This is a genomic window from Coleofasciculus sp. F4-SAH-05 (assembly GCF_040222985.1).
GTDB classification, from domain to species: Bacteria; Cyanobacteriota; Cyanobacteriia; order Cyanobacteriales; family Coleofasciculaceae; genus Coleofasciculus; species Coleofasciculus chthonoplastes.
This window is the reverse complement of record NZ_JAVKBY010000076.1, coordinates 1-57,671: the sequence shown is the minus strand read 5'-3', so window position 1 is coordinate 57,671 and position 57,671 is coordinate 1. Positions and strand designations below refer to the sequence as shown.

Annotated in this window: 45 protein-coding genes and 1 pseudogene (1 of these 46 running past the window's edge); 21 read left to right on the top strand and 25 right to left on the bottom strand. The window is 45.1% G+C overall.

What is annotated here, in order from left to right; genetic code table 11:
- A protein-coding gene (locus RIG27_RS09410; RefSeq protein ID WP_446344531.1) for a mechanosensitive ion channel family protein crosses the window boundary here: on the top strand, positions 1–434 show its 3' end. Its footprint begins 1,147 nt before the window's first position; 434 of the gene's 1,581 nt are visible here — the last part of the coding sequence; its start codon lies beyond the left edge, outside the window; the stop codon is at positions 432–434.
- Positions 435–1,228: 794 nt separating this feature from the next.
- On the opposite strand, the gene RIG27_RS09405 is transcribed toward RIG27_RS09410, so the two are convergent.
- The 3 genes from RIG27_RS09405 to RIG27_RS09395 all read right to left on the bottom strand — a co-directional run bounded on the left by RIG27_RS09405 (position 1,229) and on the right by RIG27_RS09395 (position 5,206).
- Positions 1,229–1,738: a cupin domain-containing protein gene (locus RIG27_RS09405; RefSeq protein ID WP_446344529.1), complete on the bottom strand. Its 510-nt coding sequence runs from the start codon at positions 1,736–1,738 to the stop codon at positions 1,229–1,231.
- Positions 1,739–1,932: 194 nt separating this feature from the next.
- Positions 1,933–2,370 carry an SRPBCC family protein gene (locus tag RIG27_RS09400; RefSeq protein ID WP_446344527.1) on the bottom strand — a complete coding sequence of 146 codons (438 nt, stop codon included), beginning with the start codon at positions 2,368–2,370 and terminating at the stop codon, positions 1,933–1,935.
- A gap of 199 nt (positions 2,371–2,569) precedes the next feature.
- Positions 2,570–5,206, bottom strand: coding sequence for a hypothetical protein (locus RIG27_RS09395; protein ID WP_446344525.1), 2,637 nt, complete (start codon positions 5,204–5,206; stop codon positions 2,570–2,572).
- Between the two features lie 210 nt (positions 5,207–5,416).
- Between RIG27_RS09395 and RIG27_RS09390 the strand changes: the two genes are divergently transcribed.
- The gene (locus RIG27_RS09390; RefSeq protein ID WP_446344549.1) at positions 5,417–5,695 is read left to right on the top strand and encodes a cupin domain-containing protein; all 279 of its coding nucleotides are present in this window, start codon (positions 5,417–5,419) and stop codon (positions 5,693–5,695) included.
- 100 nt (positions 5,696–5,795) lie between these two features.
- A complete protein-coding gene (locus RIG27_RS09385) occupies positions 5,796–5,990 on the top strand; it encodes a PAS domain-containing protein (protein WP_446344523.1) in 195 nt (64 codons plus the stop codon).
- A gap of 58 nt (positions 5,991–6,048) precedes the next feature.
- On the opposite strand, the gene RIG27_RS09380 is transcribed toward RIG27_RS09385, so the two are convergent.
- The gene (locus RIG27_RS09380; protein ID WP_446344521.1) at positions 6,049–6,903 is read right to left on the bottom strand and encodes a hypothetical protein; all 855 of its coding nucleotides are present in this window, start codon (positions 6,901–6,903) and stop codon (positions 6,049–6,051) included.
- A gap of 508 nt (positions 6,904–7,411) precedes the next feature.
- On the opposite strand from RIG27_RS09380, the gene RIG27_RS09375 reads away from it, so the two are divergent.
- A complete protein-coding gene (locus RIG27_RS09375) occupies positions 7,412–7,702 on the top strand; it encodes a hypothetical protein (RefSeq protein WP_446344519.1) in 291 nt (96 codons plus the stop codon).
- Positions 7,703–8,085: 383 nt separating this feature from the next.
- Positions 8,086–10,377 (top strand): 1,4-alpha-glucan branching enzyme, encoded by a 2,292-nt coding sequence (glgB, locus tag RIG27_RS09370; RefSeq protein ID WP_446344547.1) that lies wholly within the window; start codon positions 8,086–8,088, stop codon positions 10,375–10,377.
- Positions 10,378–10,517: 140 nt separating this feature from the next.
- On the opposite strand, the gene RIG27_RS09365 is transcribed toward glgB, so the two are convergent.
- Complete coding sequence (locus RIG27_RS09365) at positions 10,518–10,811, bottom strand: hypothetical protein (RefSeq protein WP_446344517.1); 294 nt, start codon at positions 10,809–10,811, stop codon at positions 10,518–10,520.
- Positions 10,812–11,018: 207 nt separating this feature from the next.
- Positions 11,019–11,543, bottom strand: coding sequence for an SCP2 sterol-binding domain-containing protein (locus tag RIG27_RS09360; RefSeq protein WP_446344515.1), 525 nt, complete (start codon positions 11,541–11,543; stop codon positions 11,019–11,021).
- Between RIG27_RS09360 and RIG27_RS09355 the strand changes: the two genes are divergently transcribed.
- Entirely contained in the window at positions 11,519–11,719 is a 201-nt protein-coding gene (locus tag RIG27_RS09355) for a hypothetical protein (protein ID WP_446344513.1), read from the top strand. The genes RIG27_RS09360 and RIG27_RS09355 overlap by 25 nt on opposite strands.
- 124 nt (positions 11,720–11,843) lie before the next feature.
- Here the strand turns inward: RIG27_RS09355 and RIG27_RS09350 are convergent, their stop codons facing one another.
- The 4 genes from RIG27_RS09350 to RIG27_RS09335 all read right to left on the bottom strand — a co-directional run bounded on the left by RIG27_RS09350 (position 11,844) and on the right by RIG27_RS09335 (position 17,705).
- Complete coding sequence (locus RIG27_RS09350; RefSeq protein WP_446344511.1) at positions 11,844–13,007, bottom strand: alpha/beta hydrolase; 1,164 nt, start codon at positions 13,005–13,007, stop codon at positions 11,844–11,846.
- A 232-nt stretch (positions 13,008–13,239) separates the two neighbouring features.
- Positions 13,240–14,343 carry a DUF2235 domain-containing protein gene (locus RIG27_RS09345; protein ID WP_446344509.1) on the bottom strand — a complete coding sequence of 368 codons (1,104 nt, stop codon included), beginning with the start codon at positions 14,341–14,343 and terminating at the stop codon, positions 13,240–13,242.
- A 69-nt stretch (positions 14,344–14,412) separates the two neighbouring features.
- Positions 14,413–14,946 (bottom strand): hypothetical protein, encoded by a 534-nt coding sequence (locus tag RIG27_RS09340; RefSeq protein ID WP_446344507.1) that lies wholly within the window; start codon positions 14,944–14,946, stop codon positions 14,413–14,415.
- A gap of 656 nt (positions 14,947–15,602) precedes the next feature.
- On the bottom strand, positions 15,603–17,705 hold the full coding sequence (locus tag RIG27_RS09335; protein ID WP_446344505.1) for an interleukin-like EMT inducer domain-containing protein: 2,103 nt from the start codon (positions 17,703–17,705) through the stop codon (positions 15,603–15,605).
- On the opposite strand from RIG27_RS09335, the gene RIG27_RS09330 reads away from it, so the two are divergent.
- Positions 17,679–17,927 carry a hypothetical protein gene (locus RIG27_RS09330; RefSeq protein ID WP_446344503.1) on the top strand — a complete coding sequence of 83 codons (249 nt, stop codon included), beginning with the start codon at positions 17,679–17,681 and terminating at the stop codon, positions 17,925–17,927. The genes RIG27_RS09335 and RIG27_RS09330 overlap by 27 nt on opposite strands.
- Here the strand turns inward: RIG27_RS09330 and RIG27_RS09325 are convergent, their stop codons facing one another.
- The 9 genes and pseudogenes from RIG27_RS09325 to RIG27_RS09285 all read right to left on the bottom strand — a co-directional run bounded on the left by RIG27_RS09325 (position 17,928) and on the right by RIG27_RS09285 (position 30,976).
- Entirely contained in the window at positions 17,928–20,507 is a 2,580-nt protein-coding gene (locus tag RIG27_RS09325; protein WP_446344501.1) for a DUF4912 domain-containing protein, read from the bottom strand.
- Positions 20,508–20,798: 291 nt separating this feature from the next.
- A complete protein-coding gene (locus RIG27_RS09320) occupies positions 20,799–21,701 on the bottom strand; it encodes an interleukin-like EMT inducer domain-containing protein (protein WP_446344499.1) in 903 nt (300 codons plus the stop codon).
- Between the two features lie 203 nt (positions 21,702–21,904).
- Positions 21,905–22,975: a hypothetical protein gene (locus RIG27_RS09315; protein WP_446344497.1), complete on the bottom strand. Its 1,071-nt coding sequence runs from the start codon at positions 22,973–22,975 to the stop codon at positions 21,905–21,907.
- Between the two features lie 253 nt (positions 22,976–23,228).
- Positions 23,229–23,894 (bottom strand): annotated as a pseudogene (gene iscB / locus RIG27_RS09310) (RNA-guided endonuclease IscB); the annotation flags it as partial.
- Positions 23,895–24,132: 238 nt separating this feature from the next.
- On the bottom strand, positions 24,133–25,824 hold the full coding sequence (locus RIG27_RS09305) for a hypothetical protein (RefSeq protein WP_446344495.1): 1,692 nt from the start codon (positions 25,822–25,824) through the stop codon (positions 24,133–24,135).
- A gap of 760 nt (positions 25,825–26,584) precedes the next feature.
- Entirely contained in the window at positions 26,585–27,565 is a 981-nt protein-coding gene (locus RIG27_RS09300; protein WP_446344493.1) for a hypothetical protein, read from the bottom strand.
- Between the two features lie 235 nt (positions 27,566–27,800).
- Positions 27,801–29,159, bottom strand: coding sequence for a polyprenyl synthetase family protein (locus RIG27_RS09295; protein ID WP_446344491.1), 1,359 nt, complete (start codon positions 29,157–29,159; stop codon positions 27,801–27,803).
- Positions 29,160–29,200: 41 nt separating this feature from the next.
- Positions 29,201–30,298, bottom strand: coding sequence for an interleukin-like EMT inducer domain-containing protein (locus tag RIG27_RS09290; RefSeq protein ID WP_446344489.1), 1,098 nt, complete (start codon positions 30,296–30,298; stop codon positions 29,201–29,203).
- Positions 30,299–30,784: 486 nt separating this feature from the next.
- Positions 30,785–30,976, bottom strand: coding sequence for a hypothetical protein (locus RIG27_RS09285; protein ID WP_446344487.1), 192 nt, complete (start codon positions 30,974–30,976; stop codon positions 30,785–30,787).
- Here RIG27_RS09285 and RIG27_RS09280 point away from each other — a divergent pair.
- Positions 30,976–32,256: a glycosyltransferase gene (locus RIG27_RS09280; RefSeq protein WP_446344485.1), complete on the top strand. Its 1,281-nt coding sequence runs from the start codon at positions 30,976–30,978 to the stop codon at positions 32,254–32,256. The two genes, RIG27_RS09285 and RIG27_RS09280, sit on opposite strands and share 1 nt — an antisense overlap.
- A 320-nt stretch (positions 32,257–32,576) precedes the next feature.
- Here the strand turns inward: RIG27_RS09280 and RIG27_RS09275 are convergent, their stop codons facing one another.
- Both RIG27_RS09275 and RIG27_RS09270 read right to left on the bottom strand, forming a co-directional pair.
- On the bottom strand, positions 32,577–32,912 hold the full coding sequence (locus RIG27_RS09275) for an element excision factor XisI family protein (RefSeq protein ID WP_446344483.1): 336 nt from the start codon (positions 32,910–32,912) through the stop codon (positions 32,577–32,579).
- Entirely contained in the window at positions 32,900–33,316 is a 417-nt protein-coding gene (locus RIG27_RS09270) for a XisH family protein (RefSeq protein ID WP_446344481.1), read from the bottom strand. The genes RIG27_RS09275 and RIG27_RS09270 overlap by 13 nt, the downstream gene beginning before the upstream one ends.
- A gap of 433 nt (positions 33,317–33,749) precedes the next feature.
- Between RIG27_RS09270 and RIG27_RS09265 the strand changes: the two genes are divergently transcribed.
- The gene (locus RIG27_RS09265) at positions 33,750–34,328 is read left to right on the top strand and encodes a Uma2 family endonuclease (RefSeq protein WP_446344479.1); all 579 of its coding nucleotides are present in this window, start codon (positions 33,750–33,752) and stop codon (positions 34,326–34,328) included.
- Between the two features lie 277 nt (positions 34,329–34,605).
- Here RIG27_RS09265 and RIG27_RS09260 read toward each other — a convergent pair whose 3' ends face one another.
- A complete protein-coding gene (locus RIG27_RS09260) occupies positions 34,606–34,968 on the bottom strand; it encodes a DUF5615 family PIN-like protein (RefSeq protein ID WP_446344477.1) in 363 nt (120 codons plus the stop codon).
- Positions 34,968–35,321 carry a DUF433 domain-containing protein gene (locus RIG27_RS09255; RefSeq protein WP_446344475.1) on the bottom strand — a complete coding sequence of 118 codons (354 nt, stop codon included), beginning with the start codon at positions 35,319–35,321 and terminating at the stop codon, positions 34,968–34,970. Before RIG27_RS09255 ends, RIG27_RS09260 begins: the two co-directional genes overlap by 1 nt.
- Before the next feature lie 274 nt (positions 35,322–35,595).
- On the opposite strand from RIG27_RS09255, the gene RIG27_RS09250 reads away from it, so the two are divergent.
- The 7 genes from RIG27_RS09250 to RIG27_RS09220 all read left to right on the top strand — a co-directional run bounded on the left by RIG27_RS09250 (position 35,596) and on the right by RIG27_RS09220 (position 43,807).
- Positions 35,596–36,174 (top strand): Uma2 family endonuclease, encoded by a 579-nt coding sequence (locus tag RIG27_RS09250; RefSeq protein ID WP_446344473.1) that lies wholly within the window; start codon positions 35,596–35,598, stop codon positions 36,172–36,174.
- Positions 36,175–36,869: 695 nt separating this feature from the next.
- The gene (locus RIG27_RS09245; RefSeq protein ID WP_446344471.1) at positions 36,870–37,670 is read left to right on the top strand and encodes an acetylornithine aminotransferase; all 801 of its coding nucleotides are present in this window, start codon (positions 36,870–36,872) and stop codon (positions 37,668–37,670) included.
- Positions 37,671–37,902: 232 nt separating this feature from the next.
- On the top strand, positions 37,903–39,393 hold the full coding sequence (locus tag RIG27_RS09240; protein WP_446344468.1) for a peptidoglycan-binding domain-containing protein: 1,491 nt from the start codon (positions 37,903–37,905) through the stop codon (positions 39,391–39,393).
- A gap of 99 nt (positions 39,394–39,492) precedes the next feature.
- Positions 39,493–40,944, top strand: coding sequence for an AAA-like domain-containing protein (locus RIG27_RS09235; RefSeq protein ID WP_446344465.1), 1,452 nt, complete (start codon positions 39,493–39,495; stop codon positions 40,942–40,944).
- A 248-nt stretch (positions 40,945–41,192) separates the two neighbouring features.
- Positions 41,193–41,618 carry a helix-turn-helix domain-containing protein gene (locus tag RIG27_RS09230; protein ID WP_446344461.1) on the top strand — a complete coding sequence of 142 codons (426 nt, stop codon included), beginning with the start codon at positions 41,193–41,195 and terminating at the stop codon, positions 41,616–41,618.
- Positions 41,619–41,837: 219 nt separating this feature from the next.
- Positions 41,838–42,116, top strand: coding sequence for a DUF4212 domain-containing protein (locus RIG27_RS09225; protein ID WP_446344459.1), 279 nt, complete (start codon positions 41,838–41,840; stop codon positions 42,114–42,116).
- On the top strand, positions 42,116–43,807 hold the full coding sequence (locus RIG27_RS09220; protein ID WP_446344545.1) for a sodium:solute symporter family protein: 1,692 nt from the start codon (positions 42,116–42,118) through the stop codon (positions 43,805–43,807). The genes RIG27_RS09225 and RIG27_RS09220 overlap by 1 nt, the downstream gene beginning before the upstream one ends.
- Positions 43,808–43,942: 135 nt before the next feature.
- Here RIG27_RS09220 and RIG27_RS09215 read toward each other — a convergent pair whose 3' ends face one another.
- Positions 43,943–44,587, bottom strand: a complete 645-nt coding sequence (locus RIG27_RS09215; RefSeq protein WP_446344457.1) for a Uma2 family endonuclease — start codon at positions 44,585–44,587, stop codon at positions 43,943–43,945.
- 225 nt (positions 44,588–44,812) lie between these two features.
- Between RIG27_RS09215 and RIG27_RS09210 the strand changes: the two genes are divergently transcribed.
- From RIG27_RS09210 to RIG27_RS09190, 5 genes are all read left to right on the top strand, one after another.
- A complete protein-coding gene (locus RIG27_RS09210; protein WP_446344455.1) occupies positions 44,813–49,378 on the top strand; it encodes a beta strand repeat-containing protein in 4,566 nt (1,521 codons plus the stop codon).
- 538 nt (positions 49,379–49,916) lie between these two features.
- Entirely contained in the window at positions 49,917–50,306 is a 390-nt protein-coding gene (locus RIG27_RS09205) for a DUF433 domain-containing protein (RefSeq protein ID WP_446340961.1), read from the top strand.
- Complete coding sequence (locus RIG27_RS09200) at positions 50,303–50,695, top strand: ACP S-malonyltransferase (RefSeq protein WP_446340962.1); 393 nt, start codon at positions 50,303–50,305, stop codon at positions 50,693–50,695. The genes RIG27_RS09205 and RIG27_RS09200 overlap by 4 nt, the downstream gene beginning before the upstream one ends.
- 260 nt (positions 50,696–50,955) lie before the next feature.
- Positions 50,956–53,565 (top strand): CHAT domain-containing protein, encoded by a 2,610-nt coding sequence (locus tag RIG27_RS09195; protein ID WP_446344452.1) that lies wholly within the window; start codon positions 50,956–50,958, stop codon positions 53,563–53,565.
- 477 nt (positions 53,566–54,042) lie between these two features.
- On the top strand, positions 54,043–54,570 hold the full coding sequence (locus RIG27_RS09190; RefSeq protein ID WP_446344450.1) for a DUF928 domain-containing protein: 528 nt from the start codon (positions 54,043–54,045) through the stop codon (positions 54,568–54,570).
- Between the two features lie 115 nt (positions 54,571–54,685).
- On the opposite strand, the gene RIG27_RS09185 is transcribed toward RIG27_RS09190, so the two are convergent.
- The gene (locus tag RIG27_RS09185) at positions 54,686–57,391 is read right to left on the bottom strand and encodes a CHASE2 domain-containing protein (protein WP_446344448.1); all 2,706 of its coding nucleotides are present in this window, start codon (positions 57,389–57,391) and stop codon (positions 54,686–54,688) included.
- Positions 57,392–57,671: the final 280 nt, after the last annotated feature.

The following is a 57,671-nucleotide window of genomic DNA, read 5'->3' as shown; positions in this document are numbered from 1 at the left end:
CGGGGAAAGCAGAAGAGAAAATCGTGGAAGGTACTGTAGAAGCAATTGAACTGAGAACCACCCGCCTCAGACATCCCAATGGTCAATTACAGATTATTCGCAATGGCGCGATTGGCTCGGTAACGAACTACTCCAAAGAATACACTTTTGCCGTCGTAGAAGTTTGCGTACCCTATAATGCCAATTTAGCCCATGTCTATCAAGTTGTTGAGGAGCTTGGAAAGGAGTTAAACGCCAATTATCCTGATGTCCTCGAACCCACACAAGTCGAGGGTGTGGAAAGTCTAGGGGAGTCTAATTTGTTGCTAAAGACATTAACAAAGGTAAACCCGGGAAAGCATCTTCAAATCCAGCGCATTCTGCGGCAGATGTTTATGGATACCTTGCGATCTGAAAATATTCTATTACCGGCTCCGATTAAAAATGAAGAATAATTTATAGCAACGTAGGGGCAAGGCATTGCCGTGCCCTTACCCGATATTTTAGTTAGGTTTTGTCCCTGAAACGAACCGACAAAATTTACAAAAAAAATGGCATAATTTGATAGACAATTAATTCAGGTAATGTTAGAATATTTTCTGGTAATATAAAAACAAAACCAACAGACAATAGGAGACTATGTTAACTGAACGGCAAACAAAAAAAATGACAAGATTATTCCAAGTCTATGACGCTGATGGAAACGGCAACGCCCACCCGTGTCAACTTAAGCCATAACCCTTACCCATTCTAATTTTCAGCTACGGGGTTTCTGCTCCCTTGGTTCTTGTAAAGGGCGGGTTTATTCAAGTTATCAGTTGGGTGCCATAAGTTATCTGTAAAACCCGCCCCTACACCCCCTCATAAGGGTAGGTTTTTTAAGATTGGGGTTGAGGTAAGACAAGGGAGACAGGTAGACCATCACTTCGACTTCGCTCAGCGACCGTAGACAAGGAAGAGTGAGAACGAAAAATCGGGCGTTTCGGCTTTTAGAAGTGAGTTTGACCGAACCTAATTTTGTACGGTTTTTCCCCCTTGTCTTCTTTCCATCCTTGTCCTCCAAGTCTAGTCCCAACCATAAAATAAAAAACCTACACCTGTAAGCCCTACACCCCCCGCTCTAAGAGCTTTTTACCTTAAGTTGACACCAATGGGCAATGCCGTGCCCTTACCCGATGTAGCTGAATCAAAACAACTCCCTATTTCGGAAGAGTCTGAGAATCTAGATAATTTGTAGCCTCTAAAATTATCAAATTCGTGTCATTTTCTCAATCAAAGACTGATGTTGAGGATAAAGCTTAGTTAACTCCTCTCGTTTAGCCAACTCAAAATCATTAAAATCAAAACCGGGATGTACGGTACAGCCCACCAGTGCATAAGATTGCGGATCATTCACCGTCGAGCCAAACCAACATCCCGCTTTGACTAAGGCTTGAAACACCTCACCCTCGTCAAAATTATCACCTAACTTGATCGGACAATAGTTTCCCGATTCCTCAATAACATGAACCGTTAGTGAACTCCCGGCATAAAAATGCCATAACTCATCGGAATCGAGGCGATGCAGCGCCGAAAAATCAGTTCCCTCTAATAAAAAATAGATGGCGGTTGCAGAATTCCGAGAGTCTTCAAATCGTTTGGGTAGATTTTCGTGAGGTATTTCTTGCTCACAACGATAAGTCTCCTTGTAGTACCCTCCTTCTGGATGTTTTTCAAGTCCAAGCTTTTCAATCCAATAGTTAGCGTTTTTAGTTGACATAGAGTTTCTCCTTAGAAATCATAATTTTATCTGTAGGGGCACGGCAATGCAATGCCTGAGCATTTTGGCATCATCAAAACCCTTGATCCAAAATCCGCCTTGTAACCGCCTTGCGTCACTTTACACTTCTTCTAGTTTATCGAGTTTTAGCCTCTCGCTCCCATCCCGTGCATCTCTTATGTTAGCAATTCTCCCTATTCCCTAAATATCTGGTTCAATGAGTTGAAACCTGTCGAAAAAACACCATCACCTATTAATTTAACCAGATTCTTTTCGGCTTGGATATCACAGTCAAATAGGGCTGTCCATTCAGCATAAGTTAAATCTCCATCTGTGATTGGTTTAAGCGTCAATGTTGCCACATAGTTCTTTAAGGGCATGGGTGATTCTAGAATTGAGTAGGAGAATAAATAATCTAAGTCGCTGAGAGCCAATAGCTTTTCGCGAATAGTACCCCCTTCTTTGAGATTGAAATGACGAATACAGTTAACTTTATCGCTGGGCTCACCATCTTCTATGAAACTGTTAGCAATAGCTGGATGCCAGTTAGGCAGAGCATTAAAATCTCTGATCTTCATCCATACGTTATCAATAGGAGCATTGATAACAGAACTTGTAAACACTCTAACCATTATGTCAATTTTCCCTCTACTCTATTATCCAAGAGCTGATTAGACAGAATCTATGTTTCAGCTACTCGTTGCCCTATTATACATCCCAGACTCCGAACTTCAAAATGTAGCAAGTAGTAAGTAGGTTGGGTAGAGCGAAAGCGAAACCCAACACCATTGTTAGCCTATTGGGTTTCGTTCCTCAACCCAACCTACGAGGCTAAAATTGTATCGGGCGACTCTTATCATCAAGTGCCTGCCAAAACAGATTGATATCCTCAGTTTTGATCTGTTGCGCCATGCGATAAACCCCAGGTTCTATTGCTGTTTCCGTTGTCGCCAGTTTCACTAATCCTAGCAGTTGCATCGTGACAATGGGATCAATATATTCTGTTTTTACTCCTTTCTCATGCTTGGCAAAAAAGTTGATCACAAAGCCATCGGCTAACAGGACTAATCGTTTCGACTGCCCGTTAAACTGAATATGATAGATTGTACCAATATCCTGGTGAATCGATTTACGAATTGAAAGACTGCTTTTAATCTTACCCCGAATCCATGCCGCGAAACCAGACGCCCAGGTATCAGGCTGGGCATCTTTCAATCCACTAATCTTGAGCAATTCAGGATATTGTTTAAGTTGGGCAACGAGGGCATCAGGTGTTTTCCCAGAAGCCAAAACTTGACGGATCATATCCATGTCATCGTCGGCGATAAAGCACATCTGTTGTTCATAACACCTCGTATACCCGGTCAACTGTTGCTGAATATCTATCGTCTTTTCGGAAAGAACCGCTAACAATTCATCCAGAAAAGCAATGGCTTTTTTAAATTCATAATCCTTGGATGAACCACTAACCAGGACAAGTTCATCAACCGGATTTTCATTGTTATTTCGGGTTAAAAAGGCATTGATGTCATACTCATCGAATACAGGTAGCCCCGTCATGCCAATTATGGTATCAACATGGTTCTGAATCAGGCGCGTCACTTTTTTGAACGAGAGTACCTGTTCTGAGACTAATAACGTGACTTTTTTGGATAAATTGCCGTTACTAAAGAATTGAATCATCCCTTGTCCATTGGGCAAGAATTCCATTTTCTCTGCCACATACCCAGACTCCTGTCTGATAGAATCCCATAACTGATTCAATCTGTCCAGTTCTTGCCATAGCATCTCCAAGGAAATGTCTGGATGTGGGAAAGAATTGGTAAAGACTAATTCCGTAAAGGAGGCGTAGGGGGAAGAGGGCGAAAAGAACTCGCGCACGGATTTCTCCAGCGTCTGGTTGTATAGGTGCAGACTACGATTGCCAAACGACAAATCGATAATCACCGGTAAACAGTTGTCTTCGACAACATATCGACCCAAGTTTAAGTAATCAACTTTTATGGCTGCATAGGGAAACCTTTCGCTGTCAATTTCTCGATAAAAGGCGTGATCGACAATATCTATGGCAAACACATTACTGGTGCTATTCTGCATTTCGGTAAGTTCTTCAACCAGTCGAGTACCGATTGCCCCATTGCCACCAATAACTGCCACTTTACGGGTTTCAAATGTGGGCAATCCTAATCGACCTAATGCCGTTGACGTGGAGTCAATAATTGCTTGTGAAACTCCTTTTGCCTCAAAAATAGTTTTGATGTCATCCCGTGCGGTTGAGAGTACCGGCAGCAAGGCTTTTCCTTGATTCGATTCAATTGCTGCCAAGTCTCTGCGTTCTCCAGCCCCTGTCACTTCAACGGCACCAACTATTATCCTTTCATCCACAGCTTGTTTGAACAGGGAATGCCAAGGATGGCTGGAATCGTTATAAATTTGATAAATCAGAGGGATGGCATATCCGCCATCTTCATAAATCAAAAATTTGGTCTTTTCTTGGAGACATCGTTGAACACTGCGAACCAGTTCGGTTTCCACTAAGGTTGTCATTGCACTCATATAGTCCCGATTCACGTTCGAGTCGTTATATAAGTCGGTAAACAACGCTTCATCAGCACTCAAAAGAAAAGAGGATTGCTTAAAGTCAAATCGGTATTGCGTCGGTTCAATCGGATGTTGAATCATGCGTAAACATCGATAGCTTTGACTCGACACATAATCTAACATTCTCATGGTGGGCCAATTGCTTTCACCATAGGGAATGCCAATAAAGGCATCAATGGTAAATCCTAATGCCTCTAGGGTTTGTAACGTCATCACCACTTCATGGGTGCGATGATGAAGTACCAACAGATGATAGGGATTCTGCTGGTGCAGGCTGGATTTTTCCGGCAAATTAGTATAAATATGCTGCTGAATCGGCATATTTATGCTTGATATCAAGTATTTAACCTGTTTGTGAACCGACTGTTGATCCTCTGCGATATCGATAAAAATATCAGCGGTTGTGGTTGAAGCGGCTTGATCATAATGTATGCCCTTTACCTGCCACTGAATAAAAAAGGTTTGCTGTTGTGAGTCGTACTGCTTATGCACAACTAAGCTACCCCCTCGCCCTAATGATTCAGGAGTGCCGATAATTTCAAATTGATCAGAAGAAACCTCTTCGAGTAGACGGCTATTCCCAATTTGGGAGAAGAGAGTATGCAAAATTATCGCCCCAGACGGCGTTCCGGGTTTGAGAACCGTTTCCAGGATGTCAGGAGTGGCAAAGAAGGCGAGATCAAGGTCTTCTTTTTCGGGGACAGCATCTAAAATTCGGTCAGACCCCGATAAGATGAAGTTATGTTGCTCCCTGATAATCAGTTTTTTCTCTAAGGGAATAATGCTGTCCGACTTATAAGCCTCAGCCGCCAGTTCTTCGGCTAAAAAATAAAGGTAGTCATTGGCGAGTTCTCGATCAAGCGTCATACAAATACTTCTGGGTCTCAGGTTTTTATTGATGTATCGAACATATTACATCCTATCTATATCCCATAACGGTTTAATTAATATTTTTTTTACAAACAAACCAAATTAGCTATAACTCAGACAAATTTTCCATGATATTGCACCAAAAAAAACTTAAGTGTAAGATTATAATTGCCCTGATTAACTTGATTGTTTTATTAACACAATTAAATTACGATTAACAATCATGATCTAATCCAACAGCTCTCCTTGCAAATGCACCCGGAGGGAGGTTACTACTCTGAGGCATATCGTTCTAGCATGATGATTGAAACCGATCGAGTGGGGCAAAAACGTTCAGCCATGACTTCGATGTATTATCTGCTCACAGATGACAGCCCAATCGATTACTTTCATATCAATAAGTCCGACATTATGCATTACTTCCATGGGGGTTCCCCAGTGACTTATTTGCTCATACCTCCAAATGGAAGACAACTTTTATCTTAGTTTACTCTATCCTAACTTGTCACTATACCAGCGCGAAGCGCTATAACCACCGTACCATCGTTGGGGTTCTAGCCGCCCAAGTGGATAAATATAGCAAGGTGTGAGACTCGAAGGGTTAATTTATACCGTTGCCCACGATATCACAGCCCGCAAACAGACTGAAGAAAAATTACACCTGCTCGAACGTGCGATCGCGGCGGCGAGTAATGGTATCGTAATTACCGATGCTCAAGCCCCTGATCATCCCATTGTCTATGTCAACCCAAGTTTTGAGCGGATTCTTGTAAAGGTTTAATTTTAGTCAGTCTTACCAACGTTGTATTATTGGAAAAGGTTGATTTAAAAGTTCCATGTTAACGCGGTCCAGCTTCAATCGCAGAATTAGCGATGTTGACCATCATCGCTTCGGCTTGATTGACATCTGTCCCCATCCCTTTTAAGGCAATTCGGTAATGGGTATCTCGCCACACCCATTCAATCACCGATGGTGTACAAAAACCCTGACATCGACTTGGTGTAAAGTATCCCCATATATTATTGGTGAGAGGGATTTTTTTGATAAATCCATCGCTGGGAGAATAGTTGGGATTCACTGGCGTAGCGCTAAATGCACCTACAGTACAATCCGGGATTCCATTGCAGTTTTGCTTTAATCTTAAGGCAATACTATAGGTATGGGGTGACCTAAAACTATTTACATAAATCCGCTGTTTAAACTTCGGCATTTGGCTGGGTAATAAAATCAATGTATCGGTTTGTTGCTGGAGTTGCGGTAAGACAGGGGTGAATATATTCGCTACGGGAGGTTGTTCTGATGGTGTGCTAGGATTAGCGCGATCGCGATTAATTAACTGTCGCGCCATCTGATGAGGAATTCCATAACTAGCCAGGGTGCTAGGAGTAAATGGAGTTTGGGTTGACGCGATCGCGTGCCATTGATTATTCTGATTGATCACAACCGTCTCTCCAGTACTATTGTCCCAAAACCATTGCGCGATCGCGTAATTATCAACAACTGTAATTTGAGTAACTTCTGGAGACAACCGAAACCCATTACCCCTTTCCCATAAATCCAGGAGTACAACTTTCCGAATCACTCCCGTATCATCCGCTACAGCAGGAGTCGCTTCTGTCAATATTGTCAGCACTGGATAACTAGCCAATAGAATCAGGCTGGCGATGCACCCAAATCCAAAACTAACCTTCATAATTCCCTGTCTTATGCGAAAATGGTCGTAGTTGCGCTTGAGCGCCGATCACACTCACCCATCAATTAAGATAGAACTATTCATAACTTCTATAGCATACAACGATGGAGCCAAATTTAACCCTAATTATGTCTAAATTCCTTGTCCTTTCAGATTGTAGAGACGTTGCATGCAACGTCTCTACAATGTTTTTGGGGGTTGACTAAAACGGTTCAATATAGGGCGAGCCGAACAAATTGAATGGAATAGAGTTGTTCATTAGTGCAAGCGGCTCGCCCCTACACACACACCCCATTTTGATGCAAGCAGGTATCTGTGTCGGAATATCAGGGTTTTGGGATTCCGAAGCGATCGCGCGAATTAGGGCAGGTTCGCACCCGATATGATACTCTGACTCGGCGCCATAGTGTTACGATGTCGGATACATGATCAGCTATGGCTTACACTCAGAACAGATGTAGGATGCTACCTCTTTGTGTACACTCGAAACGATTTTGAGCTTAAAAGCGTGGAAAAGGGTATATTTTTTAGTATCTGTTTGGGATTAATGGGTTGGGTGGCTCAACCGACTTTGGCGTTACCTCCCCCAGATGACGTACCCGAAGAGGTGTGGAGAACCGAGATAATCACCGAAGCGCGATCGCCTATCGATGGGGAACTGCTTACAGCCGCAGAATACGCCCAACTTAAAGCTGAATTAGCCCAGCGGTCAACCCCCCCGGAACTCGATCCTGAGATCCGGCAAAGTGTTTTTCAGCTACAACTGCTTGATCTGCTGCGGACAGTCACCCCGTTTTAAAGTTAAAGTTCATTAGCACAATAATGCCAAACTTGTCAACCATTTTTACCGGGGCGGGTTTCACTAATGTAGATGTCCGATAACTTGACTCACATCCGCCCTTCTAGGAGAAACCCGGGAAAATTTTTTACAGGTGGGTCATTCAAGACACCGGGGTCAAATTCCGTTTATGCTTGCCACAGATAGGATACCGAGAATAGGATGATGAAGAGTATTCTCTCAACGTCTATTTGGATCACGATTGTGGCAAACCGACAGGTTATAACTCTTGCTTATACCCCAATTTCCCCCGAATGTGTAGAAAAAACAAAAAAAGTATATAAATATTAAAATTATTTAACACCCATTTTCCAATCACTGAAGTAGATACCTCGATGTTTCCCATGATTGCCCCTGAACAGATTGACCGAATTGTCTGGAATCAACATCATGACCCCTTTGAGATACTGGGTCCACACCGATTAGAACAGGATGGAAAGACCACCTGGGCAGTGCGGGTGTATTTCCCGAATGCTGACGCCGTGTGGGTTGTGCTGCCAGAACAACGCCAAGACTATCCGATGCAATCAGTGCATCATCCCCACTTTTTTGAATGTCAGATCGATATAGAGGAACTGGCAAACTACCAGTTACGCCTCAAAGAAGGCGAACATGAGCGGGTTATCTACGATCCGTATGCCTTCCGTTCGCCACGCTTAACCGACTTTGATCGGCATTTATTTGCCGAAGGGAATCATCATCGCATCTACGAGAAACTAGGAGCCCATCCCACGGAAATAGATGGAGTTCAGGGTGTCTACTTTGCCGTTTGGGCTCCGAATGCTCGCAACGCTTCGGTTTTAGGCGATTTCAACCACTGGGATGGGCGCAAACACCAAATGCGGAAGGGTGACACTGGTATTTGGGAACTGTTTATCCCAGAAGTGGCAGTTGGCGACCATTACAAGTATGAAATCAAAAACTATGACGGGCATATTTACGAAAAATCTGACCCCTATGGTTTCCGCCAAGAAATCCGCCCCAAAACCGCCTCGATTATTGCCGATCTTGATACCTATACCTGGAATGATCAAGACTGGATGGAGCAGCGCCGCCATACCGATACGCTGACTCAGCCAATTTCTATCTATGAAATGCATTTAGGCTCGTGGCTGCATGGTTCTTCAGCCGAACCCGCCATTGGCGCGGATGGCAAGCCTGAACCCGTAGTTCTGGTGTCTGATCTCAAACCGGGAGCGCGATTTCTCACCTATCGGGAATTGGCGGATCGCTTAATTCCTTATGTTAAAGATTTGGGTTTTACCCATATTGAGTTACTCCCCGTCGCCGAACATCCCTTTGACGGCTCTTGGGGCTATCAGGTAACCGGATACTTTGCCTGCACCTCTCGTTATGGGACACCTGACGATTTTATGTATTTCGTGGATCAGTGTCACCAGAATGGGATTGGCGTGATTGTGGACTGGGTACCGGGTCATTTCCCCAAAGATGGTCATGGTTTAGCATTCTTTGATGGGACTCACTTGTATGAACATGCTGACCCGCGTAAGGGTGAACATAAAGAGTGGGGAACCTTAGTTTTCAACTATAACCGCAACGAAGTCCGTAACTTCCTGGTGTCCAACGCCTTGTTCTGGTTTGACAAATACCACATCGATGGAATTCGTGTGGATGCTGTCGCCTCGATGCTGTACCTGGACTATTGTCGTAAACCGGGAGAATGGGTGACGAACCAGTATGGGGGGAGGGAGAACATTGAAGCCGCCGATTTCCTGCGACAGGCGAATCATGTAATCTTTAGCTATTTTCCTGGTATCCTCTCCATTGCCGAAGAGTCAACGGATTGGCCCATGGTGTCTTGGCCCACCTACGTTGGCGGATTAGGCTTTAATTTGAAGTGGAACATGGGTTGGATGCACGACATGCTGGATTATTTCCACATGGACCCTTGGTTCCGCCAGTTCCACCAGAATAATATCACTTTCAGTATGTGGTATCACCATGCTGAAAACTATATGCTGGCGTTGTCTCACGATGAGATTGTGCATGGTAAGAGTAATATGCTGGGCAAAATGCCTGGGGATGAGTGGCAAAAGTTTGCCAATATCCGTTGCTTGTTTACCTATATGTTCACTCATCCCGGCAAGAACACCCTGTTTATGAGCATGGAGTTCGGTCAGTGGAGTGAGTGGAATGTCTGGGGCGATTTAGAATGGCATTTACTGCAATACGAACCCCATCAGCAGTTGAAGCTGTTTCTGAGTGACTTGAATCAGGTCTATCGACGAGAATCTGCTCTCTATACTCAAGATTATGCTGAAGCCGGGTTTGAATGGATTGATTGTAGTGACAATCGCCATAGCGTGGTGGCATTTATCCGCCGTGCTAAGGATTCTGAAGAGTTTGTTGTCGCGGTTTGCAATTTCACACCTCAGCCCCACAGCCACTATCGAGTCGGGGTTCCAGAAGTGGGCTTCTACACGGAACTGTTTAACAGTGATGCTCGCGAGTATGGTGGGAGTAATATGGGGAATTTAGGCGGTAAGTGGACGGATGAATGGTGGTTCCACAATCAACCCTATTCTCTGGACTTGTGTTTGCCTCCCCTGGGTGTGTTAATTCTCAAGCTCAACCGCGAGAAGACAGCCGATGCTCTAAAATCGGATCAGTCTTGATTGACTATGCTAGGTTAGCTAGAAGTCTCCCGTCAGGTTAAAAAAGACGGGAGACTGATTGCTCCATAACCAGGTTGCCCAAGGTGATCTAAAAGTTGATCTAACCGAATATAGGAAATCATTGGTTACAATGGTCGATGTTAGTGGTTGTTGAGATGCTGATAGTTATAGAAAGCGTAGGTATCAAATAAGGCTGCCACAAAGCTACAGGTTAAGCTAATCACGAACAACCCTTCCACGGAACAGCCGTTCCCAAAAATCGCCAGAAACTGTAACAAATCGTTTGCGCCTGTTTGACCAAGGGTTTCCAAGCCAGGAACCCAGCTCATAGTGCATAGAAAGGCGAAAAATCCCAAGAAGAGGACAACGGGAGCAATAAAGCTGAGTAGGGCGGTTAAAGCGAGGGAACGAATCAATGTAGGTAGAGTAGTCATAAAATAATTAGCTCGGTATGGCAAGTGAGTGAACAGAACGTTAGCGTCGCCGTTAATCGGCGCTCTGTATATCAGAATAGGCGCGATCGCCGCCAATAACCGAAATTGTCAAAAATCTTAAATCTTCATTAAGAATCTTGGTAAAACTCCGTAAATTTTACCAAGCAGACAAGGATAGATTAGAGTATATCGCCCTTTCGGGTGATGTCAATCCACTTCAATGTTGAGTACATCGGCGGGTATTTGGTTGATCAGATAACCACAGGATGGTTTTTGTTGGTCAAGGGATTGACAAGGGGGAGGAGAGGGGGGATGGAACCAGAGGTGATCAAAGTCGTTCCAGAGGCGTTGTAACTGTAAATTAATCGCACTGTCGGCTAAAATGCCCATGACGACCTGATTGATACCCAGTAAGTCGGGTAAATCACCCTTAACATAAATTTTGCCACTAATTACCGCCGCATCCAATGTTACAGAACCCGTAATGATATCTCTCAGGGTTTCAGCATCGCTGCAAAAGTGAACGGGTTGGGGTTCTGTCAAGGATTCGATGCTAACCTGCAACGGCTCATCTCCCTGCGCCCACAGTTGCAACTGAGTTCCATCTAGTTCAATGACAGCCGTTTTGCCAGAAACAGTCTGAACCAACCTGCGCCATGTCGAATTTCCTTGGCTACGCAGGATTTCTACAAGGCGATATAACCATTGTGCTAACTGTTCATTATTTGTCATTTGTCATTCGTCATTTGTCATTCGTCATTCGTCATTCGTCATTTGTCATTCGTCATTCGTCATTTGTCATTTGTCATTTGTCATTTGTCATTCGTCATTTGTCATTTGTCATTTGTCATTTGGTTGGGGCGGGTTTTGCAGCCAAGCTAGGGATAACAATCAATATTAGTCCCTAAACCCGCCCCTACACACAGACGCTCCATGGCTCGTCTTGGAACATGGCTTCCCCTGCTCCCCCTGCTTCCCCATCTCCCCCTGCTCCCCCATCTCCCCCAGCTCCCCCATCTCCCCCACTATCGGTTACGAATAAGTCGGAATCGGCGGTAAATCCGGTGCTTCCTCAAGGTTGCTCATGTTATCCTCATCAATCTCACCTGTCGTTAGGAAGCGGAAGGTTTCCTGATACAAACTCTTCCAGAAACGATTCGTCATTCCCTGACTCACTTCTGTCGGGTCTACCATAGGATGAGGCACAAGGTCACTCGCTGGATAGAGATAGTAGTGGTGTCCTTTGTCTTTACCACCTAATTGATTAAAGAATCTCTGGTTGGTTTTCAGATCAGCCGCGTCTTCGTTCTCGGTTAATACCAAAAATGTGGGAATATTCTTTAACGCTTCTCTGTTTTTATCACTCCGAACAAAAGCACCAAAACGGTTAGCAGCGGTCAAACAGCCTACCGGAAAACTAACATTTTGTTCCCAAGAAAATTCTCTCAAGTCTAAGGGACCCGTGAGGTTAATGTAACGCTCATTAATTTCATTAGACACTTCCAAAAGTGGAGCATACGCTACCACCTTTTTAATTCGGTCTGGTCGAGACGCCGCTAGTCCGAGGGCAACGGCACCACCGACAGAGAGTCCTACCGTATAAACCGGTCCTGGCATTGCCTCTAATTCTGCCAGACGTTCCTGTGCATCTGTCAAATACTTCATATGAGACGACGTGAAATAGCGATCAAAATCTGGGTCATTGGGTCGCTCAATTGCCAATGCCATATCTAATAGCTGGGGTGCCATTTTGATAATCCGACCAATCAGCGCCATCTTCTGAAACGTGGTCAATCGTTGAAATTGCCCTTGCGATTTATTATCACGATTGGACAAGAAAAGGTCTAAAACGGCATCTTTTCGGACTTCATCACGGAGGGGATCACGAAATTCTGGCTTGAGGTCAACTTGGGGCCAATAACTATCGGGTGGAATAAACCCATGACCCGCCAAAGGAATTTGATAAATATTGAACCCGTTGCGGAAGAGGTAGTCACCCACCAGAAACATTTGCATCGGTTTAGCTGAAAAGCCGTGAAAGATCATCACTGTTCCACGAATTGATTCTCCCGGTTCATGCATCTGATAAAAGGGAGCAACTCCTTCGCGTTTGTATGGATGAGATATCCAAGAAATGTAGTAGTTTTCAATCGATTTTTTGGTTTTAGCAATTTGATCAGCCGTTGGAGTAATCATGGTGTTTGCGTGTTGAGTGTTGATTGTTGAGTGTTGATGGTGTCGGGGTGGGTTTGACGATTACCGATTCTGGACTCACCCAAATGTAACAAAACCCGCCCCGACTGTTGCTGCGCTGCGCTCAAGGACATGGTTTTGAATGAACTCGATAATTCTTTGAGCGCGTATTGCCGTTCTCAATTTTTAGGGACTACATGAATTAATGTCACCCAGAGGCAAGTTAGGAAAGCGTCTACATCTCTCCGTATTTATCTAACAGGGATTTAAATTTTTCCAGATTTGCAGGTCGGTAATCGAAAACTTTTTGCCAACGTTGTTTAACACTCTCATGCAGATCATCAAAGTCATCACTAACTTGGCGAATCTTGCGTCCAGTTTTTAATGTTAATCGACCGATAAAACTCTGCGGCTCATTGCTAAACATGATAGTTGAGTCAGGGTAAACGCCATATTTGTTGGCATCAGCATCATATTCGATGACGCTTGGATCAAGTTCCAATCCCAGACGTTGTTGCTGACGCAGTTGTTCAATGGAGTCAATCATCCACTGCAACGCTCCATCGGAGAAACCAACTTGTTCTTGAGATCCACCGCCCACTGATCCATGAACACCGGGAAACCAGACTTGACGCAGGAATTGATCCACGGGCTGACCCTTATATTCGCTCCTGCGGCTTTTCTGCATGGGTGTGACATAGAAAACCTGACGCTGCTCATCAATAGCAACAGCGTGTAGCGCATTCTTAATAATCGGACTTAATGAGGTATCGTGGAAGGCGTATTGTTGGTTAATCTTTCGGTCTAAGGAGAGAGAAGCCGATAAATCTGGGATTCCCAGGGCACCGACGGTGTCCCAGCAGGCAAGAAGCGTAATCGGAACTTGCTCAGCCTTATTTTCTTGGCGAAACTTTTCCATCTTGTAGGCATCGGGTTTATCCTCACCCTTACGGGAGCGATAGTTCTCGTAAGCTTCAGGAGCTTTGCGAATCTTTTCTCGCGGTAATAGTCCTGAATTAAAGATCATTCCGGCTAAACTGCGAACGGTATAAGCACCGCGACTGAACCCAAACAAATAAATTTCATCACCGGGTTCATAGTTTAAGCACAGAAAACGATAGCCATCTTGTATATTGCGATCAATTCCTTTGCCAAAAGCGCCACCCAAAATCTTGGCAAATGGGTTTTCTGTCCCAATTCCCTCATCATAAAAAATAAGCTGGGGAATATCTTGACTACACCTTACTTTAATCGCTTGGGCAATTTTAACCACATTAGTTGGATAAGGACTTGTTAGCTTCTGCCAGGTGCCGTCACAACAAACAACTAAACGCTTCATTGATTATTTATCCTCAAAAAAAATGAATGGGTATAAACGGTAGATTTTCCCTTGGCTATAATGACTGATTTAAGGATCTAGGATGAACCATGTTAGTAGGATTGAATCAATCAGTAATGCCCATAACACTATATTTCCCCAAAATGATGGGGGTTGACGAAATTGTTGTCGTTTAACCAGCAAAGACACGCCTCCTTGATTATCCGCGAGGAGATCATCATTAATAAAAAAGCTGACTTCGCTGCCAAACTTTAGTGTAAAGGAAGTGCTTTGGGCTTTAGAGCGGGCAATTTCTGGTGTTGCATATACACCTGTTGTCGGTACGCTCACGATAAATTCACTGGAGGTGATGTTATAGTCATTTATCCATCCAGTTGTACAATTTTCGCCATTTTCATCACATTCATAGACGAACCCCCAGCGACTCCAGGCTTCATACATCCCGCCTTGAGATTGACCAATAAACTGAATCTCATAGGTACCCGGTTTTAAATATTTAATGACGGGGTTGTCATTATCGTTAATTCGTGCATCAATATTAATAATCGTGACATCACGAGAACGAGTCAAAACTGATTGCCCGGATTGAGATTGGCTGGTCATAGTTCACCCTCTATAAATTCTGCTGGCTACTTGCTCAAAAAGACAGTTCAGCTTAATGAATCACTAACACTCAAGTTTCTATAATGTCTGATGAGTTCCCCCTAAGCCAACATTCGTTTGTGTTTCTTAATGAAACCTGTTCAGGACTTACGCAACTACACCATCTATAGTAACAATGGTGCGTTACGCTGGGCTAACACACGATGGCGGCGTGACCCTCCTAAAATAGGGCTTTGTTTGTAGTGAGAACTTTAGTTCTCGCTTCGCCTAGCTGGAGAGGGCTGAGGTTCCCTCACTACGAAGCAAATCTATCGCACCATTTTAGCTGGGTCAGTCCACTACTGGCGTGGCACACCTTATTTGGTAGATTAGCTTGGTTTTGTAGTAAGGGATGCGAGCCCTATATTCTGTTGGGTTACTCTTCGAGAAGGCTCCGCCTACGTTCCAAGGGCCCAACCGACAATCTTACGCAGCTACACCATCTATAGTGGCAATGGTGCGTTACGCTACGCTAACGCACCCTACATATACAGCCTTTGCGATTAAGGTCTAAATGCTGAACGGCTGATTTTTCCTTAGTGAAAGAAGGCAGAAATAACTGAACAGCTAACATCTCCCTAGCTCCCCTGAGTCAGGGGAGGACAGGGATAGAGTTATCACGCTTCGTTGGCAAATGCGATGTAAGCACTACCTGCATAAGGGCGTCTTTGAGCATCTGCATTATGTGCCCCGGTGATGACGACTCCATCACTGAGGGCAACGGTATACCCAAACTTGTCTTTGGGTTGCACCTCCGGGGAGTATAGGGTTTGTTTGTGCTGCCATGTTCCGTTATTGAGTTGGAAAATGTAGGCGCTTCCGGCATCAGAAGTCCCCACGACAGCCACTTGTCCCTGAATCGCAACTGAACAGCCGAAGCCATAGCGACACTGTAAATCAGCAGGTTGCAGCTTCTGCTTTTGCTGCCATAGTCCGTTTTCCAGGTGGAAAATGTAGGCAGCGCCAGTATCGGGATAGCTTTGGGCATCGACACCATAGGCACCGACAATCGCCACCTCGCCACTGAGCGCGATCGCATTGCCAAAATTATCCCCATAGTGTAAGTCAGTAGGTTGCAGTTTTTGTTTTTCTACCCACACCCCATTCTCTAACTGGAAACTATAGGCACTCCCAGCAAATTGACCGCCATCTGCCTTGGTAAGACGCGCCCCGACGATCGCGGTTTCCCCACTAATCGCCACCGCACCCCCAAAACTATCCCCGCGCTGTAAGTCAGCAGGTTGCAGCTTCTGTTTTTGTTGCCACACTCCGTTTTCTAACTGGAAAATATAGGCACTCCCAGCTTCGGGACGACTTTCGGCGTCTACCGTATAGGCACCAATGATCGCCATGTTCTCACTAATCGCCACCGCACTCCCGAAGCAGTCATTCCCCTGTAAATCAGCGGGTTGGAGTTTCTGTTTTTCTACCCACACCCCATTTTCCTGTTGGAAAATATAAGCGCACCCAGCATTGGGGCGATCGGGCGCATCGGTAAAATAGGCACCCACAATCGCCAGATTTCCCTGAATCGCCACTGCATTGCCAAAGACATCTTGACGCCCAAACCCCGATGGTTGCAGTTTCTGTTTTTCTGTCCACACCCCGTTTGTGTGTTGGAAAATATAGGCACTGCCCACAGCCGGAGAGCCATTCACTTGAGCCAGACGCGCCCCAATAATCGCCGTCTCGCCACTCATGGCAATGGCGCTGCCAAAGATCCCTTTTTCGGGTAAATCTGGGGGTTGTAGCTTTTGTTGAGGCTGCCAGGTTGGGCAGGGTATGACTAAAGGCATCCAGGCTTTGACGGAGGTGAACCCAGAATTATTCAGATTTTCAATAACTGAATCCGGAGACGCGCCTTTATATCCGACAATTGACCAAGCTCCCCGAAATTCCAAGTGATCAATCAGACGGCTACCGATCGCACGACAGGCATCTTTGGCAGCTTCGGAGAGATTGACACTGGCATCATCTTTAAGTGCGATCGCGACAATTTTCCCATCGGGTATCGCTTCAATCTGTTGGGCAAAGACATCAGCAACAGACGCATCCGCAAAGAAGTCAAACGAACCACTCGACAGGGGCTTGCCAGTAGCAGGTTCAAACACCACCACATTTAACCCCCGCTGATATCCGCCCGGAATCGGGATCACAGATCCATTGCGGCTAATATGAGCCAAAACGCCGTACTCTCCAGCCGCCGATGTCGCCGAAATCGTCGCCGTGTTCGCGAAAATGGAGGGGAGTGTAAAGGAACGAAAACAGGTGACGCCATGCTCATCCGATAACGCTTCAGTCGCCGTTCCCGGTGTCGCTCCCTTTTGACCAATCATCGCCCAAGAACTGCGAAATTGTAGATAATAAACCCAATAAGCACCTAAAGCAGCACAGGCATTTTTCGCCCGCTCATCCAGATAGACAGTCCCCTCATCCTTCAGCGCGATCGCTACAATTCGACCAACAGGTAGACTCTCCATCCATTCCGCAAACGCGATCGCACAACTCGGATCACCAAAGGTATCAAAGGTAGCGCTCCCCAGCTTTTGACCCGTCACTTCATGGATAACCGCCACATTCAGTCCGCGATTGTACGGATCAAACCCGAATTCGTCGTCATTTACGGTAATCCGAGCCGAATTTCCCTGGTTACCAGCGGCAGACTGCACTGTGATATGGAGATGGGCTTCGTTATGGTTCATTCCTTTGTCATTTGTCATTTGTCATTTGTCATTTGTCATTTGTCATTTGTCATTCGTCATTCGTCATTTGTCATTTGTCAAGTCGGGGCTGGTTTATTTACATCTGGGTGTAACCGAAAAGATAGTAGTGAAAGTGAGCCCCTACACAATTTTCCCCATCTCCCCTATCTTCCCCATCTCCCCTATCTTCCCCATCTCCCCTATCTCCCCCATCTTCCCCATCTCCCAGACACGCCATAGCTACGCCTGATGCTTCAGCGCCTCCAGCACGGTGGGGGGAACTTCCAAATAGGTGTACGAATTGTTACGATCCCTTGACACCAAGAACAGCGTATCGCTGTCAGTGGGGATATTAGTCGTCACTCGTACCGTTTCCGAGTCGGCTAGAGGTAGCCAGTCCCCACTTGCGGTGACATATCCCAACTCAGCCAGGTAATCCTGATCCGCTGACGGAAACGTGAGCAGCACATAATTCTCTGAACCATGACAATCATAGTCCTGGACACAGTGGGAACGATAGCGATCTGGATCTAAGCTGTCGGAAACATCATATAGACGCAACCGCAACGTTTCTCCCCCTTGGCGCTTTAAGGCTTGAATCTGATTCGGAGCCAATTCCCAGTAAGCATAGGCATTTTTGCCACTGTAAGGGACTAAGAATAGACGACTGTGAGAGGGACTAGGGGAATGGGAAAGCCAGGTTCCTTCACCATGATGACCCATCCCTCTGTCTCCTGGAAGAACATTGCCCGTCCCGAAAATCGGCGTCACCCGCACAGTTTCCGATCGCATCAATGGTAACCAGTAGCCTTCACGGGTTAAGTAACCCAGTTCCACTAAATAATCCCGGTTCTCAGCGGGTAAGGACAATAGTAAATAGTTTTGCTCCCCCTGACATCCAAACTGTTGTAGCATCGGGGGCTGATCCCGCTCTGGGTTGGGACTATCGGTGACATCATACAGACGCAACATCAGCTTTTCTCCCCCTAAACGCTGGAGGGATTGGGCTTGATCGGGGGCAATGTCCCAATAGGTGTAGGCATTTTTCCCATCATAAGGAACTAAAAATAGGCGACTGTGAGCGGAGGCTGGCGGGTAATATCCTCCGCCATACCCAGATGGGGAAGGTGGTGCGATCATCGTCGATGGTGTCGCTGCTGGGTAGGGCGATGGCGTGAGCCAAGCTTGTGGGTTGGGAGATGCTGTAACGGCGGTACTGGTGGGAATTGTCGGAGCAACCCGCACCTTGTTCGAGGTAGCCAAGAGCAGCCATTCTCCGCTTGGGGTGAGATACCCTAACTCCGCCATATAGTCCCGATTTTCTGCGGGTAGCGTCAACAGGATATAGGGAGGTTGAGGCTCACAGCTAAACTGTTGGAGCAGATAGGGAGGCTGATGGGGCGAAATCAGGCTGTCGGTGACATCATAAAGCCGTACCACCAGATCTTTGCACGGACGCTGGAGATTCTGGATATGGGCTGGGGCTATGTCCCAATAGGTGTATGCGTTTTTGCCATCGTAGGGGACTAGGTGTAAACTGCTGTGGACTGGGGCTGGCACTGGGGCAGCAACTGGGGCAGCAACTGGGGTGGGAGGTGGAATAGCTACGCCCCCTCCCCCTGTGTTTATTGGTGTGCTATTCGTCGCCATTCCCCCACCGAAAGGACGGCGTTTTGGACGATCATCGTCATCATTGTCCCGATCTTTCAGCAGCCAGACGAGGAAACCGCCAGCTAGAAACGAAAGGGCGATGAGTAACGGTATCCACCAGGGAATCAGTCCGGGTGGCGTGGCTTGGGCATTTCCATCGACCTCATCAACTTCTCCGGGTGCGGCGGCTTCGGGAGAATTGGGTGCATTCGGTGCCTGGGCTAGCTGGGGTGCGGCGGTGGGTTCTTCGATCGCGTCTTCTGGTTCTGTGGTGGTTTCGGCAACGGCTTCGTCAACCACCTCCTCATTGGTGGGATCTAAAGCATAGCCGATAAAGGCTTCTACCGCAGGCGTTGCAGGTTCTTTATAGACATAAGACAGGGATTGGGAAAAAGGATAGCGTTCATCGTCGGGAAAGACTTTATGCATGGGGATGATTTTCACATCCTGACGATCAAAAACTTGATCCGCGATCGCATATCCAATCCCGCCAGCGTTTTTCCCCAGTTCTTCAATTACGGCTTCGGTACTATCTCGATCTACCTGGGTGGTATTGGCTCCGGTTAGAAACGGTGCTGCTTTGAACACATCGTACCGTTGAAACGCCCGCCGGGTATCACTATAGTCCGGGCGATCAATCAGTTGAATCGGTCCGGGTTCACCCCCAAGTTCTGACCAATCGGTAATTTCACCTCGGAATATCCGGGAAAATCGCTCAAAGGTAATATCTACCTCCCCATAAGGACTATTGGGTCCCACCAAAATGGCAATCTTTTGCCGACTTAAGGGAATTTGCACTAATCCTTGTGCCTTTTCTACCTCTGTTAACGGGCGTCCGATCGCCGCCAGGTCAATCTCTTCATTCACCAATGCTTCTAAAGCGGCGGTACTCCCAGCGGCATTGAGTTGAATATCACTACCGGGATACTGTCGCTCAAAACGCCCTTTTAAGGCTTGATTCACCTTTGCCATACTGCTAGAACCATCCAGCCGCACTGTTGTCCCACGGGGAACAGACTCCGGCACCTCAAACTTCTCCGGTGAAACCTGAGCCAATACTGGACTCAACCGCAGGGCGGTGAGTCGGAACTGAGGCGTAACAGTTCCTACGGTGAGAAATAGGATAACGGAAGCGATGAACGCCTCTTTTTTACTGAACCTCTGCATCATAAGTACCCTTGAGTCTAATTAAAATTGATAGTTTATTGAGTTAATTTGTTTTAGCGATTAAAGCATAAACACTGAATTAAGTCGGTGGGGACAATTAAGTTTAATGGCATTGAAATAATCATGAGGGAATCGCCCAAACTTTTGATATACCGTAGGGTGGGCATTGCCCACCAGCTTTAAGTCAGTGACAATCATAAAACTAAATATTTATAAAAAATCATAGGCTGTCAATCATTGATTATTTAGGCTTATCCTCTTGAGTTAACGAGTTGAGTTGAACCCCAGAACGTTCTAGATCCAGAGTCTCAAACTGACTACCTGATCATGACTCAATTGTTCAATCCCTAAATTTTCACTCCTATCTTTATATCCCACAATCGCCCAAGAACTGCGTAATTGCAGATGGCGAATCAGGCGACTACCAATGGATTCACAGGCTTGCTTTGCCCGTTCGGAAAGATTGACAGAGGCATCATCTTTAACCGCAATGGCAATACCGTGCTCCGGGGAACACTCTTCAATCAGTTGGGCAAAGGCGTCGGCATTCTCCGGATTAGCAAATAAATCAAAAGAACGACTGAAGGCTTGGGTTTTATCACGGCGATCAAAAACAACAACATTCAATCCCCGTTGATATCCTCCTTCTATGCCTATCTCTTCATTAGTCCAGGTGATTTGGGCAAAATTTCCCTGATTTCCCCCTGCCGATATTACCCCTAAGCTGGGACGCTGGACAGTATCCCCAGAGACAGAAAGTAAACGAGAACAGATCACATCTGAATAGTCCGATAATTCTTCTTGGGCGATTCCGGGTTTAGCATCTTTTTGACCAATTAACGCCCAAGAGGTGCGAAATCTCAAACAGTGAACTTGCCTACTTCCCAGGGATTGACAAGCGCGTTTAGCCCGCTGACTCAGGTTGGCACTTGCCTCATCTTTAACCGCGATCGCGACAATTCGCCCACTGGGTAACTGTTCGATTAGATCTGCAAATCGGTCGGCATTTCCGGGGAAAAAGGTATCAAATGTGGTGCAAACTAAGGGTTGTCCTGTTGCTTCATCGATAACAGCAACATTCAGTCCGCGACTATAGTGAACAAATCCAATTTCTTGGTCGTTGAGTGTGATCAGGGCTGAGTCGCCCATGAATCCACCTGCTGATTGAACTGTTATCGTTACTGTTGAAGAAGTCATGTAAATGGATGAGTTTGATGCAACCGTTACGCTAAGGACAAGTTCGCCGTTTTGAGACGTATAATTTCAACGAATCAGGCAACAATTTTTGTATTATCTCGTTTTATTTATCCCTTTCACCTTGAACTTAATCTTTTTTTACAAGAAGTCTGTCGGAGGTACATTAGTGGCAGAAGCGAAGACAGCGTTTACTACGAACGGAACTAATGCACATATTCACCATAGGCAAACCCCTTGGCTTGTATTGTTTCCCCTTGCAGCACAAGCGTCACGTCAACTGAACCCGTCACTTCTTCAATAAAGGTATATTGGCGACTCTGATTATCAGGGACAATTAACTCACTGGTGGCATCAAACGCCATGGTTAATGACAATTGGTCCTGATCATCTGCCGCTTGCACCTGTAACTGTTGGGGCATACTCACCGTGCGATCGCCAAACAGTGACGCCATAATTCCGGGTAGACGTAACGGTAAACTGGCAGTGGCAGACCAATCCCAATCAATTTGTAACGTAGCCCCCAAAAACACCTTCCGCAAGCGAGTGCCGGAATAGATAAAAATATAGGGTAAGCCACTAACGGAATGGTCTTTATTCGTGCGTTTATCCAATACGAGAGTGAACGATCTGCCCTTTTTGTCTGTAACATAAGCGACAAACCATTCCCAACCAATATCCTCGCCCCAGCGAAACCGACCAAAATTGCGATCGTGATAGCAAAACCAGTCGTGATCAATGGCAAAGGATCGCCCACAAACCGATAAGTCTCCCGAAACTTTTAATCCGGGGATCAATCCCCAACCAATAAACCCGCTACCGAATGGCGCATCTTCGGTTACTAATAGAGGCATGGCTTCAGCTTGTCCTTGAACGTTGAGGGAAAGCTGCGCCCTCTCGTCGTGAACTTGAACCGATGAGTTTATGCCGTTAATTTCTAGATTGATCCCCTTCCCTTGCAGACGTAAGGGATGACGACATACCATGTCCGGTTCCCAGTCTAGGCTAAAGGTTGTGCCAAAGGTTGCCACTGAGGGAGAGGATTCCAGTTCTGGAGTAATTTGGGTGGAGGGCAAGTTGACAATAAAGCTAACTTGCATCTGTCCCTGTTCCGGTTTGCCGATGAGAGTCGCGTTGACAAGTAGGCGGATTCCCGTTTTCAGATCCAGCACAATAAAGTGATACCAATCCTTCCAATCCAGAGGTAAGGCGGGATCTTCTAGGGGAATACGTAAAGCTTCGACACGGTTAAGGAGAACTTGTTCGTTGACATTCATCTTTCTTCCCCCGTGGACACCCCTGTTATACCCTTCAGGCTTCGGCGTGAGCGCTCAGCCGAACGGTTAACGATGGGAGGAAACGGGGGATATTTTATGGGGGTCAATCCCCCTAAAATATCCAAATCAATGTATGTATGAATATCCATCCTTTTTGTGAATCTGTTTGCAGTATTTGTGACTGATGCCCTGAACCAGTCCATCGGGTGTTGAAATATTGAAACTTCCAGTGGCACGAGTGGCTACTCGACCAATTAGAACCTCCTTTTGAGCGAGGCTGAATATGCTCTATTTCCAGCTTGGTGTCTTTTACCCCACACCATCCACAGGTTCTCTTCCATTTTTCGAGTAAGAACTCACGGATTTCGTAACCTGCCACTGTACCTTGCTGGTAGCCAATTCCGTTAATTTCAGCGTCCTGCATCTGCTGAGTATCAAACCTGACCAGTTCTTGAGAGATGGCGGTAATTTGACACAGTGATGATAGGCGCTTGACCCAAGTCAGGATGTTAGCAACACGACTACTTAAAGATGGTGGTAACCAACCTTTTAGACGGGTGCGGTTAAGGAAACGAGGTTTACGATAACGGGTTTTGCGGTTACGGCGTGAGCGTCGTAACTGACGACGTGAAGTCAAAGACTCCCGAATTTGAAACCCACGATGCTGCAACTCGGCTACCCAAACCACTTCGCCTGTAGTGTCGTTGATTAATGCTAGTCCAGTGGTTTTCGCTCCGGGGTCGATTTTGACTCGGAGTGGTTCAATTTTGGGGTTTAACACCTCCTGTTTAAGTATCAAAGTAAAGGGGTAGTGTCGGAAAACCGCAGCTTTCCCCTGAGACAACAGCATTCTTGCCCTTCCTGGATGGATGGGATTGAGAGGCTGTTTGTTGGTGTCTAAGACAAAAACTTTACTCACGAGTGAGTCTCCTTGCGGGTAATGTTAGCCTTGGCAATGTTACGAAAGCTTGTTCGGTTTACGACACTGACTTCGACCCGATATGTCTGTTTAATCGCAAACGATAGAGCTAAAAACTGGCTACGCATTCTTAGGTATCTTGATTCTCGTAACGTAGTGAATTAACACTCAGCCTGGTAAACTCTGGGCTTCTTTAAAAGCCCCCACCATACCTGTACTCAGCTTGGTGGCGGGTAGTTTACCGCCCCAGAGAACCTCCTTCGTTAAGAACATCATCAAAGGTGACGGGGGAGGTTGGGGTAGGCGTCAGAGGTGGCGGGGCTTGATCCGCGATCGCCTGTACATATCTCGCCATTTTTGGTGACACCTGAATCAGTCCCAACAGAATCCCCACAAACCAGCGCTGGGCATCCATTCCCAGTTCACAGACAAAGGTTTTTGTCGCTGCATTGGATACAGAAACGGGGTTGTCCATCCCTTTAACGTTTAAGGCATTGGGAACTAATGTCCATAACCATTGTTCGCCGACATGAAGTAATCCCCCTTGTCCCATCTGCACCCCCAGAGAGGAATGATAAGCCGCCGCCGCTGATTGACTGATGACTAGCCATCGGGGGGCTTGGGCGGAAGCAAAGGCGAGGATGCCATTTTTAAAGAAACGGGTACGGCTAAGTTGATTAAGTAATTGGCTACCGGATTCCGTGCGGCTATAAGTATCACCTTGTTGTGCGAGCAGAATCAGGAGTTCCACCACCAACCAACGCCCCGGAAGCGCATCCAGTCCCGGTAATCCGGTGGTTAAACTGTAGCTAGCTTGGGCAGCAATTGTATGATCAACAGTTGGTATTGTGGATTCCTGAGTCGCGATCGCCCGAAAACAATCGGCTAGTCTGGGTGACACTTGGGCAAGTCCTAAAAGTAATCCCGCAAACCATTGTTCAGGGTTTTGCGTGTTGAGTATTGACGCTTCGCTTCGCTGATAGGGAACCGGGTTTGTAGGGGCGGGTTTAGGGATTTTCTTGTCGCTAGTGATAGTAACGTTTGAACAAAACCCGCCCTTATTCAATTCTGAGTGAACTTCCCCATCTCCCCCATCTCCCCTATCTTCCCTATCTTCCCCATCTCCCCCATCTCCCCAACCTCCCCTATCTCCGATTTCAATATCAGTTTGGGCTAAATCAAATAACCATTCCTCCCAAATCGAAAGCAGATGCTGTTGTCCTATTTGCGCGGCGAGGATAGTATTCGCCATGGATAGACTACTTGTTATCCAAGCCGGAACTTGGGCAGAGGAAAAGGCATAAACACCATTCCTGTAGAACTGGGTGCGACTCAGTTGGGTAAGGAGTTCATTCCCTTGGGGCGTCTGGGCATAATTGGTTCCATGTTGGCACAGCCGTGTTAGCAGTTCTGCGATCAACCAACGGGCAGGAATTTTATCCAAATCGATTAATCCCGACATGAGACCAAAGATTCCAGCGGTACTGGGTTCAGACGTTCCCAAGTAGTTTGCCTTACTGTCTCTCGGCGGCGGAAAGGTGACCATTAAGGGATGGATTACAGGTGTGCGATCGCTGGTTTCTGTTGTGTCTAAGAGTTCTAATTGAATGGGAATCGCGTCTTCTAGCCAACCGGGAAATCTTAACCAGGTTTTCATGGTGATTCCACTCGGCAAATAGTCGGGAATGGGAATCGTTAACTGACAGGTTGATTCATACTCTGGAAGCAAATAAACATAGGTTGGCTCTAAACGACTAACAATGGGCAAAATCTCACGGTCATTGATCAGCCAATCATCGAGAGTCGGACGTAAAAGGACGGCTTCATGCAGTTGATTCCGGATCAATAGCTGGAGAACCAAGTCTGTACCGGAATGGAGTTGTAACGTTACTTGGGGCAGGGCGAGTTTTTTTTCTAAAAGCTGACTCATTTAACACCTGTCTGACGGCGTTTTACTCCATCTATTTTAATCCTGATTCACTCTTTATACTGAAAAATTTTCATTAAGTTAAATAACGTTGTTTTCATCCATCTGTGTCGTTATATTCTCCTGGCACAATTCACTGCTTGGCTAGCTCTAACTCCTTAGCTAAGAGGCATTCTACATCAACGACTATCACGGAATTACAAACCAGTTAGATATACCGTAGGGTGGGCCATTGCGAAGTCGAAACCCACCAGCAATACCAGTCAGTGACATTCAACTTAGTCTAGGATTCATCCACCTAACCTACAGAATGTTGGTTTAAGTTAATTATATCCAAATACGTTATCAACGATAACCAATAGAACACTGGGGTGTAAATGCATAAAAGTTGGTCAAAATTGGTTAATTTGTTCCAGAATCCTCCAACTGCTCATTTTATGCATTTTGTCAATACATAAAAGTTGGTAAGTTATCGCCTGTAAGAGGGAAACAGCGAACAGGCAAGTGACTCAATCGAGACGTGGACTAAGTAGTCGGACAAACGAAAACGGCGGGAGCATCCCGTTTTGGACAAAGCATTACCTAAAGTAACGCAATTGCAAGGGTTTCAGCAACTTTAAAAGAGCCAACGTGCCAAATTGGGATGCTCCAAAAACGGCACTGTACTAAGTTGTGCAAATAGTCCTCAAACCCTTACAAAGGACAAATGACCAATGACAAATGACCAATGACAAATGACCAATGACAAATGACCAATGATGATTTAATCCAGAACCATCCAATCCACTATGATAGATCCTTTGTTATCCCAATACCATCCCGGCTCATCATTCATTTTAAAGATCACAGTTTGACCTGCTTTTAAGCTAAGAGTTTTTGCACTGCTGATTTCTTCAATAACTTCACCACTAGCTTGATCTACAGCAACAAGTGAATAGGGCGTATTGTTTGGATACGTCACATGACTGAGTAGCTCAGCCCCTGGTTCTCCGGCTGCGGTAATTTCTACTCCGTCTTTCACCGACCAAGTACCAGAAGGAGTGACTTTGATTTTAGCAGCCGTGTCCATAGGATTTTGAAACTCCATCCCTTGTTCAAAACTCGCATGGACTTGCAATTGACCTGAGGGGAGGACTTTTTTCTCAAAGGCTTTATAGATTACATTATTTTGGGAAAAGTTATAAAACGCAATTCGCCCTTCACTAAAATCGCCGTCAATATCAATTTCTAAACTGCCATTTACTGAAACTTGTAAATTCGTTTTGGTATAAACAAAGTCAAACGTATTTTCAACATTTTTCTCCCATCCCTTGTTGCCTAGAGTTTTTCCCCGCGCCAGTTCAGTCACGTTCCCGGTATGGCTCCAGAAAGCAGATTCATCTTTAGGAATTCCATTGATTAAGGATACCGCTAATCCGGTTTTGGCTAGTCCCCACTTATGTTTCTGCTGACCTTTCCTCCAATCGACGAGTAGATATTTAGCGGAACTATTTGTGGTGTCTCCGGGTTGGAAACCTAGGGCAAACCCAATAAAATCATCATCGCCAGTATTGCCGACGCTTATTTTCCCGGAGACTTTAGTATTAAAAACATTAAATGGACTGTAAAATAATGTGGGTTTACCATTCTTTTTCTGGATCACTTCTTGACCATTCCGGGATACATCCCATTTGCCTGCACCCTTTGCATAGGATTCTTCTTTCCAGTCGTTGAGATCGACGGTTTCGACTTTGACTTGAGCCATTTCATTCACTCCTTGTAATTTATCATTTGTGAAGTCAAGTTGTCCCTGTAAATTTATAAACTTGACAACGATCCTAAAAATTAGGATTCTCTTATTCTAGTCGAGCATTCATTTAAATCTACTCAAAACCATTTATTTTTTCAAAACTTAACATTTTGTAATCATTTTTTGATCATCCAGACAGCAAAAAGCCATAACGAATGACAAATGACGAATGACAAATGACGATCCCAACCTACTGACTTCGATAAATGACATAATTAATCAACTCCTTGAGAAATCGACGGTCATGAACTGGAGAGCCCCATTGTTCTCCTGGGCGCAGTGGCGTTTCCGGGAACAAAAACTCCAAAGAATTAAAGATATCTGCCGCTTTTTGGGCAAGCGATCGCGCCACGTTCCAGCCGTGTTCAATACTACCACACCGCTGCATTTGCTCCATAATGAAGGCAACATGATCCGGATGTTTCTGGGTACGAGGTAGAGCCAGAATTGCCCGCATTTTCTCTGCTTCCTGTTTACTGTTGGCTAAAACATGGTTCAACATCAACGTGCGTTTCCCTTCATAGATATCACCACCAATTTCTTTGCCATAAGCTTCCATTTCCCCCTGGAGATTTAACAAATCATCTTGGATTTGAAACGCGATCCCCAAAATCATGCCAAATCGGGTTAATCCTGCCAAGGGTTCGACCAAATCCTGCACACTTGCGGCAGGATATCCGACAATTAGACCAATCCGACAAGGAGTAATAAAGGAATACCAGCAGGTCTTTTTCACGCACATGGTAAAGTAATCTTGGTCACTCAGATGGAAGGGATTTGTCGCCACCCAATCCAATTCCATTGCTTGACCTTCCACAGATTGCCGCGCCATGAATTCAATTTCATGTAAAATATTCAGCGCCTTGGATACCCCCAGCACGGATAAATTTTCCAGCAGCAATCCCACCGCTAAAACATTCGTCGCATCTCCCACATTAATCGCACGGGGAATGCCAATCATTTGATGTAAGGTCCCCTTCCCCCGTCGAGACTCAGATTCATCTTCGATATCATCGTGAATCAAAAACGCATTATGATACAGTTCCAAGGCGGCAGCCGCCGTTAAAGCCGAATGTCCCATTCCTCCCACCGCCCGGGCAACACTAATACACATTGTCGGACGCAGCATTTTCCCAATGCGAAAAGGATAATCACTTAACAGTTCATAGAGGGGAGTATAAGCGCCGGAGACTTGGCGCTGAGTTTGGATAAATTCCTCAATCTTGACAAAAATGGCATCGCGTGATCCCTGTAGTGCCTCGTTGATAATGGTTTGATTAAACTTAGAGGAATCGGCGGCAAGACGTTGCTCCTGAGCATCCTGTGCCGCCTCTAATTGGGCAAGATCCGATAAGGTTGTGGCAATCGCCTTACGACTTCCTGAATCAATATCGGATACCGTTGACGATGAAGGCTTAGAGATCGGGGGGTGAGGCAGTAAAACTTGGCGGGGTGTGCCTTTCAACTTGAGGGTTGGGAATTTTTTTGGGTCATACAATAACAGACTGAAGAAGATAAAAAATACGAGAAATAAGAATAGTCCTAACATTAACAATTTTCCTCTAAAGTTTCGGTTCAGGGCTATTCGTCTTAGTCCTTATTAATCAAAATAGCCCCGATGACAATGATGATAAGAATCGCTAATACAAGTCCGATAATCACCACTTGTTTCTTGTTTCCGGTGCCGGATTCGCGGGATTCTATGGGTTGAGCCACAGGTTGAGTCACGGATGGAGTAACTGGGGGAGATTCCAGTACAGGAAACCAGGCGTTGACAGAAACTGAGCCAAAATTATTCAAATTTTCGATAACTGCACCCCCAGAAGCCCCTTTGACGCCGACAATTGCCCACGATCCGCGAAATTGAAGACGGTCAATTTGGGTACTACCAATAGACTTACAGGCGGTTTTGGCGCGATCCGAGAAATTAAAGCTGGCGTCATCTTTCGCCGCGATCGCAACCACCCGACCTTGTGGTATAGTCTCTATCCAGTCCGCAAAGGCATCCGCATTCGCGGGATCAGCATAGACATCAAAGGATCGACTCTGAAGTTGACGCCCATTGGACGGATCGAAAACGACAACATTCAAACCGCGCTGATATCCTCCCGTAAAGGAAACAAGTTCCCCATTACAGGTAACTTGAGCCATGTTACCCCAATTATTCCCTGCTGATGTCGCGGCGATGGTAAAACTGGGAACACTCACCTTTGTCGCTGTAATCTCCCGCGAACAAGTAACCGCCGCCTGATTAGACAACTTTTCTGTTGCCGTTCCCGGTGCAGCACCCGTTTGACCAATTATCGCCCAAGAACTGCGAAATTGCAGGTCATCAATCAGGCGACTTCCCAAGGATTTACAGGCTCTTTTGCCCCGTTCAGATAAATTAAAGTTAGCATCATCTTTAATGGCAATGGCGACAATTCGACCTAGAGGTAAGGTGGAGACAAATTGGGTAAAGGATTCGGAGTTACCTGAGTTAAAGGTATCAAATGTCGTACCAAAAATGGGTTGTCCGGTAAATTCATCGAAGACGGCGACATTGAGTCCGCGATTGTAGAAATTCTCACCCAAGTCTTGGGTATTGAACCTAATCGACGCCGAGTTCCCATGATTATAACCGGCTGAAGACACCTGTACTGTTGTCGTGACGCCGTTTCTGGCAGGGTTAACGTTTGTTGTGTTCATAGGATTTACTAACCTGATGACCAATGAGAGGTGACAGCGTTTTAGCTTGAGGGACTCTTGCTGGGGGCGCTTTCTTCGGCTGCTCGTCTGGTGAACTCAAGAATTAGACTTTCCTTATGGCTTCTTATCCTTGAATAAGGGAAGGGATAAGAAATGAGAGTGTACAAATCAGATGTGAATATTCATTCACGTTAAACCCTTACGGGGAGTCAAATTCAGCAAAATTTTCGTTCACGAATCATTTGGAATTCCTCTATAGCTATATATTTTTTGAGATTAGAGAGGAAAATTAACAGGCTTTATTTACATCAAGTCAATGATAGGCTAAAAAATAATCCTACCACTAATAGGGATGTTAGGAGATGGGGAGCTGGGGAAGCTGGGGAAGCTGGGGAAGCCAATGTAGAGACGTGCCATGGCACGTCTGGGAGCTGGGGGAAAAGAGGCGTTCCGATAAAACATCTTTTGTAGGGGCGGGTTTTACTGCTAACGTTTCGTTTTCACCCTAATGTAACTAAACCCGCCCCGACCTAACCGTTCAATTATCGCAAAGGACCAATGACCAATGACCAATGACCAATGACCAATGACAAATGACCAATGACCAATGACCAATGACCAATGACCAATGACCAATGACCAATGACCAATGACCAATGACCAATGACCAATGACCAATGACCAATAAACATATTGTTTTAACAGCCTACGGCTCATTTGGCGATATTCATCCCTATATGGCGATCGCACTAGAGTTACAAGCACGGGGACATCGTACTGTTATTGCCACAAGTGAACTGTATCGCTACAAGATTGAAGCCGAGGGAATTGGATTTTATCCGGTTCGTTACGATAGTGCGATCGATATGCAGCAGGATGGGGAGTTTATCGGCGTGCTCTCAGAGTCCCGTCGGGAAAGTGAATATACTATCTGTTATCTATTAATGCCCCATCTGAGGGCGACGTACAAGGCGTTACTGGAGGCGGTACAGGGTGCGGATCTCCTGGTGACGCACCACTTAAGCTTTGCTGGATCATTAATTGCGGCAAAAACAGGGATTCCGTGGGTGTCAACGGTTCTCTCTCCGATCCTATTTATGTCAGCTTATGATTCCCAAACTCTTTCCACTACAACCATCTCCCCTTATGAACAAGCCTTAGCTGTTGTCGCCAATGACGCCCGTCTACGCCAATTTCGTTGGCAAGCCCGATTGTGGAGTGCGCCGATACGTCAACTGCGGGGGGAATTGGGGTTACCAGCCAGTTGTGATCCGGTGTTTGAAGGTCAACATTCGCCAGATTTGGTACTGGCGTTATTTTCTTCAAAGCTCGCCAAGCCGCAAGCGGATTGGTGTCCCCAAGTTCAAGTGACGGGGTTTCCTTTTTATGATCGCGCTAAACAGGAGAATTTGTCTCCAGAATTGGCAAGGTTTCTTGACTCTGGATCTCCTCCTATTATATTTACCTTGGGTTCGCTGATGGTATGGACACCCGGAAACTTCTATTTAGAAGGTGCGATCGCGGCTCAACAGTTAGGATACCGTGCCGTGTTACTGGTGGGCAAGGGAGTCCATAACCTAACGTTAGAACAGTTACCCGAAGGGGTGATTATGGTTGACTATGCACCCCACTCCGAAATTTTCCCCCGTGGGGCGGTGATTGTCCATCATGGCGGAGTTGGCACCACTGGACAAGCTTTGCGATCGGGGCGTCCCATGTTGGTGGTACCTTATGCTCATGATCAGCCCGATAATGCCATGCGCTTGGTTCGTTTAGGGGTGGCGCGTACTCTCGCCCGACATGAGTACAGTGCGAATACATTAACAGCGGAACTCAAGCAACTCTTGTTTGAGCCGAGTTATGGGATCAAAGCCGCCGAGGTGGGAAAGCGGGTGCAGCAAGAAGATGGAGTCAAGGCGGCGAGTGACGCGATCGAAATCTATCTCAGATCGAAGTAGAGATGTTGCATGCAACGTCTGGAACAACAGTTCGTTTGTCCTAATCGATGTGTCTACTGCTATAGCATTACGCATTGAGGTTAGGACAATAAAATTGGATGAAAAAGCAACAGGCAACAGGCAACAGGGGAATGTCCTAACCTATCCCGGTAGTGCTATATATAACAAAATAGCGAGCGAGACGCTCGCACTACTGTTACCTCCTTCCGATTCAGAAATGGCGAGGAGGGGCATAAAGGACCCAAGTTCCTGATGTCCACCGAGAACAGCGGCTCTTCGTGGTAACAGCAGGGGAGAATCTGGGGTCTGTTCAAGTTGCATTAACCCACAGCAAACCCTGTATAGGGGCGGACTAAAGGTTCATGGAACGCCAAAACAATATCCTCCTTTGGGACTCCTAACTTAACTAATTCATTGGCTATACCAATTTCCGTTCCATCATGCTGTATCCAAATCTTTCCATTTTTAATATCGAGATGTAACACGCACCCATACATCGGTTGGCGATTTTTCCAACCTGTATAAACAACCTGATAATGATCCCGTTCTCGGTCAAAAATTAGTTCTGTTTCTACTTCATCATCCGATGGACTTCCCTTCGCATATTCACTTAATAAGTATTGGATGTATGTGCGATATTTTTCTATGTTTTCCATTCTAATATCACCTCGTCTTTGGGGTCATAAACAAGCAAGCTGAGTTGAAAACGCTGAATGATGGTTTCCACAAAGGGCAAATTAAAAAATGTTTTATAAGCCCCTAGAGGAACGGCTAAATATAAAACACGCTCAGGCTGCTGCTCTTCCAAAGCAACACGATAGTTAAGGAATTGACCCAAGGCTGTATGAAATTCCGAAATATTTGACGGAGTAATAAAGCTTTTAATCTCAACCGCTATCTTTTCTTCTCCTTTCTCAGCCGCTAGGATTCGTTCTGCGCCTAAGTCGATTCGCATATCAACCCTACCTGATCTAATTCTCAGGGGATCGTCTGTAATTACCCAATCCTCTTTTTCCAATCCGTTTCTTACTGCATCATGAAAAATATCTTTAGCCACCATTCAGCCAATTTAGGGATTTAGTCTTTTTGACTTTTTATTTTAACACTCGAACACCAGTGTATTCGCAATCGATGGCAGCCTTCCTGAAGGGTGAACAATAAGAGGGTCTGCTGAATAAGTGGTGAGGTGAGGGGGAGATGGGGAAGATGGGGGATTAAATCCCCCTTCCGTCCCCCTATTAGATCCCCCTCCCGTCCCCTTTTTTGATCCCCCTCCCGTCCCCCTTCAAAAGGGGGAAGCCAAAGGATGCTTCGCTTTTTTTGCACGGAATGTAGGATTCAAAGCCTTCTCAAGAGCAGGAGAGAGGTTTGGAGAGAGGTTTTCCAGATACCGTGAAAAGTAAGATCAATGCTAGGATTTAAACATAGAATAAAAAGCGCGATCGCGAGTCGTCCTATACAAAGCCGTGCTAAGTTAAAAATCATTATATCCCATGAACAATTTATTACCCGTCATTTTAAACTTAAAACACGTTGGCTTAAGCGATGAGCAATTTTATCAACTCTGCCAAGCTAATGAAACGTGGAAACTGGAACAAACAGCTAAAGGAGAATTACTAATTATGCCTCCCGTTGGTGGAGTGAGTGGCAATCGAGAATCCGATTTTAATGGTCAACTTTGGCTGTGGAATCGTCAAACTCAACTAGGAAAAGTCTTTAGTTCATCAACCATCTTTCGTTTACCCAACGGTGGAAAGCGTTCTCCAGATGTGGCTTGGGTTGCTAACCAACGCTGGGAATCCCTAACGCCCGAATACCAAGAAAAATTTCCGCCAATTTGTCCAGATTTTGTCATCGAACTCCGTTCTCGCACCGATTCCTTATCTGACTTACAAGAAAAAATGCAGGAGTATCTCAATAGTGGTTTACAATTAGGCTGGTTAATTAATCCCCAAGCCCAACAAGTCGAAATTTATCGTCAGAATCAGACGGTTGAGATTGTCCAATTACCCGCGAGTTTATCCGGAGAGGATATCTTACCTGGATTTGTATTAGAGTTACCCGTTTTCTAAGCCAAAATCCTGTAGATTTTCTCTCCCCACCACAAGACTTATTTAGCAGACCCTAGATTAGGTTTAGTTCGTAGTGGGGAACCTTAGCCTAGATTTGGCAACCTACAATCTATACTTTCTGATTATTTACACTGGGCAATTGTCCCCCGTTCTGGAGATAAGAAAACCTATAATTACGGCTTTAGTTAGGGCACGGCAGTGCCGTACCCCTACCCTAACCCAGAAATCATTGATTGCGTAGGGGCACGATACCATCGTACCTTTCTCAATACTGCTTTTATAGTAGCGGCATAAAACTAATGCGATCTTGGTATTCATCTTCCCAAGCTGCCTCAGCTACAATCATCAACTCTTCCATAATTTGCCCCATGGTCATATCATCATTGATAATAAATATTCCTGGTACATGATGATTATCTGCCAGATGTTCAGCTAGATGAACTGGCATTGTTTTGCGGTTATTCGTAACCAAAATAAATCTATTGTCTTCACACCAACCAAGAATATCTGCATCGGGAGTGCCTTTAGGGGGTGCATTGGGGTCACCAATTACCCAAACTTGCAATTGAGGATATCGTTGCAACATTTGTGTGCGAAGCACCAGTGGAATATGTTCATCCAGGAGATATTTAATTGTCATTAACTCACGGCTTGACTTGAAGTATCTTGTTGAGAATCTACTTGTTTTTTTGCCTTCAATTGTCGTAGCTTTTCAATAAATGGTGGCGGATTTTCCTGTTGTTGTTTTCGCATCTGATGACTCCAGGCTAACCAATCAGCTAAATAGGCACTCACAGATTCTTGGTTGTGTAAATAGTATAAAATAGTAGCATGAACCTGTTCTAGTGTTACAGTTCGATAACGTTCAGTTATGGCTGAGGGAGTTTGAGCACGATGGATATATTGGTAGAGAATATGTTCTATGCCAATGCGTGTTCCTTTAAGGCGAATATCATCAGGAGCTAAGAAATCAAAGTAGTCTTCTAATTGCATAAGTATTTATTCTAATGCTGCATAAGTGTTTATTCTAACACCAAAATAGCCTTTATCATTGGCTTTGAGACATCCTGTTGTTTGCACGGCACTGCCGTACTCCTACCCGAACACCCAGCCAGCATTGATGGCGTAGGGGTTATCGTGTCTGTCTTAATCTTGTTTGTCGTTTTTTGACTACAGACGAGCCATCAATGCTAAAATTTAAACCTAGAATAAAAAGCGCGATCGCGAGTCATCTTATACAAAACTGTGCTGAAAATCATTATATCCCATGAACAGTTCCTCACCCGTCATTTTAAACTTAAAACACGTTGGCTTAAGCGATGAGCAATTTTATCAACTCTGCCAAGCCAATGAAACGTGGCAACTTGAACAAACCGCTAAAGGAGAATTATTCATTATGCCTCCCGTTGGTGGAGTAAGTGGCAATCGAGAATCCGATTTAATTACCGACGTAAACCTGTGGAATCGTCAAACTCAACGGGGAAAAGTCTTTAGTTCATCAACCATCTTTCGCTTACCCAACGGTGGAAAGCGTTCTCCTGATGTGGCTTGGATAGCCAACCAACGCTGGGAATCCCTAACTCCCGAAGAACAAGAAAAATTTCCGCCAATTTGTCCAGATTTTGTCATTGAACTCCGTTCTCGCACCGATTCCTTATCTGACTTACAAGAAAAAATGCGGGAGTATCTCAATAGTGGTTTACAATTAGGCTGGTTAATTAATCCCCAAGCCCAACAAGTCGAAATTTATCGTCAGAATCAGACGGTTGAGATTGTCCAATTACCCGCGATTTTATCCGGAGAGGATATCTTACCTGGATTTGTATTAGAGTTACCCATTTTCTAAGCCAAAATTCTGTAGAGTCGGCAAGTTTATCCTAAAGAGGCTTTAAGCGGACTCCTATTTCTAGTACACCCCCAACCTGACAAAGGTAGGTTTTTTGAAGATTTGGGTTAAAAAAACGACTCAAACCTGTAGGGGCACCATCCTTGCGCCCAGAAAACCTGTCGAGTCTATTCCACTATTGAATATAAAGGAACAGCCCGATGAATGTAATGGATGTAACGGATAAGTTCGTGTGATTCATTGTAGCGTGAGTCCTAGTATCCCGTCTGTAACTGACATCGTTGAGTAGAACTGAAGCGATGTGCCTTAAAAACTCCACACTTTTTATGTATTGACAAAAGGACTAATTTAAGCAGTCTGCATTGTCTGGCGATAAAAACTCCTGAATTTTTACCAACTTTTCTATATTTACACCTGAACCGTTAATCAATTATTCTCGATGTAATCGTAAATAACGAGACAGCCTATTAACGCCGGAACCTCTGGCAGCAATATGGCAAAATCGATTCACGATCAAAATTCATAGATTCGTCTAAATCAGTTGTGAAATAGGTGTGGGATGGAAAGCCTTATCTAGCAAGCTTTTCCGCCCTATCAATTTTCAAATCATTTAGATTCACTCCATAACTGAAACAGGCACTTACCCGTTCCCGTTTCAGAGTCTCTCGGTGTTTTGTAAGGAGAGTTAAATTAAAATGGTCGCAAGCGCAACAGTTCCAACAGATAGTCGGAAGTTTTTAACCGACAATTTGCTTCTCTACGTTTCTCCCAACGGTTCCGACGAAACTGGTGATGGAACGGAAGCAAAGCCTTTTGCCTCTGCCGATTATGCTGTCGTTTGGGCAAATAATAACTGTGATTTCGGTGAGCGGTTTGACCTGTATGTTAAGCTAGCTCCCGGAACCTATGATGCCATACAAATCTACGGTCAAGCTGCCCGACAGATTTACCTAGTTGGTGAACCTGACGATCCTGGAGCTGTACAGGTCAAAGTTCTCAAAGAAAAAGCGTTATATGGACTGTCAGTGGCTTTTTACTCATTTGTCCATGTGTCAGGTATCGATATCGCTTCGATAATGGTTACAGGCTTTTCACACTTAATCGTTGATCAGTGTTATTTGTCTCCGTCAGTAGCGCCAGCACTTGTTCTGTGTAGTAACCACAGCACCATCGATTTTGATTCGGCGAAGGTGAAAGCGGGACGTATCGGTAAACGCGGACGTATCGGTAAACGCGAGAATAGTACCTGCTATCGCAGCGAGATTCACTCCCATATCGAAGTTAAAGAGCTAGAATACGAAGCCACCGTTGAATGTAATACATTTTGCGAGGCAAAGTTCCTCTCATCTATCTATGTTTGCAGGAATTCAAAAACCAAGAACAATGTGAAAGCGAAGCAATTGGCTCGTGCTATCACCCAGAGCATTGTTTGCGACTCAGATTTTCTGCCTGATAAATCATCAACGCCAGATCCAGCTCCGACTGGTGAACGATAAATAAAATAGTGTAAAAGGAGAATGCCAAAAGCTTGTCTCCTTTTTTTTATTTTTTTAGATAACTGAGAACGGTGCGTTACGGCGCACAAATCCCAAGTTATTTTTCACATTAATCCAAGCAAATGCCTAACGCACCCTACAGGATAGGTTTAAATTCCTGACAGCTTAAAGAAGTTAGCCACTTAGGTTATAATAACTCATCGTTAAATAAAAACCCTTAATCAATACCCTAATGAAACTCACCGATATTATCCATCACGATATTGTCATTCACTTAGATACTCTGAAAACTGATCCAGAATTAGTCAAACAAATCCAAACCCAACTGAATCGCTTAGGATTTTACCCCGGTGGTTCCTGGCTCGATGGTGCTTATGGCAACCAGACAGAACAGGCAATGACTGAGTTCTGTGAATCGGTCTACCTGAATAACATGGACAGTAAGAAGTTTGGCAAAGGCTGGGCGCAAAAACTACTGCCGGAAAAACCACAACCTCTCCCCTCGCTCAAAGACAAAAATAAAGACGCAATTTATCAAAGCTTCTTAAAAGAATCCGTTAAAGGAACTGTTGATCAACCCGCCCTATTTTATAAAGGCATTGACACCTCTCCCTACAAAACTCAAATCAAAGACTATGCCGCCCGTCTGATACAGAAGCCAGATAGCAAAACATTGGTTTCTGTCACCAAAGATACCGCCCAATTTCAACCTTTCCCCCCAGTAGGACAACTCTCCGATATTGATGACCAAGGCTTAAGCTTTTTGCATCCAGAAATTACCGAAGCCTGTCTCTGTGTCGGCAGTTTTGTTAACGGAGACTTCAAGACCAAATGGCTAGGTAGAAATGCGTTGAGTAAAACCGAGTTTTGGAGTAGTAGTAAAATTATCCCCATTCTCAATGTCGTCTCTCGCAGCAATAGGAATTCCTTTCAGACGGATATTGATACTTGTTTGATTCGAGGCAGAGATTTAAGCGGGCAATACCGAGAATTCTCGTTCCATGATGTGCTTAAAGACATTCTCTCCTACGACAATCGCATTGCTTCATCTAACTCCCTAGCGGCAATGTTAAAGCAATTTTCGACTCCCGCAGAGTTAGAGACTTGGCTGAAAAGTATGACCGGAAATCAAGACTTGATTTTTACCGGACGCTATGGCGAAGAACCCTTTATCCCAGAACCCGAATTATCAACGCAACCGCCTCAAGCATGGTGGCGTCCCCGAAATGTTATTCTCAAAGGTGTATCAGAACGACATCGCGGCGAAAATACGATTACGGCTTATGATTTAACCCGCATGATCTCGATGTTAGGTTGGCATTATCACATCCCCCAATCCTCACGATTACCGGGTGCTCAATGGCATAGTTTAGAATCGGTGATTCGGGCGATGGGTGCAGATGCGGCACGTTTAACGGATGGGGCATTAGATGCGTTAGATTTGCAGGATAAAATTAGTTCGCCGGTGATTATTTCTAAACTGGGAAATGGTGTAACTCAAATTCGGAATCGGGCGGAAGCGGTTTATGTGGCGCTGGTTCAGTTTATTCAACCGAGTGAAATGGGTGTGCCAGAGTTGGTGACGTTTAGCATGGCATTAAAGGGAGCAAAGCGTTTAGAACCCAGGGATGCGAAGCGTGAGGTGGTGGAATTGGATGCTAGGATGGCAACAGAAGTAACGGAAGTTCTTCGTCGAGGGGCGTTAGGGAAATTGGGTTCATGAAGGTTGGTGGGCATTGCCCACCCTACGCTATATCAAGTATTCCTCTGAGCCCGATAAAGGATTAGAATTGGGGGATGATACTCATTAGCGATCGCGGATATGGGCGCAAGTGCAGACATCGTAGAATTAGCCGACGCCTTAGTCTATACCAAGACTGGGCAGCATTTGAATGATCTGCAACGGTTCATTCTGCGGGAATCCTGGCAAGAGACGAAGAAAAATTATGACCAAATGGCTCAAGAGTTGGGCTATTCGGACAGTTATATTAAGCAATCGGTTGCGCCTCAATTATGGAAACTGCTGTCCCAAGGACTAGGGGAAAAAGTAACAAAGACCACTGTTCGCTCTGCCCTAGAACGGCAACTGCTGGCTCAAAATGAACCTAAATTTAAAACTGTTCTTAATAACACTCTATCATCGATAGAAACAGCTCGTTCTGATTGTTTAGATGACCTGAATTACTCACCTAACCCGCTTATTTCCGAATCGGATCAGACCAACTTGCCATCCGTTGACCTGGAATTACCCGATGGCAGTGTTCCCTTAAATTCTCTCTTTTATATCGAGCGAGTTCCCGACGAAGCCCACTGTTATCAGGAACTGCTTAAACCTGGCACGTTGATCCGAATTAAAGGACCGAGGCAAATTGGCAAAACCTCGTTAGTTAATCGCTTACTCAGTCGGGGTATCGCCAATGTTTATAAAACAGTCGTTTTAGATTTTCAGCAAGTTGACGAAACGGTGATTAGCGATTTGAATAAGATGTTACGCTGGTTATGTGCCGGCTTGACTCGCCAATTAAAATTAAAGTCGAGGCTGAATGACTATTGGGATGAGGATTTGGGCAGTAAGATGAGTTGCGCTCTCTATATTCGAGAATATATTTTAGCCGAAGTTGATGCTCCGATTGTCTTGGTTTTAGAAGAATTGAGCCTGATTTTTCAACAGGTGAACATTGTCCAAGAATTTCTTACCCTATTGCGGTCTTGGCATGAGCAAGCTAAAGTTGACCCAATTTGGCAACGGTTACGCTTGGTGCTAATCCAATCAACCGAAGTCTATGTTCCTTTAGATATCAATCAGTCTCCGTTTAATGTCGGGCTGGGCGTTGATTTAGAACCCCTGAGTCGGGAACAGGTGCAAGACTTGACTTGGCGTCATGGATTGAGGTTAGAGGTGGAACAACTAACTCAGCTTATGCAGCTTGTGGGGGGTCATCCTTATCTGATACGGTTGACATTATACCACTTAGCTAGACAGGATTTGACGTTTGAGGAGATCCTGAAAACAGCTGCAACGGAGACGGGAATTTATGCCAACCATCTGCATCGACATTTGTGGACTCTGCAACATAATCTTGAACTAGCGGCGGCGTTTAACCAGGTTCTCAGCACCACTAAACCGATTGAAGTGGAACAGGTGCAAGGGTTTAAGTTGCACAGTATGGGACTGGTGAATCTTCAGGGAAACCTGGTTAGGCTAAGTTGTGATTTGTATCGGTACTATTTTCGCGATCGCATCATCAAGTGTCAAGACGCAGGAAGTGAGTAACAGTAGAGGAACCTGTTCCAGAGCTGTTCTGACATGGTGCGTCTGGAGAAGAGGATGAGAAATGACGAAGTTTTCGCAAAAATTACCATTTTTTATCTATTGACAGCATTGACGAATTGTGCAATGCAGGCTAAAGCGGATCAGAAAGTAGTGGATTTTTATGAATTTTTCTGTATGTTTCGATTCAAATTTAACTGTTATTCTTGATTTAGTCAATTTAAAGCCGCAGTGATTGAATCAAATCATATATGAAATATAAACATATAGACAAACAAATTCAAGACTTAGACCAATGGATTAAAAATAATTCAGATTCAAGAGAGTTAAAAAGAGCTATGGGGGTTAAATTAACTCTTCAAGGATGGACTTATAACTCGATTTCCGATTTACTGAATGTATCGAATGGGTTTATCAGTAAATGGAATAAGCGGTTTAAAGAATCGGGACTAGAAGGGCTTAAATTATCTTACAAAGGCTCTAGCGGTTATTTGACAAAACAGCAGAAGCAAGATGTAATAAATTGGTTAAACAAAAACGACAATCAGGGTTTAGAGAAGATCAAATGTTATTTAAGGGAGAAATATGATATCAATTTTAAATCCAATTCAAGCTACTATACTTTAATCAAAGAAGCACAAAGCTGTTTGCTTCAGTTCTCTGCGGAGTATTTCTAACGGTGGTAGGGCTTACGCATTCTAAGCAAGATCCCCGACTTCTTCAAGAAGTCGGGGATCTGTCTGTGTACCTCAGTTAACTCAAGAGGACTAACTAACAAAAATTAACAGTGATGGGTTGAGGATTTGGCGTGAGAGGGTTGCCAAACTGTGATAGAATTTGCCAACGATCTGAAAATAGTCTACATCTCTACTTAGAGAAGGGAATCATAAGAATAGATGACCAATCACCAAAATCGAGAGTACTGGCGAGCGAATAAAGCGCTGATTCGGAATCTGCTCGTTGTCTGGGCGTTGGTGTCAATTGTCCTGAGTATCCTGCTGGTACAACCCTTGAATACGATTAAGCTGGGTGGACTTCCCTTGGGATTCTGGATGGCACAGCAAGGATCAATTTATGTATTTGTGGTGTTAATTTTCATCTATGCTATTCAGATGGATAAATTGGAACGTAAATACCGCAATCACCACCCCGGAAACGATAACGAGGAGTCATGATGTCAGTTGAAGCTTGGACAAGTGTATTGGTAATACTTTCTTTTATTGTCTATGTCTATATTGGTTGGCATTCGCGGGTAAAAGATACTAAAGGTTTTTTTGTCGCCTCTCAGGGTGTCCCCGCTATCGCTAACGGTGCAGCTACAGCCGCTGATTGGATGTCAGCGGCGTCGTTTATTTCCATGGCGGGGTTGATTTCGTTTCTGGGGTATGACGGTTCTATCTATCTGATGGGATGGACGGGGGGATATGTCTTACTCGCCCTACTGCTAGCACCCTATTTACGGAAGTTTGGTAAATATACTGTACCCGATTTTGTTGGCGATCGCTACTATTCCCGTACAGCACGTTTGGTGGCGGTGGTGGCGGCAATTTTCGTCTCTCTCACCTATGTGGCTGGACAAATGCGGGGCGTGGGAATTGTCTTCAGTCGTTTCTTACAGGTGGATATTAATACAGGCGTGATTATTGGGATGGTAATTGTCGCCTTTTTCGCCATCTTGGGGGGAATGAAGGGGATTACTTGGACACAAGTAGCACAATACTTTGTCTTAATTATCGCCTATCTAATTCCCGCGATCGCAATCTCTATCCTGCTAACTAATAATCCGGTTCCTCAATTGGGATTTACGTTCAGTGATATTATGGAACGCCTGAATGGAATTCAAGTGGATTTAGGGTTTGCGGAATATACCCAACCCTTTACCCATAAATCTATGTTGGATGTCCTATTTATTACCATCGCCCTGATGGTGGGAACCGCCGGATTACCCCATGTTATTGTCCGATTTTATACGGTTCCTAATGTGCGTGCGGCTCGATATTCCGCAGGGTGGGCATTGTTGTTTATTGCAATTCTTTATACCACCGCGCCCGCTATTGCCGGATTTGCCCGATATAACCTGATTCAAACCTTACACAATAATACGATTGAAGAGGTGCGTCAACTGGATTGGGCAACCAAATGGGAAAACACCGGATTATTGGCGTTTGATGATAAGAATGGGGATGGGCGAATTCAATTAACCCCCGATACCGAGACAAACGAAATTACCATTGACCGAGATATTATTGTCCTCTCTACCCCAGAAGTTGCCCAACTTGCACCCTGGGTAATTGCTTTAGTTGCTGCTGGTGGATTAGCTGCCGCGCTATCAACGGCATCGGGGTTATTACTGGTGATTTCCAGTTCTGTGGCACATGATGTCTATTACCGAATTATCAACCCTAACGCCTCAGAAGCCCAACGGTTATTAGTGGGTCGATTTATGGTGGGATTCGCTATTGTCATTGCCGGGTATTTTGGCATTAATCCCCCCGGTTTTGTGGCGCAAGTTGTCGCCTTTGCCTTTGGGTTAGCGGCGGCTAGTTTCTTCCCAGTGATTATCTTAGGCATATTTGATCAGCGGACTAACCGAGAAGGCGCGATCGCGGGTATGATTGTGGGGTTAGTGTTCACGACTATCTATATTATTGGCGTTAAGTTCTATCAGATGCCAACCTGGTTTTTTGGTATTTCCGCTGAAGGCATTGGTACAGTGGGAATGGGGCTAAATTTTCTCGTGACTGCAATTGTTTCTCGCCTCACCCCCGCACCACCTGCAGAGATACAACAGTTAGTGGAATCGTTGCGAACTCCAACTGATGAACCCTTGGCTTTAGCGGATATTGGCGAAGAGGAATTGGATTAGACTAGACTAGTCTACAGTTTAATGAGTGCGATCGCCTTTTATCGCATTACGCATTGAGGTTAGGACAATAAAATTGGGTGAAAAGGCAACAGGCAACAGGGGAATGTCTTAACGTATCCCGGTAGTGCTATATCTCTAATCCGACTGCTGTTCTCTCACCCAAGTCCGAAACGCCCGTAATGTTGCGGTTTCTCCATCCGCTAAACTTTGCCGAATAAACCGAGGAATTGCGGCTAAAGATAGCCATGGAAACGTCGGACTTTTATCCACAGATTGATAACTCGTTGATTCTGGAGATAAAACAAATACATCGAGTTTACGTCCATCATAATGCCACAGTTCTGGTACACCAATCGCGGCATAAATTGGTAGTTTATCCATAGAACCACTGGTAATATCAATCTCTAAGACTAGATCGGGTGGCGGGTCATTCGCCAAATCAATCTCTTGTTTATGTCTAACCTTGGGTTCATTTTGGATGTAGTAACAGGAGTCAGGTTCTCCCCCTTTTTGTCGTTTTTCTCGCTTCAGAGTGAGAGAACCAAACCGTTTGAGGTTGAGATTTAATTCATCCGCGATCGCGCCAATTAAGCTTTCAATAAAGCGGTTATTATTTTCATGAGTTCCTAAGGGCGTCATAATTTCTAATACTCCGTCATTGTAAGCCAAACGAGCGCAGCGGTTTTTCCCTAAGTCTGCAAGTAACCGCTCAAACGTTTGCCAACTGATATTTGACAGAATGACCCGATGTTCGGCTAGTTCAAAGGTAGCTGTTGTCATCACCTATTCCTGACAAAATTATCCCTTTTGTCGGGGTGTAAAAATGAAAGTAATAATTGGGTAAAAAATGGCTTTCCCCCTTGTATAGTATAGCTTCCCGCTTAATTCAGCAAGTCCCTAAGATGAGTCCCCCATCCCTCTACCTTCTCCGTTGCCCTTGTTCTTTTCCATTCTCTGAGTATCATTAGAGTTAGGGTTTGCCAGAAGCAGGGGGGGCTAGGATTGATGGGCATGATCACGTTTCTCAAACAGGGGCGATCGCTGACCTTCCCGTTAGTCTGGCTAACCCTTTTCAATCCGACGGTTCAGGCTCAGTTAATACCAGACAGCACGTTAGGCACAGAAACCTCTATCGTTACTCCTCAAGGTGTACGAGACTTAATTGAAGGTGGCGCAAGGCGAGGGAGTAACTTGTTCCATAGTTTTAGTGAGTTTAACGTTAATTTAGACCAACAAGTTTACTTTGTAAATCCGGATGGAATTACCGATATCCTGACTCGCGTTACGGGGAATAATGTCTCTAATATCTGGGGAACTTTAGGTGTTGATGGCAATGCCAACCTCTTTTTACTCAATCCTAATGGGATTATTTTTGGTGCCGATGCCCAATTAGATGTTGCGGGTTCTTTTGTGGCGAGTACGGCTGATGGGATTCAGTTGGGAAACGATGGAATGTTTCGGGCGACTAATCCCCAAGACAGTCAATTGTTGGCGATTCAACCGGGTGTCTTATTTTTAGACGCCTTACGCCAACAGCAAGCGGAAATTCGGAATCAGGGGAATTTACGTGTCGGTGCAGGAGAAACCCTGATGCTAGCGGGGGATAGGGTAATCAGTACGGGTTCATTGACCGCTCCTGGGGGTACAATTCAGGTATTGGGCGAGGACATTCAGCTATTAGAAACTGCCAAAGTTGATGTGTCTTCTCTTACAGGTGGCGGTAGCGTGACGATTGGTCAAGGGGAAAAGGTTACTATCGATTCAGGAGTGCAAATTCAAGCCGATGCCCTGCATCAGGGGGATGGCGGGAATGTGATTATTAGAGGTAATACATCTACGCAATTTCAGGGAACAATTACTGCTCGTGGTGCGAGTGAAACGCCTGAATCTAATGGGGGTTTTGTGGACGTATCCGGTGGATATTTAGATTTTACAGGAATCGTGGATACCACAGCACCTTTGGGAGACGTGGGAACCCTGTTACTCGACCCAAAAAATATTTGGATTCAAGATGATGGAATTGACGCCGCTGATGGACAAACCTTTGAGACGAATCCTACAGAGGTATCGATTATTAATGGTAATGTGCTTAGCTCTGCTCTCGCCACTAACTCGGTCACGTTACAGGCAAATAATGATATTGCCGTTAACCAGAGTCTGTTTAGCGGATCAAGCAATAGTCTAAATTTACAGGCAGGACGTTCGATTACCATTGCTGATAACCTGCTAATCTCTCTGAATGGTGGAGATTTTACTGCCAAAATTAATGACGAAAATGCTATAGTAGCTCAACGGGATGCTGGAGTTGCTCAGTTTTTGATGAATCCTGGTTCTATTCTGGTGACGAATGGGGGAAGCATAGAGGTTACTTCCGGAAGCTTTGCTGATACCAGTCAAATTAACACTGCGGGAAATATTATTGCCAATTCCCAGAATCAAGCTGGAGATATCTCACTCAATGCGATCGGGGATGTGAGTATTAACCAGAATATCAGCTCAACGGGAGAAATAGGCGGGAATATTACCCTGAACAGCCAACAGGGTGCGATCGCAACTACGGCGGCTCTAGTCAGCAATAGTAGCAATCAAGCCGGAGATATCTCTGTTGAGGCTCACGGGAACATTAGTGTTAATGGGAATATCGCCTCACAGGGAGAAATCGGTGGGGGGAATATTACCCTGAACAGCCAACAGGGTGCGATCGCAACTACAGCGCATCTGGTTAGCAATGGTATCAATCAAGCGGGTGATATCTCTGTTGATGCGAGCGGGAACCTTAGCGTTAATGGGAATATCCACTCAAGTGGAGAAATCGGTGGGGGGAATATTACCCTGAACAGCCAACAGGGTGCGATCGCAACCACAACTCCTATCATCAGTAATGGTAGCAATCAAGCCGGAACTATCTCACTTGATGCCGCCGGAAACCTAAATATAATGGCAAGTATTATTGCCAATTCCCAGAATCAAGCTGGAGATATCTCACTCAATGCCACAGGGGATCTTACTATTGACCTTGACCCTAGCCTTGGTGAAAACATTGCATCTATTGGCGATTTCGCCGGACAAATCACGCTTAACAGTGGTGGACTGTTTTGGCTCAGAGGAAACAGTATCAACAACAGTAGCACAGTTCCTGGCATTGCCAAGGGAATTACGATTACTGCTCAATCCATCCGAGTTGAAGATGGATCTATTTTTTCCTTTGCCTTCAATGAAGCTCAAGGGGGAATAGTACAGATTAATGCTGCCGATGACATAGTGATTCGGAACAGTATTCTCGCGACGATTGCTGCTCCGGGTAGTGCTGACGCGGGGGATATCAACCTAAATACCCGTCGGTTAACCATTATCCAAGACCCTGCATTTACATCTGGCGTTGGGATTGCTTCTAATACCAATCCGGGCAATACTGGCAATGCGGGAGATGTGACGATTAATGCCACGGAGTCTCTCGAAATTATTGGCAATCAACCTGGTGCGTTTACTATTAAGCCGAGTGAATTGGCTCAAGTTGCCTTGCAAGGTGATACAGGAATCTCCACATTAGCGTTCGGTAGTGGGAACTCTGGCAATTTAACAATTAATACTGGGCGATTATCCATTCGCGACGGTGGCGGAATTACTACCTTTGTGAGTCAGGGTGAAGGGGGAGATTTAACCGTCAATGCAACGGATATCTTTTTACAAGGAGAGGGCGGTATCGGTACGGGAACTTTGGGTGAAGATGCTGGGGATTTAACCCTAAATTCTGAGAATGTCTCTCTTACAGATGGAGCTGTGATTAGCACATCTACGGGGAGTGATGGCGATGCTGGGGACTTAACCTTAGATGTGCGTAACTTGAGCATTCGCAATGGTGCTGGCGTTCTCGGAAATACCGGAGGAGACGGCAATGGGGGACAATTAACAATTAAGAATGCTGAGTTGATTGAAGTGATTGGTCGGTCTGCGGATAGCAGCTTTCCCAGTTCCATCGTCACGGATTTATTTTCGCTGAATAAATCAGGCAATGCTGGCAATATAGACATTACTAGCCAAGAATTGATTGTCCAACAAGGTGGCGAGATCACATCAGCAACCCGTGGTTTCGGAGATGGGGGAAATATTCGACTAAATCTAGAGCGTCTGCAACTGAATAATAGTCGAATTAATGCTTCAACATCAGGTTCTGGAAACGGTGGAGATATTCGGATTCGCGCTTCCGAATCCCTTGAACTCATGGGGGCAGGATTTGAGGCGTTACAAGAGCAAATTGTACTTCCAGCGTTTGCCGATACACTCACCCTGGATAATTTTAATCAGGGAATTGTCACGGTTACGGATGGAGAGGGCGCGGCGGGTAATGTCTTCATTGAAACCCCAAATTTTATCGCCCGTGATGGTGGATTGATTGCCACCACGACACTCAATCAAGGTAGGGGGGGAAATATTCAGATTGATGCCACAAATCGGATCGAGTTAGACAATTCGCTGTTAGGTTCGGGAACGTTTGATCAGGCGGAATCGGGCAATGTTACTTTAACCTCTCCTCAGCTTATAGCACGAGGGGGAGCGCAGGTTTTAACCACTACTTTTAATTCCGGACAAGCGGGTGATGTGATCGTGAATGTGTCGGAGTTGATTGAACTGTCTGACCCCACGAATGAAGGAACTCTCATCGGCACAGGTTTATTTGCTTCCTCGACTGAAGCCGCATCTGGCGATGGGGGAAATATCAATATTAATAGTCCCACGAGTGAATTAAACATTCGCGATCGCGCGGCGGTGTCGGTGAGTGCGACAGGGACAGGTAATGCTGGAGATATCAATGTTGACATCCGCTCTATTTTCTTAGATCAAGGCTCAATTTCAGCAACGAGTTTATCCGGGGAAGGGGGGAATATCAATCTCAAGGTAGCCGAGACTCTAATCTTACGAAATAATAGTCAAATCTCCACCCGTGCAGGAACTGAATCCAGTGGTGGGGGTAATGGGGGAGATATTACCATTGATGCTAATTTTGTGGTAGCCGTGTTGTCAGAAAATAGTGATATCACGGCGAATGCATTTGAGGGAAATGGCGGCAATATTACGATTACCACGCAAACAATTTTGGGGTTGCAAGTGAGCGAAGAATTAACCCCGAATAGTGATATTACGGCGAGTTCGCAATTAGGAATTGATGGTATAATTGTGATTAATACACCGAATATTGACCCATCACGCGGATTATTTGAACTGCCGTTGGATTTCTTTGATGCTTCCCAGCAAATCGTTTCTGGCTGTCCAGCAGATACAGGCGATCGCTTTATCGCAACAGGGCGCGGTGGAATTCCCAATACTCCCAGTCAATACCTATCTGGACGGGCGATTTGGGAAGATACGCGACGGTTATCCAGCCAAATTTCTCCATCTCCAACTGATGCGAATCCTCAGCATCCTCAACCCGATCCTCAACCTTTAATTGAAGCCCAAGGTTGGGTTGTTGATAAGGATGGTACAGTGATACTTACGGCTGAACCCTATCAAGGCAAACGAGTGAATATTGGCATGGATTTTCGCACTTGTGGAAGTCAGCTAAACTTGTGATGGGTGAAGTGTCACTGACAACAATCATCACCAATCCATTTCCTGCAAAGTTTTGAAATCTTCTTGAAATTCAGCGACATCGTAGTGAACACAAATAACTTAAGGTAAAGATCTCTTAGATCGGGGGGTGTAGGGGCGGGTTTTACAGATAACATTTTGCACCAAACTGATAACTTGACTAAACCCGCCCTTCTCCCATAGTCGGGGGAGCAGAAAACCCATAGCTTAAAATTAGAATGGGTAATGGTTATGGCTTAAGTTGACACGGATGACCGACGTGCGCCCAGAAAACCCGTAAAATTAGGGGCTAAAGCCCCTACTACAAACCCAATCTTTCAGTAGCAACAGATGTATAAAACTAGAAATCAAACTGATAGTATAGTAACCATCCACCTTTAGTCCACCTAATGCTGGAATAGCCACAAAGGTTTTGGCAATTCCCTTTTGATGGTTTTGCCGAGATCCCTTTCACCGAAAGAGCGATCACAGCTCAGGATAGATAAGGTACAATAAAAGCAGATTATAAAAAACTATAACTATGGCTTCGGTATCCAATCAACCAACAAATCAACCAACAAAAATTACCCGTACAGAACGAGGACTTGTCATCGCCGGAACTCGCATTACACTGTATCAATTCATGGACTATATTCATGGGGGGTATCCGCGATCACTGATCCGACAGCATTTCCCCCAGATTACGGATGAAAAATTTGATGCAGCCATGTCTTACATTGAAGCCAATCGTGCTGAAGTCGAAGGCGAATATCAAACTGTTGTGAAAGATGACGAAGAGATTCGGCAGTACTGGGACGATCAAAATCGTGAATACTTCGCTCAAATTGCCAAACTGCCACCGCCACCTGGTCGAGAAACAGCCTGGGCAAAACTTCAAGCCGCGAAAGCCAGACTTGAATCTAAGTCATGAACTTTCTGATTGACCACAATATTAGAGGGCAGGCACAGCTTTTATTGAATGTTATAGAAAATGAAGGTTGGCTTGATTTGGTGGCGATTCGTTTTGTCATGTTTGAAGAGATAGCTCTAGAAATTGATAGCAGCGATAGAACGGTTTGGCGACTAGCACAAGCCAATCAGATGATTTTATTAACAGCGAATCGAAGCATGAAAGGCAAGGATTCATTAGAACAAGTGATGCGGGAAGAAAATACACCGGATTCCTTGCCTGTGGTTACGATTGGCAACGTGGATCGCGTGAGTGAATCTGAATATCGAGAGCGTTGCGTCAATCGACTGGTCGAGATTGCCCTTTATGCAGAGAACTATAGGGGGACAAGACGAATTTTCATACCCTAAAGCTCTAGTTTGCGATCGCATCATCTCTGGAACCCCCATAGTAATGTGCGATCAGCTATTGCTAGAGGCAGGAATGATATCATGTCCAGTCAAACACCCCTGAATAAAAACGCCTGAAACCCTTATTTTTAAGGCATTGCAATTATGGGCAATCGTCAGGACATGATATGATTGAGCGATCGCTAGATCCATGTTAAGACTTTAGCCATAAAGGTTTAAGGGTAACGAAACTTGCTTTGATTGAGGCGCTTAAATTCAGGATGGGATCTATGGGATGGTTGGGAAGACGTGCGAGGAAACGACTACTATTTTTAGGATTAGCCTGGTTAACCGTTGTGGCGATAATCGCATCTCCTGTCGCCCTGGGAAATGCCTCAACTCTTCCTCAGTCGGATATCATACAACAGGAATCTCATCTGGCTCAATCTCTTGATCCAGTCAGCCGATTCAGTCAAGGTAAAATTGACTATGATCGGGGACGCTTTGCTGATGCGGTACTGGCTTGGCAAGCAGCGGAACAGATTTACCAACAAGCAGGCGATCGCACTAACCAGGCACTCAGTTTAAATTATTTGTCCCTTGCCTATCAACATCTGGGACAGTGGGAACAGGCAAAGGCGGCGATTGAGGAAAGTCTAAACCTCCTAACCACTCCCACCGATCCTGCACTCTTGGCACAAGTATTAAATACCAAAGGCAGTCTGCAATTGGCAACCGGACAATCCGAAGCTGCGTTGCCAACCTGGAAAGCCGCCGAGACAGCCTACTCCCAAGCTGATGATGTTATCGGTGTATTGGGGTGTCAAATCAATCAGGCGCAAGCCTTGCAAAGCTTGGGAATGTTTCGGCGATCGCAACAAGTCTTAGAACGGGTGCAGCAAGCCCTCACGCTACAGCCAGATTCGCTGATTAAAGCCACCGGATTACGCAGCCTGGGGATGGTTTGGCAAGCGATTGGGGAATTAGACGAAGCACAAAACATCCTTAACCAGAGTTTAGCGATCGCACAAACCCTTAATTCCCCTGCCAATATCAGCGCGGCTTTCTTGAATCTGGGTAACACGGCACAAGCCTTGGCAGATATAGATGCTGCTATTACTTATTACCACAAAGCGGCAAAAACGGCAACCAATCCCTTAAACCAACTCGAAGCCCAACTGAACCAATTTAAGTTACTGATTCATCAACAGCAGTTTAATCAAGCACAAGACTTATTTGCCCCAATTCAGCATAATCTCTCGCAATTGTCTCCCAGTCGATATGCTATCTATGTTCAGGTGAATTGGGCAGAAAGTTTAATTGAACTCCTAGAAAACTCAGACGGGTATTCTCCCGATCTGATCACCTCATCAGACATCGCCCAACTTCTCGCTAAAACCATTGCCCAAGCCAAAGCCTTAAACGATATCCGCGCTGAATCCTTAGCCCTAGGAACTCTGGGAAAACTCTACAAAACCAACCAGCAATGGTTGGAATCTCAACACTTAATCCAAGAAGCATTGCTCTTTTCCCAAACGATTAATGCCAGAGATATTTCCTATCAATGGCAATGGCAACTCACTCAACTTTATCAGCAAACTGGAGACTTGAACGCCGCGATTACTGCCAATCAAGACGCCTTTGAACTGCTGCAATCCATCCGAGGGGATTTGGTGGCGATGAATCCCGATGTGCAGTTTTCATTTCAATCACAAATTGAACCGATTTACCGGAATTTAGTCCGTCTCTTATTACAACGTCCCTCAACCGATAACCTCAAGCAAGCGCGTCAGGTGATTGAATCCCTCCAGTTAGCCGAACTAGAGAACTACTTTCGCGCCTCCTGCTTAAAGGCGAAAGCTGAGCAAATTGATACGGTGATTGAAGACAATGATACCCAAGCAGCGGTGATTTATCCAATTATTTTATCTGACCGGATTGCCGTGATTCTCTCCTTACCTGGACACCCCTTAGAAACCTACAGCACAGAGTTACCCCAAGCGGAAATTGAAGAGAGGGTGAATCAACTGCGACAGTCGATGAATATCGCCTACTCCAACCGCAAACGGCTGACTGTTTCTCAAACTATTTATGACTGGTTAATTCGACCAATAGAAACTCAGTTAGCTCAACAGGATATTAAAACCTTAGTCTTTGTTCTCGATGGTGTGTTGCGGAATGTGCCAATGGCGGCGCTCCATGATGGTGAACAGTATTTAATTGAGAAATACAGTATCGCCTTAACGCCAGGGTTACAATTACTAGAACCGCGATCGCTAACGCAACTCCATCTACGCTCTCTTACCGCCGGATTAAGTCAAGCGCGTCAGGGGTTTTCGGCATTACCGGCTGTGAAAGATGAAATTGAGCAAGTGAGTATCAATATTCCATCCACTGTTCTTTTAAATCAAGCCTTTACTAGCACTGCATTAGAGAACAAAATTAACACACTTCCGGTGAGTGTGGTTCACCTGGCTACTCATGGTCAATTTAGTTCTAACCCAGAAGATACTTTTATCCTCACCTGGGATAAACGGTTGAATGCCAATACCCTAGCTCAACTCCTCAAAGGTAAAAACCAAGACAATACTCCCCCGATTGAACTCCTGGTTCTCAGTGCTTGTCAAACCGCAAATGGCGATCAACGAGCGGCGTTAGGATTAGCAGGATTAGCCGTGCGATCGGGAACACGCAGTACCATTGGTACGTTATGGTCAGTCAAAGATCAATCAACGGCTCAGGCGATGATCCAACTGTATAACAATTTAACTCAACCTGATATTAATCGCGCTGAAGCCTTGCGACAAGCTCAGTTATTTCTACTCCAACAAGATAAATACAAACATCCCTACTACTGGGCACCTTTTATTTTAGTGGGGAATTGGCTTTAAGTTATTTGTCATTTGTCATTTGTCATTTGTCATTTGTCATTTGGTCGGGGCGGGTTTTGCAGCCAAGCTAGGGATAACAATCAATATTAGTCCCTAAACCCGCCCCTACAGACGATCCATGGCTCGTCTGGAACATGGCTTCCCCTGCTTCCCCTGCTCCCCCTGCTTCCCCTGCTCCCCCATCTCCCCCATCTGCCCCATCTCCCCCAGCCCCTCTGTATTCTGCCTTTTAGTAGATGCTATTGTCGCTAAATGTTATAATGCGGGTTTCAGACAACTCCATAAATAGGGTGATAGCAATTTGGGAATGTCTTGCTGAAAAAACAGTTAAATCTTCAGGCGGATAGAACTTCACTGAAACGACTCTATCTATAGAACAACTGTATCAATTTTAGACCCCTGTACAAGGTTATACCCATGAAACCCTGGCGATTTTTTAGTATAAAGTGTCGAGGTTGGCATTTCCCCTTACTTCTAGTGTCGATCACACTATCTTTAGAATTGGCGATTGTTCCTCGTCTAGTTGCCCAAACTCAAGCTGTGAAAAAGCCGAGTAATACTCAAGCACCTGTGCCACCTGGAGATGGCAGTCCCGATGATACAACAGGAGCAGGAACTCGTGATGGCGGTTATTGTACAAACGATAATGCCACAGAAGATGAACCCGGATTTTCGGTTCTAGTGCCAGTTGAAAATAAAACGATCGCGCAACGTCCTACATTCTCACTGTACATCCCGGAAACGGTAGCACAAAAGGTATTTTTTAGTTTAAAGAATGCTGAGAACGAAGAAGAGTATGATTACCAGACTATCATGACATTACCAACAACAGCCACAGGGAGTGAGTTTAGCTTCCCTTTACCAGAGGATGCGCCTGATTTAAAAACAAATACGCCATATCAATGGTCGATCAGCTTAATTTGTCAACAGTCTCTTGATCCCAATGACCCGACTGTAACTGGCATAATTGAGCGCGTTGAATCTCAACAAATTACTGTAAATTAAGAGTATTTGTCATTGGTCATTGGTCATTTGTTGTTGAGACGGGGCGGGTTTAGTTAAGTTATCGGTTTGTAGTAAAATGTTAGCTGTAAAACCCGCCCCTACACGCCTATTACCCCTATTCCCTGTTAGTGAGCCATTCTTCAATTAAGGCGTGATTGCTCTCGCGTTCGGACTTTTTCAGATATTCTAGGGCAATCCGTACCGCCGCCGGAGAGGTTGGGTAGTCTTGGGCGAGTAACTCTAGAATGCGACGGAGTTGGAGTTTCTCGATGTGCTTGCTGGTAAACCAAGAGAGTGCGATCGCGGATAGAATTAATCCTAGGATTGACGGAATCACAGGTATCCACCACCCCTGCAAGAAAGCGAGATAGGCAACTGAGACTAAGACTAAACCCGCGATCGCAATCCCCAAAGCTACCCTCTGAGGAGACTGCAACCGCCAACTTAATACTGTACCCATTAAAGACCATAGCAAAATCCACAGCCCCTCTTGCGATTCACTCCATGTCCGGATTAGTGGACGATTATCCAAGGCGGCGCTCAAAATTTGACTGGTTAAATTTGCATGAATTGTCACACCTGCCATCTCTTGGGGTGTGCGATACAAATGTCCACTGTAGGGTGTATAGAAAAAGTCTTTCAGGCTGATTGCGATCGCGCCAATTAATATAACTCGTCCAGTAAACCCATTCTCCTCCTTTAATTCGGCGGGAATTCGATTTTCTAGTAAATCGGTAAGCGAGATGGTATAAAAATTTTCTAACCCGCCACGATAGTTTAATAGTATCTGATAGCCGCCTGTATTCACCCGCACATAGCCGCCATCATTTTTATCTAACGGTGAAAAAATGGCTTTACCCAATTGCAAATGATGCTGATCTTTAGCTTGGAACTTAATTCCTTGGGCTTCTAGATACTGCAATGCCAGTTTTAAACTGAAACTGAGATGAAGTTTATCCGCCAATTGAACAGATATTAACCCTCGGCGGACTTTGCCATCTACATCCAATACCATATCCACAAAACCGACTTGTCCCAACTGACTTAAACTTGGAGGAGGATTCACGGAATTGCCCACAACTTTCTCAGCGCCAATTAGATTCGGAGTGGACTGAAATAGATCCACTAATTCTTGATGTCCGGGTTCGACAGGTAAATCTCGATACACATCTAAACCAATCACACGCGGATTGTCTGCATTTAATCGAGTAATTGCCTCTGCTAACACCGCATCGGGGAGGGGCCACTGTCCAACTTGAGTGATATCGTTTTCATCAATGGTGACAATTACAATCCGTGGATCAGCGGGTTCTAAGGGGCGAACTTGGAAAAACTGATCCAAAACATCCCATTCTAAACCTTGCAACAATCCAGTTAAACGTAACAGAATCACCAGAATAGTTATACTTAAACTTATCGCCCCAATCCAGCCACGCCACAGTCTATATCGGATGGGTTCGGTCTTGGCTTGTTTCGTAGCAGATGACAGAATAGAATTAGCTTTTTCTATTGCTTGGAGAGCATTCTGAATGTCGCGTCGATTTAATTCTTGACTCGCGGCTAAAAAGTGATAATCTAGATCACTCAAACTTTTATCCTGCGACCAGGTTAATGCCTCTCTTAACGCCTCTCCTTGCAGCAGGTAGGATTGATCCTGTTTTCTGGAGGCAATCCAGGCATTGAAATCCTCAGCATAAGGACGCAGGGAAACTAATTTTTTCGTCACCCAGGCTCGATTAAATACTTCTTGATAAATTATATTTTTTACCTGTAATGTTCCCTGATTTTTAACCAATAAACCCGACAACAAAAGTTCAGTTACTTCTCGCGAGTCATCTACCTCAATCTCCACACCTTGTAACACCTGCTGATAAATACCCAGCATTCTACCCGTCCGTTGCCCATTCCCTTGAATGCGATTCTGGATAGTTCTCAAATGTTCCGGATCATCCTGAGACACCCAGTTAGTAATGATGCGCGATCGCACTAAGTTTTCTACCCACTTGTATTCCTGACCTGGCGGGATAACTAGCCTCTCCGGTTCTGTATTTTCTGCCGCTTTCCAGATTAAATTACACAACTTTTGGGTGAGAAATGGCTGACCAGATGTCCACGCCAAGATTGCCTTAACAATCCTCTCCGGAGTATTAATTTTTTCCTCTAAGCCTTGGATCAGGGGTTGTACTTCCGCGAGTTTAAACCCTTGCATTTCTATGGCTTGACCAATATTAAAAGAAGTCCGGCTGCGATCGCGAATTAAGTCTGAGGGTGCAGCGACACCAAAGAAGGCAAAGACAATCCGATTATAGTCGGGATTAATAGCGCGTTGATTATAGCAAAATCGAATTAAAGCCCAAAAATCATCAATAGGAAAATTAATATTCAGGATTCGATCAATTTCATCCATAAAAATGACCAATCGTTCACTGGAGAATTGACCGAGCAAAGCTTCTTCAATAAACTGACGACATCGTTGCAAAAAAGAGATATCTTCTCGCTCTTTCCACCACGTTTTTAAATAAATCTTTTCCCGCAGATTGAACGCCAACCATAACTGTGTGACAACACCCTTATACCACTGCACAGGCGTCGTATATTCACCACCAATCGTGGTCATATCCAGAACCCCACAGCGGAATCCTTCGGCTTCCAGACGATACTTAGTTCTGACAAGGAGAGAGGATTTACCCATTTGTCGAGGGCTAAGGACATGACAAAATTCACCTGCTTTCACCGCCTGATAAAGTTGGGCGTCTGCTTGTCGCACCACATAGGTAGGATCATCATGTCTGAGACTACCGCCAACTTGGTAATTTGTCATTTGTTATTCGTCATTTGTCTTATGTCATTCGTCATTCGTCATTTGTCATTTGTCAATAAATAGTTATAGTTATATCGTAGGGGCGGGTTTAGGGAATCAATTGTAGGGGCGGGTTTAGGGAATCAATTGTAGGGGCGGGTTTAGGGACTAAATTCAGCTATTCACCGATAACCCAACAACAAAACCCGCCCTCCCCACCGATAACCCAACAACAAAACCCGCCCTCCCCACCGATAACCCAACAACAAAACCCGCCCTCCCCACCGATAACCCAACAACA

Excerpts from the sequence above, each read along its gene's own strand:
- RIG27_RS09330 (WP_446344503.1), top strand. The coding sequence starts at position 17,679 with ATGGTTCATTCCTTTGTCATTTGTCATTTGTCATTTGTCATTTGTCAT.
- RIG27_RS09205 (WP_446340961.1), top strand. The coding sequence starts at position 49,917 with ATGGCTTCGGTATCCAATCAACCAACAAATCAACCAACAAAAATTACC.
- RIG27_RS09320 (WP_446344499.1), bottom strand. The coding sequence starts at position 21,701 with ATGACTTCTTCAACAGTAACGATAACAGTTCAATCAGCAGGTGGATTC.
- RIG27_RS09195 (WP_446344452.1), top strand. The coding sequence starts at position 50,956 with ATGGGATCTATGGGATGGTTGGGAAGACGTGCGAGGAAACGACTACTA.
- RIG27_RS09250 (WP_446344473.1), top strand. The coding sequence starts at position 35,596 with ATGAACAGTTCCTCACCCGTCATTTTAAACTTAAAACACGTTGGCTTA.
- RIG27_RS09220 (WP_446344545.1), top strand. The coding sequence starts at position 42,116 with ATGTCAGTTGAAGCTTGGACAAGTGTATTGGTAATACTTTCTTTTATT.
- RIG27_RS09225 (WP_446344459.1), top strand. The coding sequence starts at position 41,838 with ATGACCAATCACCAAAATCGAGAGTACTGGCGAGCGAATAAAGCGCTG.
- RIG27_RS09315 (WP_446344497.1), bottom strand. The coding sequence starts at position 22,975 with ATGAATGTCAACGAACAAGTTCTCCTTAACCGTGTCGAAGCTTTACGT.
- RIG27_RS09185 (WP_446344448.1), bottom strand. The coding sequence starts at position 57,391 with ATGACAAATTACCAAGTTGGCGGTAGTCTCAGACATGATGATCCTACC.
- RIG27_RS09340 (WP_446344507.1), bottom strand. The coding sequence starts at position 14,946 with ATGACCAGCCAATCTCAATCCGGGCAATCAGTTTTGACTCGTTCTCGT.
- RIG27_RS09230 (WP_446344461.1), top strand. The coding sequence starts at position 41,193 with ATGAAATATAAACATATAGACAAACAAATTCAAGACTTAGACCAATGG.
- RIG27_RS09270 (WP_446344481.1), bottom strand. The coding sequence starts at position 33,316 with ATGGTGGCTAAAGATATTTTTCATGATGCAGTAAGAAACGGATTGGAA.
- RIG27_RS09235 (WP_446344465.1), top strand. The coding sequence starts at position 39,493 with ATGGGCGCAAGTGCAGACATCGTAGAATTAGCCGACGCCTTAGTCTAT.
- RIG27_RS09275 (WP_446344483.1), bottom strand. The coding sequence starts at position 32,912 with ATGGAAAACATAGAAAAATATCGCACATACATCCAATACTTATTAAGT.
- RIG27_RS09350 (WP_446344511.1), bottom strand. The coding sequence starts at position 13,007 with ATGATTACTCCAACGGCTGATCAAATTGCTAAAACCAAAAAATCGATT.
- glgB (WP_446344547.1), top strand. The coding sequence starts at position 8,086 with ATGATTGCCCCTGAACAGATTGACCGAATTGTCTGGAATCAACATCAT.
- RIG27_RS09305 (WP_446344495.1), bottom strand. The coding sequence starts at position 25,824 with ATGAGTCAGCTTTTAGAAAAAAAACTCGCCCTGCCCCAAGTAACGTTA.
- RIG27_RS09200 (WP_446340962.1), top strand. The coding sequence starts at position 50,303 with ATGAACTTTCTGATTGACCACAATATTAGAGGGCAGGCACAGCTTTTA.
- RIG27_RS09400 (WP_446344527.1), bottom strand. The coding sequence starts at position 2,370 with ATGGTTAGAGTGTTTACAAGTTCTGTTATCAATGCTCCTATTGATAAC.
- RIG27_RS09255 (WP_446344475.1), bottom strand. The coding sequence starts at position 35,321 with ATGCAATTAGAAGACTACTTTGATTTCTTAGCTCCTGATGATATTCGC.
- RIG27_RS09295 (WP_446344491.1), bottom strand. The coding sequence starts at position 29,159 with ATGTTAGGACTATTCTTATTTCTCGTATTTTTTATCTTCTTCAGTCTG.
- RIG27_RS09280 (WP_446344485.1), top strand. The coding sequence starts at position 30,976 with ATGACCAATAAACATATTGTTTTAACAGCCTACGGCTCATTTGGCGAT.
- RIG27_RS09260 (WP_446344477.1), bottom strand. The coding sequence starts at position 34,968 with ATGACAATTAAATATCTCCTGGATGAACATATTCCACTGGTGCTTCGC.
- RIG27_RS09290 (WP_446344489.1), bottom strand. The coding sequence starts at position 30,298 with ATGAACACAACAAACGTTAACCCTGCCAGAAACGGCGTCACGACAACA.
- RIG27_RS09335 (WP_446344505.1), bottom strand. The coding sequence starts at position 17,705 with ATGACAAATGACAAAGGAATGAACCATAACGAAGCCCATCTCCATATC.
- RIG27_RS09215 (WP_446344457.1), bottom strand. The coding sequence starts at position 44,587 with ATGACAACAGCTACCTTTGAACTAGCCGAACATCGGGTCATTCTGTCA.
- RIG27_RS09240 (WP_446344468.1), top strand. The coding sequence starts at position 37,903 with ATGAAACTCACCGATATTATCCATCACGATATTGTCATTCACTTAGAT.
- RIG27_RS09395 (WP_446344525.1), bottom strand. The coding sequence starts at position 5,206 with ATGACGCTTGATCGAGAACTCGCCAATGACTACCTTTATTTTTTAGCC.
- RIG27_RS09300 (WP_446344493.1), bottom strand. The coding sequence starts at position 27,565 with ATGGCTCAAGTCAAAGTCGAAACCGTCGATCTCAACGACTGGAAAGAA.
- RIG27_RS09365 (WP_446344517.1), bottom strand. The coding sequence starts at position 10,811 with ATGACTACTCTACCTACATTGATTCGTTCCCTCGCTTTAACCGCCCTA.
- RIG27_RS09245 (WP_446344471.1), top strand. The coding sequence starts at position 36,870 with ATGGTCGCAAGCGCAACAGTTCCAACAGATAGTCGGAAGTTTTTAACC.
- RIG27_RS09210 (WP_446344455.1), top strand. The coding sequence starts at position 44,813 with ATGGGCATGATCACGTTTCTCAAACAGGGGCGATCGCTGACCTTCCCG.
- RIG27_RS09325 (WP_446344501.1), bottom strand. The coding sequence starts at position 20,507 with ATGATGCAGAGGTTCAGTAAAAAAGAGGCGTTCATCGCTTCCGTTATC.
- RIG27_RS09360 (WP_446344515.1), bottom strand. The coding sequence starts at position 11,543 with ATGACAAATAATGAACAGTTAGCACAATGGTTATATCGCCTTGTAGAA.
- RIG27_RS09380 (WP_446344521.1), bottom strand. The coding sequence starts at position 6,903 with ATGAAGGTTAGTTTTGGATTTGGGTGCATCGCCAGCCTGATTCTATTG.
- RIG27_RS09265 (WP_446344479.1), top strand. The coding sequence starts at position 33,750 with ATGAACAATTTATTACCCGTCATTTTAAACTTAAAACACGTTGGCTTA.
- RIG27_RS09345 (WP_446344509.1), bottom strand. The coding sequence starts at position 14,343 with ATGAAGCGTTTAGTTGTTTGTTGTGACGGCACCTGGCAGAAGCTAACA.
- RIG27_RS09405 (WP_446344529.1), bottom strand. The coding sequence starts at position 1,738 with ATGTCAACTAAAAACGCTAACTATTGGATTGAAAAGCTTGGACTTGAA.